General features: G+C 61.6%; 50 protein-coding genes (1 of these 50 running past the window's edge). 22 read left to right on the forward strand and 28 right to left on the reverse strand.

What is annotated here, in order from left to right; translation table 11 throughout:
• Positions 1–13: 13 nt before the first annotated feature.
• Positions 14–718 (reverse strand): haloacid dehalogenase type II, encoded by a 705-nt coding sequence (locus V3W39_RS29220; RefSeq protein ID WP_330213859.1) that lies wholly within the window; start codon positions 716–718, stop codon positions 14–16.
• 1,852 nt (positions 719–2,570) lie between these two features.
• Here V3W39_RS29220 and V3W39_RS33885 point away from each other — a divergent pair.
• Positions 2,571–3,206, forward strand: coding sequence for a methyl-accepting chemotaxis protein (locus tag V3W39_RS33885; protein WP_371317280.1), 636 nt, complete (start codon positions 2,571–2,573; stop codon positions 3,204–3,206).
• On the opposite strand, the gene V3W39_RS29230 is transcribed toward V3W39_RS33885, so the two are convergent.
• Genes V3W39_RS29230 through V3W39_RS29240 form a run of 3 tightly spaced genes read right to left on the reverse strand, consistent with a single transcriptional unit; the run spans position 3,187 to position 6,188 of the window.
• A complete protein-coding gene (locus V3W39_RS29230; RefSeq protein ID WP_330213860.1) occupies positions 3,187–4,455 on the reverse strand; it encodes an EAL domain-containing response regulator in 1,269 nt (422 codons plus the stop codon). The two genes, V3W39_RS33885 and V3W39_RS29230, sit on opposite strands and share 20 nt — an antisense overlap.
• Positions 4,456–4,464: 9 nt before the next feature.
• Entirely contained in the window at positions 4,465–4,848 is a 384-nt protein-coding gene (locus V3W39_RS29235) for a response regulator (RefSeq protein ID WP_177077684.1), read from the reverse strand.
• Entirely contained in the window at positions 4,833–6,188 is a 1,356-nt protein-coding gene (locus V3W39_RS29240) for a sensor histidine kinase (RefSeq protein WP_330213861.1), read from the reverse strand. Before V3W39_RS29240 ends, V3W39_RS29235 begins: the two co-directional genes overlap by 16 nt.
• A 365-nt stretch (positions 6,189–6,553) precedes the next feature.
• Between V3W39_RS29240 and V3W39_RS29245 the strand changes: the two genes are divergently transcribed.
• From V3W39_RS29245 to xylB, 5 genes are read left to right on the forward strand one after another with little or no spacing between them, the layout of a single operon-like run.
• Positions 6,554–8,086 carry a sugar ABC transporter ATP-binding protein gene (locus V3W39_RS29245; protein ID WP_177077688.1) on the forward strand — a complete coding sequence of 511 codons (1,533 nt, stop codon included), beginning with the start codon at positions 6,554–6,556 and terminating at the stop codon, positions 8,084–8,086.
• A gap of 25 nt (positions 8,087–8,111) precedes the next feature.
• Complete coding sequence (locus V3W39_RS29250; protein WP_003209708.1) at positions 8,112–9,080, forward strand: ABC transporter permease subunit; 969 nt, start codon at positions 8,112–8,114, stop codon at positions 9,078–9,080.
• Positions 9,081–9,113: 33 nt separating this feature from the next.
• The gene (locus tag V3W39_RS29255) at positions 9,114–10,055 is read left to right on the forward strand and encodes an ABC transporter substrate-binding protein (protein ID WP_330213862.1); all 942 of its coding nucleotides are present in this window, start codon (positions 9,114–9,116) and stop codon (positions 10,053–10,055) included.
• Between the two features lie 21 nt (positions 10,056–10,076).
• Positions 10,077–11,069, forward strand: a complete 993-nt coding sequence (locus V3W39_RS29260) for a LacI family DNA-binding transcriptional regulator (protein ID WP_177077831.1) — start codon at positions 10,077–10,079, stop codon at positions 11,067–11,069.
• Between the two features lies 1 nt (position 11,070).
• Positions 11,071–12,546 carry a xylulokinase gene (xylB, locus tag V3W39_RS29265; RefSeq protein ID WP_330213863.1) on the forward strand — a complete coding sequence of 492 codons (1,476 nt, stop codon included), beginning with the start codon at positions 11,071–11,073 and terminating at the stop codon, positions 12,544–12,546.
• A gap of 310 nt (positions 12,547–12,856) precedes the next feature.
• Here the strand turns inward: xylB and V3W39_RS29270 are convergent, their stop codons facing one another.
• Entirely contained in the window at positions 12,857–13,711 is an 855-nt protein-coding gene (locus V3W39_RS29270; RefSeq protein ID WP_177121465.1) for an NmrA family NAD(P)-binding protein, read from the reverse strand.
• A gap of 96 nt (positions 13,712–13,807) precedes the next feature.
• Positions 13,808–14,251 (reverse strand): Lrp/AsnC family transcriptional regulator, encoded by a 444-nt coding sequence (locus tag V3W39_RS29275; RefSeq protein WP_008433323.1) that lies wholly within the window; start codon positions 14,249–14,251, stop codon positions 13,808–13,810.
• Positions 14,252–14,381: 130 nt separating this feature from the next.
• Between V3W39_RS29275 and V3W39_RS29280 the strand changes: the two genes are divergently transcribed.
• From V3W39_RS29280 to V3W39_RS29290, 3 genes are all read left to right on the forward strand, one after another.
• Positions 14,382–15,281 (forward strand): DMT family transporter, encoded by a 900-nt coding sequence (locus V3W39_RS29280; RefSeq protein ID WP_330213864.1) that lies wholly within the window; start codon positions 14,382–14,384, stop codon positions 15,279–15,281.
• A 63-nt stretch (positions 15,282–15,344) separates the two neighbouring features.
• Complete coding sequence (locus V3W39_RS29285) at positions 15,345–16,262, forward strand: extracellular solute-binding protein (protein WP_259195712.1); 918 nt, start codon at positions 15,345–15,347, stop codon at positions 16,260–16,262.
• 1 nt (position 16,263) lies between these two features.
• Positions 16,264–17,046 (forward strand): molybdate ABC transporter permease subunit, encoded by a 783-nt coding sequence (locus V3W39_RS29290; RefSeq protein WP_259195711.1) that lies wholly within the window; start codon positions 16,264–16,266, stop codon positions 17,044–17,046.
• Here the strand turns inward: V3W39_RS29290 and V3W39_RS29295 are convergent.
• The 3 genes from V3W39_RS29295 to V3W39_RS29305 all read right to left on the reverse strand — a co-directional run bounded on the left by V3W39_RS29295 (position 17,018) and on the right by V3W39_RS29305 (position 21,051).
• Positions 17,018–19,006: a peptidase U32 family protein gene (locus tag V3W39_RS29295; RefSeq protein WP_177114036.1), complete on the reverse strand. Its 1,989-nt coding sequence runs from the start codon at positions 19,004–19,006 to the stop codon at positions 17,018–17,020. The genes V3W39_RS29290 and V3W39_RS29295 overlap by 29 nt on opposite strands.
• A 218-nt stretch (positions 19,007–19,224) precedes the next feature.
• On the reverse strand, positions 19,225–19,605 hold the full coding sequence (locus tag V3W39_RS29300; protein ID WP_010170818.1) for a RidA family protein: 381 nt from the start codon (positions 19,603–19,605) through the stop codon (positions 19,225–19,227).
• A 120-nt stretch (positions 19,606–19,725) separates the two neighbouring features.
• Complete coding sequence (locus V3W39_RS29305; RefSeq protein WP_177130502.1) at positions 19,726–21,051, reverse strand: OprD family porin; 1,326 nt, start codon at positions 21,049–21,051, stop codon at positions 19,726–19,728.
• A gap of 584 nt (positions 21,052–21,635) precedes the next feature.
• Here V3W39_RS29305 and V3W39_RS29310 point away from each other — a divergent pair.
• Positions 21,636–22,577, forward strand: a complete 942-nt coding sequence (locus V3W39_RS29310; protein ID WP_330213865.1) for a cupin — start codon at positions 21,636–21,638, stop codon at positions 22,575–22,577.
• On the opposite strand, the gene V3W39_RS29315 is transcribed toward V3W39_RS29310, so the two are convergent.
• On the reverse strand, positions 22,570–23,475 hold the full coding sequence (locus V3W39_RS29315; RefSeq protein ID WP_330213866.1) for a LysR family transcriptional regulator: 906 nt from the start codon (positions 23,473–23,475) through the stop codon (positions 22,570–22,572). The genes V3W39_RS29310 and V3W39_RS29315 overlap by 8 nt on opposite strands.
• Before the next feature lie 133 nt (positions 23,476–23,608).
• Between V3W39_RS29315 and treS the strand changes: the two genes are divergently transcribed.
• Positions 23,609–25,675, forward strand: a complete 2,067-nt coding sequence (gene treS, locus V3W39_RS29320; RefSeq protein ID WP_330213867.1) for a maltose alpha-D-glucosyltransferase — start codon at positions 23,609–23,611, stop codon at positions 25,673–25,675.
• Here the strand turns inward: treS and V3W39_RS29325 are convergent.
• The 7 genes from V3W39_RS29325 to V3W39_RS29355 form a co-directional block, all read right to left on the reverse strand.
• Positions 25,653–26,657: a nucleoside hydrolase gene (locus V3W39_RS29325; protein WP_330213868.1), complete on the reverse strand. Its 1,005-nt coding sequence runs from the start codon at positions 26,655–26,657 to the stop codon at positions 25,653–25,655. The two genes, treS and V3W39_RS29325, sit on opposite strands and share 23 nt — an antisense overlap.
• A 14-nt stretch (positions 26,658–26,671) precedes the next feature.
• Complete coding sequence (locus V3W39_RS29330) at positions 26,672–27,700, reverse strand: LacI family DNA-binding transcriptional regulator (RefSeq protein WP_177044307.1); 1,029 nt, start codon at positions 27,698–27,700, stop codon at positions 26,672–26,674.
• Positions 27,701–27,877: 177 nt separating this feature from the next.
• Entirely contained in the window at positions 27,878–29,212 is a 1,335-nt protein-coding gene (locus tag V3W39_RS29335; protein WP_177077712.1) for an OprD family outer membrane porin, read from the reverse strand.
• Positions 29,213–29,329: 117 nt separating this feature from the next.
• Entirely contained in the window at positions 29,330–30,715 is a 1,386-nt protein-coding gene (locus V3W39_RS29340) for an MFS transporter (protein ID WP_330213869.1), read from the reverse strand.
• A gap of 269 nt (positions 30,716–30,984) precedes the next feature.
• Positions 30,985–34,062 (reverse strand): efflux RND transporter permease subunit, encoded by a 3,078-nt coding sequence (locus tag V3W39_RS29345; protein WP_330213870.1) that lies wholly within the window; start codon positions 34,060–34,062, stop codon positions 30,985–30,987.
• 9 nt (positions 34,063–34,071) lie between these two features.
• Entirely contained in the window at positions 34,072–35,259 is a 1,188-nt protein-coding gene (locus tag V3W39_RS29350; protein WP_256348429.1) for an efflux RND transporter periplasmic adaptor subunit, read from the reverse strand.
• Between the two features lie 29 nt (positions 35,260–35,288).
• A complete protein-coding gene (locus V3W39_RS29355; protein ID WP_256348430.1) occupies positions 35,289–36,824 on the reverse strand; it encodes an efflux transporter outer membrane subunit in 1,536 nt (511 codons plus the stop codon).
• Positions 36,825–37,231: 407 nt separating this feature from the next.
• On the opposite strand from V3W39_RS29355, the gene V3W39_RS29360 reads away from it, so the two are divergent.
• The 4 genes from V3W39_RS29360 (at position 37,232) to V3W39_RS29375 (ending at position 42,205) form a co-directional block, all read left to right on the forward strand.
• Entirely contained in the window at positions 37,232–38,185 is a 954-nt protein-coding gene (locus tag V3W39_RS29360) for an ABC transporter substrate-binding protein (RefSeq protein WP_177130492.1), read from the forward strand.
• Positions 38,186–38,208: 23 nt separating this feature from the next.
• A complete protein-coding gene (locus V3W39_RS29365; protein ID WP_330213871.1) occupies positions 38,209–39,540 on the forward strand; it encodes an LLM class flavin-dependent oxidoreductase in 1,332 nt (443 codons plus the stop codon).
• A 98-nt stretch (positions 39,541–39,638) separates the two neighbouring features.
• Positions 39,639–41,585: a hybrid sensor histidine kinase/response regulator gene (locus V3W39_RS29370; protein ID WP_330213872.1), complete on the forward strand. Its 1,947-nt coding sequence runs from the start codon at positions 39,639–39,641 to the stop codon at positions 41,583–41,585.
• Between the two features lie 32 nt (positions 41,586–41,617).
• Positions 41,618–42,205 (forward strand): dTMP kinase, encoded by a 588-nt coding sequence (locus tag V3W39_RS29375; protein WP_177044357.1) that lies wholly within the window; start codon positions 41,618–41,620, stop codon positions 42,203–42,205.
• 126 nt (positions 42,206–42,331) lie between these two features.
• On the opposite strand, the gene V3W39_RS29380 is transcribed toward V3W39_RS29375, so the two are convergent.
• Positions 42,332–43,081, reverse strand: coding sequence for an SDR family oxidoreductase (locus V3W39_RS29380; protein ID WP_177077769.1), 750 nt, complete (start codon positions 43,079–43,081; stop codon positions 42,332–42,334).
• Between the two features lie 99 nt (positions 43,082–43,180).
• Between V3W39_RS29380 and V3W39_RS29385 the strand changes: the two genes are divergently transcribed.
• From V3W39_RS29385 to V3W39_RS29395, 3 genes are all read left to right on the forward strand, one after another.
• Positions 43,181–43,540: a winged helix-turn-helix transcriptional regulator gene (locus V3W39_RS29385; RefSeq protein ID WP_259195696.1), complete on the forward strand. Its 360-nt coding sequence runs from the start codon at positions 43,181–43,183 to the stop codon at positions 43,538–43,540.
• A 279-nt stretch (positions 43,541–43,819) separates the two neighbouring features.
• The gene (locus V3W39_RS29390; protein WP_177077773.1) at positions 43,820–45,301 is read left to right on the forward strand and encodes an APC family permease; all 1,482 of its coding nucleotides are present in this window, start codon (positions 43,820–43,822) and stop codon (positions 45,299–45,301) included.
• 13 nt (positions 45,302–45,314) lie between these two features.
• Complete coding sequence (locus tag V3W39_RS29395; RefSeq protein ID WP_330213873.1) at positions 45,315–46,511, forward strand: iron-containing alcohol dehydrogenase; 1,197 nt, start codon at positions 45,315–45,317, stop codon at positions 46,509–46,511.
• On the opposite strand, the gene V3W39_RS29400 is transcribed toward V3W39_RS29395, so the two are convergent.
• Positions 46,488–47,384 carry a LysR family transcriptional regulator gene (locus V3W39_RS29400; protein WP_177121083.1) on the reverse strand — a complete coding sequence of 299 codons (897 nt, stop codon included), beginning with the start codon at positions 47,382–47,384 and terminating at the stop codon, positions 46,488–46,490. The genes V3W39_RS29395 and V3W39_RS29400 overlap by 24 nt on opposite strands.
• A 146-nt stretch (positions 47,385–47,530) precedes the next feature.
• Between V3W39_RS29400 and V3W39_RS29405 the strand changes: the two genes are divergently transcribed.
• The gene (locus tag V3W39_RS29405) at positions 47,531–48,733 is read left to right on the forward strand and encodes a multidrug effflux MFS transporter (RefSeq protein ID WP_177044288.1); all 1,203 of its coding nucleotides are present in this window, start codon (positions 47,531–47,533) and stop codon (positions 48,731–48,733) included.
• Positions 48,734–48,771: 38 nt separating this feature from the next.
• Here V3W39_RS29405 and V3W39_RS29410 read toward each other — a convergent pair whose 3' ends face one another.
• From V3W39_RS29410 to V3W39_RS29445, 8 genes are all read right to left on the reverse strand, one after another.
• Positions 48,772–49,071 carry a DUF971 domain-containing protein gene (locus tag V3W39_RS29410; protein ID WP_330213874.1) on the reverse strand — a complete coding sequence of 100 codons (300 nt, stop codon included), beginning with the start codon at positions 49,069–49,071 and terminating at the stop codon, positions 48,772–48,774.
• Positions 49,068–50,021, reverse strand: coding sequence for a HEAT repeat domain-containing protein (locus V3W39_RS29415; protein WP_259195688.1), 954 nt, complete (start codon positions 50,019–50,021; stop codon positions 49,068–49,070). The genes V3W39_RS29410 and V3W39_RS29415 overlap by 4 nt, the downstream gene beginning before the upstream one ends.
• The gene (locus V3W39_RS29420) at positions 50,018–50,857 is read right to left on the reverse strand and encodes an ABC transporter ATP-binding protein (protein WP_330213875.1); all 840 of its coding nucleotides are present in this window, start codon (positions 50,855–50,857) and stop codon (positions 50,018–50,020) included. Before V3W39_RS29420 ends, V3W39_RS29415 begins: the two co-directional genes overlap by 4 nt.
• The gene (locus tag V3W39_RS29425) at positions 50,857–51,639 is read right to left on the reverse strand and encodes an ABC transporter permease (RefSeq protein WP_330213876.1); all 783 of its coding nucleotides are present in this window, start codon (positions 51,637–51,639) and stop codon (positions 50,857–50,859) included. Before V3W39_RS29425 ends, V3W39_RS29420 begins: the two co-directional genes overlap by 1 nt.
• A 12-nt stretch (positions 51,640–51,651) precedes the next feature.
• Entirely contained in the window at positions 51,652–53,058 is a 1,407-nt protein-coding gene (locus tag V3W39_RS29430; protein ID WP_330213877.1) for an ABC transporter substrate-binding protein, read from the reverse strand.
• 122 nt (positions 53,059–53,180) lie between these two features.
• Positions 53,181–53,426, reverse strand: a complete 246-nt coding sequence (locus V3W39_RS29435; protein WP_003217650.1) for a 4Fe-4S dicluster domain-containing protein — start codon at positions 53,424–53,426, stop codon at positions 53,181–53,183.
• A 40-nt stretch (positions 53,427–53,466) separates the two neighbouring features.
• A complete protein-coding gene (locus tag V3W39_RS29440) occupies positions 53,467–55,197 on the reverse strand; it encodes a fumarate reductase/succinate dehydrogenase flavoprotein subunit (RefSeq protein WP_177044282.1) in 1,731 nt (576 codons plus the stop codon).
• Positions 55,194–55,955 carry a GntR family transcriptional regulator gene (locus V3W39_RS29445; protein ID WP_177077785.1) on the reverse strand — a complete coding sequence of 254 codons (762 nt, stop codon included), beginning with the start codon at positions 55,953–55,955 and terminating at the stop codon, positions 55,194–55,196. Before V3W39_RS29445 ends, V3W39_RS29440 begins: the two co-directional genes overlap by 4 nt.
• 47 nt (positions 55,956–56,002) lie before the next feature.
• On the opposite strand from V3W39_RS29445, the gene V3W39_RS29450 reads away from it, so the two are divergent.
• The 3 genes from V3W39_RS29450 to V3W39_RS29460 all read left to right on the forward strand — a co-directional run bounded on the left by V3W39_RS29450 (position 56,003) and on the right by V3W39_RS29460 (position 57,410).
• The gene (locus V3W39_RS29450) at positions 56,003–56,137 is read left to right on the forward strand and encodes a hypothetical protein (protein WP_330213878.1); all 135 of its coding nucleotides are present in this window, start codon (positions 56,003–56,005) and stop codon (positions 56,135–56,137) included.
• 43 nt (positions 56,138–56,180) lie between these two features.
• The gene (locus V3W39_RS29455) at positions 56,181–56,453 is read left to right on the forward strand and encodes a DUF2790 domain-containing protein (protein WP_330213879.1); all 273 of its coding nucleotides are present in this window, start codon (positions 56,181–56,183) and stop codon (positions 56,451–56,453) included.
• A 99-nt stretch (positions 56,454–56,552) separates the two neighbouring features.
• On the forward strand, positions 56,553–57,410 hold the full coding sequence (locus V3W39_RS29460; RefSeq protein WP_177044279.1) for an SDR family oxidoreductase: 858 nt from the start codon (positions 56,553–56,555) through the stop codon (positions 57,408–57,410).
• A 110-nt stretch (positions 57,411–57,520) separates the two neighbouring features.
• On the opposite strand, the gene V3W39_RS29465 is transcribed toward V3W39_RS29460, so the two are convergent.
• Positions 57,521–57,671 carry the 3' portion of a DUF2188 domain-containing protein gene (locus V3W39_RS29465; protein WP_177044278.1) on the reverse strand. The gene runs 74 nt beyond the window's last position, so the window shows 151 of its 225 coding nt (coding positions 75–225); its start codon lies off the right edge, out of view — the gene reads right to left on this strand; its stop codon occupies positions 57,521–57,523.

Here is a 57,671-nt window from a genome sequence, read left to right on the forward strand (position 1 = left end):
ACCCAAAACCACCTCACCACCCCAACGACTTAAACAGTCCGAGCACGCCATCCAGTGTCGGCAAAATCGCATCCGGCCGGTAGTCAGGCAGCAATGTGCGACCCGTTCCCCGATCAATCCAGACACACCGAAACCCAATATCCCGCGCCGCCGCGTGGTCCAGGTGCGGGCTGGCGCAAATATGCACCACCTGCTCAAGACTCACCCCCAACTGCTCATAGGCATAGTCAAACAACCGCCGATCCGGCTTGTACGCCCCGGCCTGCTGGGCCGTGATCACCCGGTCAATGGTCCCGCCCAGTTGGACAACATTGCCGGCAATCACATCGTCATCGGTGTTGGAGACAATACACAGCCTGTAGCCCATGGCCTTCAGTTGCTGGAGCGTCTGGACCACTTCCGGGAACGGCGGCATCGCACTGATGCGGTCCGTCAGGATCGCAGCGTCGTGCTCATCGGCCGGCAAACCCAACTCCTGCAGCGCCTGCTGCAACCCAAGCCCCGCCAACGTCCGAAAGCTGCGATGCGGCGGAGTTTGCTCCAGCGCATGTTCATGGCGGTCATACACGCTGATCAACGTCTCGGTATCGACCCTGTGCGCGCCCTTGGCGGTGAGGATCTGATCGATTGCCGCACGCAAGCCCTCATCCCACTGGATCAACGTACCGTAGCAGTCAAAGGTCAGCCAGAGCGGGCGAGGGGAGTGTTCAAGGGACATGGGGCACCTGTTCAGGGAAGTCAGTGATGACTGAAGCATAGGAACCGTACCCGTCAGTTGGAAATTAAATTACCCTCTTCAGCTCAGTTGAATTACTGATCAGCGGCAACGAACGCCTGGGCCCGACGCACCAAGGCCTGATCGAATTCCTGCGCGAAGAGATTTCACTGCCACACACTGGTGCATCCCATTGATTGCACGCAGCTTTTTGTGGCGAGGGAGCTTGCTCCCGTTGGGCTGCGCAGCGGCCCCGGCAGCCTAATCAATAGCAAGCTAGCTAATTGGCGTGTTAATTGCCTTGAGTTATGGCAATTAGACATCACTCCCGGAGTCCGCCATGAGCAGCCTGTCGAGCAGCACGATGCAGTTATCTTCCGCCGAAAAAAGCTGGCTGCCCTGGTGGGGCAAGACCGGCAAGTTCGCCATGGGCTGGTCCTGCCGCCTCAACCGCAGCGTGTACCCGGTGATGGAGCAAACTTTCGAAGCCATCGCAGAAACCCGGGTCAAACTCCTGCAAACCTGGACCCGCGAACAGTGGGAACACCTCAGCGAACTGGCCAGCGTGCTCACCCGCGACACCGTGCTCACCGACAACAGCCTGCTGCTGGACAAACTGCAACAGGCTGGCGACTTTTCCGAACTGTTTATCGTCGACCTCAAGGGCGAGGTGCTGGCCACCACCTGGAACCAGGCCGGTCACCGCGCCCTGAATCATCAAGCCCTGGCCGCCGGTCTCAAGGCGCCGTTTCTCCACGGTCCCTACAGCGACCCGCTGACCCTGCAGATAGGCCCTTCGTCCTCGCGCTTCCATGACGAAGTGACCCTGATGTTCTACCAACCGTTGACCCGTGACGGCAGGGTGCTCGGTTGCCTGTGCGGGCGAGTGCCCAACGACATCCTCGGGGATTTGATCCAGCGCGAGGCCGGGCATATTTTTCCCGAGTCCGGCGACAACTACCTGTTCATGGTGCAATCGCGCTTCGACCCGGCGCTTCAACCCGGTATCGCGCTGTCCCGATCACGCTTCGAGGACGGCGCCTTTACCCACGGCGAAAACCTCAAGAGCGGCGTGCACACACCGTGGAAAACCGTGCAGATCCAGCGCCACACCGAACTGGAACTGCGCTTTATCGACCCGGCCACCCAACAACTGCACCCCGGTGTGCGCGAGACCATCCGCAAGGGCTCGAACCTGTTTGTCACCTATCCCGGCTACTCCGACTACCGCCACATCCCGGTGGTGGGCAAGGGCGTGACCTTTGAACTGCCGGGCTCGCCGGACCGCTGGGGCATGATGTGCGAGGCCGACCTGGAAGAGGTTTACCGTCGGCGTTCCCTGAGCCACGGCCTGATGAAACCCTATCTGGCGACCATGGCCGGTCTGTTTGCCTGCAATTTCCTCGTCCGCCACTACAGCGGCTTGCCCGCCGCCTGGACCGATGCGTGCGAAGTATTGAGCATGGTCGTGGCGGCCATGCTGTTCAGCCGCCTGGGGCCCAAGCGCCTGGCCGCACGCCTGAATGAAATGACCGAAGTGATCCGCACCATCGCCGAAGGCGAAGGCAACCTGCGCCAGCGCCTGGACAGCGGGCGCATGGTCAACGACGAGACCGGCGACATGAGCCGCTGGATCAACAGCTTTATCGACCGGCTGGACTCGGTGGTGGGCCAGGTGGTCAAGGCCAGTCACAGCGTTGGCAACACCAACCAGTTGATGCTGGGCCGCAGCGAGGCTGCCGGGTTGATGTCCCATGAAGTGGCCGACGCCACCCACCGCATGATGATCATCGTCGAAGAGCAACTGGGGGAAATCCAGCAAGCCTCGGTGAGCGCCGAGCAGATGAAGCAGGCCATGGACGAAGTGGTCAGCCGGGCCCGCGAGCAATTTCTCGCGGTACAGGTCGGTACCCAGTCGATTCGCGATGTGGTGCAGCGCTCCGCCGAAAGCGTGCAGTTACTCGACAGCCGTATGTCGCAGATCAGCAACATCACCGGGTTGATCAGTGACATCACCAACCAGACCAACCTGCTGGCCTTAAACGCGGCGATCGAAGCGGCGAGGGCCGGTGAGCATGGCCGCGGCTTTGCGGTGGTGGCCGACGAAGTTCGCACCCTGGCGTCACGTACCTCCAAGGCAGCCGAAGACATTCGCCAGATGGTCGAAGGCCTGCAGGGTGAGACCCGCAAGGCCGTCGGTTTCATGGAAAACGGCGTCACCAATGTGGACAGCAGCCTGCGCCTGGCCGAGGACGCGTCTTCGGAAAACGTGCACCTGCACCAGGCGGTGGAGAGCATGTTCAGCATCATCCAGCAGCTCAACGCCCGCAGCCTGGACTATGGCAAGACCATCAAGCAGGTCAGCCATTCTTCAGAGCAGATGCGCCTGACCGTGGGGGTCTTGCAAACCAGCGCGGAAACCGTGCGGGTCAATGCCAGCAAGTTGCAGAAGCTGGTGGGCCTGTTCGAGGTCAGTGAGGCGGCGGCCTGACCAGGCTGCGTTTCTCCAGCAACAGCCGCTCCAGCTCCTGCATCGGCAACGGGCGGCTGAACAGATACCCCTGGATCTGATCGCAGCCGGCGTGCCGCAGGAACTCCAGTTGCGCCTGGGTTTCCACGCCTTCGGCCACTACCCGCAGGTTCAGACTGTGGGCCAGTTCGATAATGGTGCGGGTGATCGCGGCATCCTGGGGGTTGCTGGTGACTTCGCGGATAAACGCAATGTCGATCTTCAGCGTGTCGATGGGAAACCGCCGCAAGTAAGCCAGGCTTGAATAACCGGTGCCGAAATCGTCGATGGAAATCTTCACCCCCATCGCCCGCAACCGCTGCAGGCTGGTGATGGTGTGCTGGGTGTTTTCCATCAGCGAGCCTTCGGTGAGTTCGACCTCCAGCCAGTGGGGCTCAACCCCGTGTTCCACCAGGAAACGACCGATATCGGCAATCAGGTCGCCCTCGATCAACTGATGCCCCGACACGTTCACCGACACCTCGACCGCCCCCACGGTGCCACGCTGCCACACCGCAATCTGCTGGCAAACGTGATCGATCACCCAGCGCCCAACCGTCACGATCAGCCCCAGGCTTTCCAGGATCGGCACAAACACGGCCGGCGAGACCGCACCGTAACCCGGTCGTACCCAGCGCAACAGCGCTTCAAGGGCACACACCTGGCCGCTGGCCAACTCGACCTTGGGTTGGTAATGCAGGGTGAACTCGTTGCGTTCAACCGCCAGGCGCAAGGCCTGTTCCAGGTCCAGGCGGGCCAAATCATGAACGTTCATCTGCGCCGTTTCCGTGCTGCGTTGCTGCAGTTGCTGCTCAAGCATCAGGCTATGGTTTTTCAACTGGTCGCCGTGGGCCTTGAGCCGCAGCAGGTTGCGCACCCGCAGCCACAGTTCGACCCGTTCCACCGGCTTGCTGATGAATTCTTCGGCGCCGGTTTCCAGGCCGGTCAGCCGTGCACTGGGTTCACTCAGGGCCGAGAGCATGATGATCGGGATGTTCGCCGTGGCCGGGCTGCCCTTGAGCTGGTTGGCCACTTCATACCCGTCCATGCCCGGCATCATGATGTCCAGCAGGATCAAGTCCGGCGGCCGCTGCGCCACCAGCCGCAAGGCTTCTTCGCCACTCGCGGCACTGACTGTCTGGTAACCCTCGTGACGCAGCAGGGTTTCCAGCAGTTTGCGTACCTGGATTTCATCGTCAACGATCAACAGCGTTGCGGGTTGGCTGGCCATGGAGAGGACTCAAGTCGGAGGAGTAGTGTTCTTTTGCAGCAGCGTATCAATCACCTGGTACAGCTCTTTGTAGCGCAGGGGCTTGATGATGTACGCGTCGCAGCCAGCCCGCAGGGTTTTGTCGCGGTCTTCCTTCATCGCCATGGCAGTCAGGGCGATTACCGGGATGTGCGCGGTGTGCGGGTCTTGCTTAAGCAACGAGGTGGCTGCCAGGCCATCCATGCCGGGCAGCTGGATGTCCATCAGGATCAGCGCCGGTTGTTTTTCCCGGGCCAGGGTCAGCCCGGTCTCGGCGTCGGCGGCCCACAATACCGTGTGGCCGGCGTTCACCAGCAGCAGGCGGGCGAGGCGCATATTGGCCTCGTTGTCTTCGACGATCAGGATTTCGGCCACGAGGCCTCCGTATCCGCTGCGCGGTGCAGCGGCAGCCACACCACAAAACGCGCGCCTTCGCCCTCACGGCTGGCCACGGCGACGCTGCCACCGTGCAAGTCGGTCAGTTGCTTGACCATCGCCAGGCCCAGGCCCGTGCCTTCGAATTTGCGCGCGAGGCTGCTGTCGATCTGGCTGAAAGCCTTGAACAGCTTGCTCATGTCGTCGCGGGCAATACCGATGCCGGTGTCGCTGACACTCAGCTCCAAAAACTGCTGATGCTCGCTGGGCTGCATGGCAAAGCCGTGGGTGGGCCAGTCACCGGGTATCTGCCCCACTTGTGCACGATCGACCTCGCGCACCGACAAGGTCACGGAGCCGCCGTGCTCGCTGAACTTCACCGCATTGGCCAGCAGGTTGTAGATGATTTGCTTGGTCTTGCGCAGGTCCAGTTCCAGGGTGCCGAAGTCATCCGGGCTTTCGAGCTTCAACTGGATGCGTTGCAGGGCGGCCTTTTCCCGCACGATCAGCAGGCTGTTGGCCAACAAACCCGCCAATTCCACGGCTTCCAGCTCCAGGTCCATCATTCCGGCCTCGACCTTGGACAGGTCGAGGATGTCGTTGATCAGCGACAGCAAGTGCTGGCCGCTGGTGAAGATGTCGCCGATGTATTCGCGCTGGATATCGCTCATGTCGCCCACCAGGCCGTCCTTGAGCGCCTCGGAAAAACCGATCACCGCATTCAGCGGCGTGCGCAGCTCGTGGGACATGGTGGCGAGGAACTCGGACTTCATGTGGCTGGCGTGTTCCAGCTCCAGGTTCTTTTCTTCCAGGGCGCGCTCGAAGCCTTTGCGTTCCGCCTCTTCCTGCTTGCGCGCAGTGTTGTCGGTGCCGATCAGCAGGTAGCCGATGATCGCGTCGTTCTTATTGCGAAGGGCCGTCACCGAGACCATGGCCGACAGGCGACTGTTGTCCTTGCGGATATAGGTCAGCTCGTAAATGTCTTCGATGCCCCGGGACGCCTTGAACACCAGGGCTTCAAAGCCGGGGGTGATCGGCGTGTCGAGTTCCAGGCTGAGGGCGGCGGCGCGGGTGATCAGTTCGGCGGGGTCGGAAATGTCGGCCGGGGTGACGCGGTTCAGCACGTCGGCAGCGGCATAGCCAAGCATGCGTTCGGCGCCGACGTTAAAAATCTGGATCACGCCTTTTTCGTCGGTGGCGATGCTGGAGAAATAGGCGCTGTTGAAGATCGCGTCTTGCAGGGCACCGGTCTTGAGCAGGGTTTTCTGGCGTTTGAATTCGACGATTTTTTCGGCCCGGGATTGGGGTTCGGGCGAGTTATCGGGAGCAGGTTTTTCCATCGCGGGGCGTTCCGTGGACTTCAGGCCCGACGCTGCCACAGGCAGCGCCGCAGAGCATGCTCACAGAAGATCGCACGGGTGCGATGAGGAGGAGATGAGGTCTTTGGACAATAGCAGAGAAAGTGGCGTTTTGATGGCTGGCCGCATGGTTTTTACATTCGCACGGATGGAGGAGGCGCAATGATCAGCCAATCACCAAATGAAGCTTTCTTCATCAGGTGAAACGTTTAATCAATCGACAAAACGCCTACGCAAGCGCTTGCGTTAACAAATGTATCTGATTAGAGTCGGCTGCAATCAGGTCTGCCGATGGCTGTCGTCGGCACACGCTTGAACACAACAATAATAAAACCAGGAGCTCAGTCATGAGCCTTGAACCCTTGCTTGAAATGCAGGGCATCAGCAAGACCTTCAACGGCCTGCGGGTGCTCAAGAACGTCAGCCTGAAAGTCTATGCCGGTGAAATCCACGCCTTGATGGGTGAGAACGGCGCCGGCAAATCGACGTTGATGAAGATCCTCTCCGGGGCCTACCAGGCCGATGACGGCGGCACCATCCGCATCGATGGCCAGCCCGTCGCCAGCTACAACCCAGCCTCCGCCAAAGCCCTCGGCATTGCCGTGATCTACCAGGAACTCAGCCTGTGCCCGAACCTCACAGTGGCCGAGAACATCTACCTGGGCCGTGAACTGCGCCGTGGCTGGACCATCGACCGCAAGGGCATGGAAGCCGGGGTGGCCGAGGTGCTGGCGCGGCTCGGTGCGGAGTTCCTGCCCACCACCCGCGTCGCCAGCCTGTCCATCGCCGAGCGCCAACTGGTGGAAATCGCCCGGGCCCTGCATGCCCACGCGAAAATCCTGGTGATGGATGAGCCCACCACGCCGCTGTCCTCCCGGGAGACCGACCGCCTGTTCGCGCTGATCAAACAGCTGCGCAGCCAGGGCTTGGCGATCATCTACATCAGCCACCGCATGGCCGAAATCTACGAGTTGTCGGACCGGGTCTCCGTGCTGCGGGACGGCGAGTACGTCGGCGAACTGGCGCGGGAGGTGCTGTCGGCCGAGGTGCTGGTGAAGATGATGGTGGGCCGCGACCTGTCGGGTTTCTACAAGAAGGAACACGCCGCCTACGACCCAGGCAAAGTGGTGATGCGCGTGCGTGACATGGCCGATGGCAAGCGCGTGCGCAACTGCAGCTTCGACCTGCACGCCGGTGAAGTGCTGGGCATCGCCGGGCTGGTGGGCGCTGGTCGTACCGAGTTGGCGCGGCTGATCTTTGCCGCCGACCCGCGTACTTCCGGCACCCTGGAGGTGGTCGGCAAGACCGTGACCCAACTGCGCAACCCGGCGGACGCGATCCGTGCCGGCGTGGTGTACCTCACTGAAGACCGCAAGGCCCAGGGCCTGTTTCTCGACATGAGCGTGGCCGACAACATCAACGTCTGCGCCTGTGTGCCGGATGCCCATGCCGGCGGCGTGCTCGACCGGGGCCACGCTGCACAACGGGCGCGGGACGCGATCAAGTCACTGTCGATCCGCGTGGCGTCGGGCAAGGTCAATGTCGGCGCGTTGTCCGGCGGCAACCAGCAGAAGGTGCTGCTGGCGCGGTTGCTGGAGGTCAAGCCCCACGTACTGATCCTCGACGAACCGACCCGTGGCGTGGACATCGGCTCCAAATCCGAGATCTACCGCATCATCAACCAACTGGCCAAGGCCGGCGTGGGCATCGTGGTGATCTCCAGCGAGTTGCCGGAAATCATCGGCACCTGCGACCGCGTGCTGATCATGCGCGAAGGGCAACTGGTGGCCGAAGTCGGCGGGGCATCGGGGCTGGACATTTCCCAGGAGGCGATTATCGACCTCGCCACCGGCAGCGAACAGGTGGCCGCCCATGGCTAATTCAACAACAAGCGGGAGCAACACCATGACTGTGGCAACGATCGGCAAGGCTGAGCGTATTCGCGAACTGATGCGCACAGTGGGCATGTTGCCGGTGCTGGTGCTGCTGTTGGTGGGCTTTGCCCTGGCCAGCGAAAACTTCATGACGGTGCAGAACCTGTCGATCATCACCCAGCAGGCTTCGGTCAACGTGGTGCTGGCGGCGGGCATGACCTTTGTGATCCTCACGGCGGGCATCGACCTGTCGGTAGGCGCGATTCTCGCGGCCTCGGCGGTGGTGGCGCTGCAAGCGTCGATGTCGCCGCAATTCGGCATGTTCGGGATTGCCGCCGGGGTCGGCTTCGGCCTGTTGCTGGGCCTGGTCAACGGCGGGCTGATCGCCTTTATGCGCCTGCCGCCGTTTATCGTCACCCTGGGTGCGCTGACTGCCATGCGCGGTTTGGCGCGCCTGTTGGCTGACGACAAAACCGTATTCAACCCCGACCTGCCGTTCGCCTTTATCGGCAACGATTCAGTGCTGGGCGTGCCATGGCTGGTGATCATCGCGGTGGCCGTTATCGCGCTGTCGTGGTTCATCCTGCGGCGCACGGTGATGGGGGTGCAGATCTACTCCGTGGGCGGTAACCCGGAAGCGGCGCGCTTGTCGGGGATCAAGGTGTGGAAAGTTTTGCTGTTCGTCTATGCCATGTCCGGTGCCCTGGCGGGGCTGGGTGCGGTGATGAGCGCGTCACGCCTGTTTGCCGCCAATGGCCTGCAACTCGGGCAATCCTATGAGCTGGATGCGATCGCGGCGGTGATTCTCGGCGGCACCAGTTTTACCGGCGGCGTCGGCACCATCGGCGGCACGCTGATCGGTGCGCTGATCATCGCGGTATTGACCAACGGCCTGGTGCTGCTGGGCGTCTCGGATATCTGGCAGTACATCATCAAGGGCATCGTGATCATCGGCGCAGTCGCGCTGGATCGTTATCGCCAGTCCGGCGCACGGACCTGATTTCACTCAAACAACAATCACAAGAGAGTCATCATGAACTTCAAACGCATGTTTCCTGTTGTCGCCTCCCTGGGCGTTGCCGTGTTGATGTCCCACGCCGTAGAGGCCCGCGAACTGAAAGCCATCGGCATCAGCATGGGTTCCCTGGGCAACCCGTATTTCGTGACCCTGGCCGACGGCGCCACGGCCCGCGCCAAGGAGCTGAACCCGGCGGTCAAGGTGACCTCGGTGTCGGCCGACTATGACCTGAGCAAGCAGTTCTCGCAGATCGACAACTTCATCTCGTCCAAGGTCGACCTGATCCTGATCAACGCTGTCGACCCGTCGGCCATGGCCTCGGCGATCAAGAAAGCCCGTGACGCCGGGATCGTGGTAGTGGCGGTGGATGTGGACGCCAAGGGCGTGAACGCCACGGTGCAGACCGACAACGTCGAAGCCGGCAAGCTCGCCTGCCAGTTCATCGTCGACAAGCTCTCGGGCAAGGGCAATGTGATTATCCAGAACGGCCCGCAAGTGACGGCCGTGACCGATCGCGTCAAAGGCTGTAAAGCCGCGCTGGCCGGCGCGCCGGATATCAAGGTGCTGTCTGATGACCAGGACGGCAAAGGCTCCCGCGAAGGTGGCCTGAACGTGATGCAGGGCTACCTCACGCGCTTCCAGAAAATCGACGGCCTGTTTGCGATCAACGACCCGCAAGCCATCGGCAGTGACCTGGCGGCCAAGCAGTTGAAGCGCAGCGGCATCATCATCACCTCCGTGGACGGCGCGCCGGACATCGAGAATGCCCTGAAGACCGACACCCTGATCCAGGCCTCCGCCAGCCAGGACCCTTGGGCCATGGCTCAGACCGCCGTCAACGTCGGCAATGACATTCTCAATGACAAACAACCCGCAGAAGCGGTTACCCTGCTGGCGCCAAAATTGATCACCCGCGACAACGTCGGTTCCTACAGCGGTTGGTCAAGCAAACATTAAAAGAACGCAGGAGTGAGCACCGTGGCAACCATGGAGGATGTGGCAAGAATTGCAGGAGTGTCGACGTCGACGGTTTCCCACGTCTTGAACGGCACCCGCAAGGTCAGCCCGGACACGGTGCAAGCGGTGCAGAGCGCGATCCGGCAGTTGGGCTACATCCCCAATACGCTGGCGCGCTCCCTGGCCCGGTCCACCACCAACACGATTGGCGTGGCGATCTCGGCGCTGTCCAACCACTACTTCAGTGAAACGGTGCACGCGATGGAAACCGAGTGCGCCAAACACGGCTACATGATGTTGTTTGTCGACACCCACGACGATCCCGAGCAGGAATTGCGCGTGGTCACGGCGCTGCACCACCGGCGGGTGGACGGCATTCTGCTGGCGCCGTCCACCGGTTCACTGGCCCTGGAATACCTGCTGGCCAATGAAGTGCCGGCGGTGTTGGTGGACCGGATGATGAGCGACCGCTTTGATCAGGTCGGGGTGGAAAATACCCAGTCCACCCAGGCGCTGGTGGCGCACCTGATCGAGCATGGCCACCGGCGCATCGGCTTTATATCCGGGCGGGCAGGGCTGGGCACTTCCGATGAGCGTGTGGCCGGTTATCAAGCCGCATTGCTTGCGGCACAATTACCGTTTGACCCGCAATTGCTGGTCAATGGCGGCTCCAGCAGCGAGCCGGCACGACAGGCCACGCAGCAACTATTGGCCTTGGACACACCGCCCACGGCGATCATGGCGGGCAACAACCTGATGACCCTCGGCGCAATGCATGCCTTGCGCGATGCACGCATCGAGGTGCCCGGGCAAATGGCACTGGTGGGCTTCGATGATTTTGAATGGGCGGACTTCTTCGTGCCGCGCCTGACCCTGATCGCGCAGCCGGTCCAGGAGTTGGGAGCGCAGGCGGTCAACCTGCTGCTTGAGCGCATGGCGTCGCCCAAGCGTAAAAAACACAGCGTGCGGCTCGCGCCCACCCTGAAGATTCGTAACTCATGCGGCTGCCCCTGATATGAACAACCCGGTTTCCCTTGGCATTGATCTTGGCACCTCGGAACTCAAGGCGATCCTGATGGACGAGCAAGGCCGCGTCCTCGCCCATGCCGGTGCGCGGCTGACGGTCTCGCGCCCGCACACGGGCTGGTCCGAGCAAGCCCCTGAGGATTGGTGGCAAGCGTGCCTGAAGGCTCTGGACCAATTGCGCGCGGATCAGCCGGATGCCTATGGCCGGGTCAGTTGCATCGGTTTGTCCGGGCAGATGCACGGCGCGGTATTGCTGGGGCAGGACGACCGGGTGTTGTACCCGGCGATTCTCTGGGACGACTCCCGCGCCATGGCCCAGGCCGAGGCGTTGGGCAGCGAATTTGCCGAGGTCACCGGCAGTTTGCCGATGGCCGGCCTCACGGCGCCCAAGCTGCTGTGGCTGCAAGCGCATGAACCGGCGGTATTCAGCGCCATTGATTGCGTACTGTCGCCCAAGGATTACCTGCGTCTGCGCTTGAGTGGCGAGCGCGTCAGCGACGTGTCCGATGGCGCCGGGACGCTGTGGCTGGATGTGGCCAACCGCGAGTGGTTTGAACCGATGCTGCAGGCGACGGGTTTGCGATTGGCACAGATGCCAAGGCTGGTGGAAGGCGGGGCCGCCAGTGCTTATTTAAATGCCGCTGCGGCGCTGCGCCTGGGCTTGGCCGAGGGCCTGGTGATTGCCGGCGGTGGCGGGGACAACCCGGTGGCCGCGGTGGGCATCGGCGCGGTGAATGCCGGTGACGCGTTTATCACCCTCGGCACAAGTGCGGCCATTGTTGCGATTACCGATCATGCGGCGGGCAATCCGGAGAGTGCCGTGCATAGCTTTTGCCATGCACTGCCCAATCGCTGGTACACCATGGGCGCCATGTTGGCCGGAGCCAGCTGCTTGCGCTGGGTGACCCGTTTGACGGGTACTGCTGATGAACAGGCGTTGCTGGATCAGGTGCAGGCCGAGTGGCCAATCGGCCAGGGCGTGCCGGTTTCCAATCCACTGTTCTTGCCGTACCTGGCGGGTGAGCGCACACCTCACAATGATCCGTTGTTGCGGGGTGGCTTCATGAACCTGGGGCATGACTGCACGCCGGCGATGCTGGGTTATGCGGTGATGGAGGGGGTCGGGTTCGGGCTGCTGGATGCGTTGCATGCGGTGCAGTCAGCCGGAGCCGCGGTGGGCGCTTGTGCACTGGTGGGCGGTGGCGCACGCAGTGAGTATTGGGCGCAGTTGCTGGCCAATATCCTTGGGCGGGAGATCTACACGTTGCACGGCAGTGAGCTGGGCGCGTGTATTGGAGCGGCGAAGTTAGGGTTTGTGGCGAGCGGGCAGGGCGCGGCGCTGTTGCAGGCGGGGATGCCGGTGAAGGCCCGGTTTTTCCCGGATGGCGCTCAAGCTGCTGTGCTGCAGGCGCGTTATCGCAAGTTCCAGGGACTGTTGGGCGCCGCCAAAGCGTTGCACGATTAGGGAGGTGACCCTGTGGCCAGGGAGCTTGCTCCCGCTGGAGTGCGCAGCGCTCCCAAAGATTCCGGGGCCGCTGCGCAGCCCAGCGGGAGCAAGCTCCCTCGCCACAAAAGCCCTCCAGGCCAGATTTAGGCGTTGGCAGCAGTGCTGCAGGCGTGTTGGGCGCCGCCAAGGCGTTGCACGGTCAGGGAGGTGACGCTGTGGCGAGGGAGCTTGCTCCCGCTGGAGTGCGCAGCGCTCCCAAAGATTCCGGGGCCGCTGCGCAGCCCAGCGGGAGCAAGCTCCCTCGCCACGAAAGCCCGCCAGGCGGGATTTAGGCGGTGGCAGCAAGTTCGCGCAATACTTTCAGCAACGTGGTTTCTCCCTTGACCACCTGCGCCTGCTCAAAGCAGATCCAACCTTCATTGAACCCATCGATCATGCGCATCCGCGGCAGTGGATTCTGCGCACCTTGCTCACGAAACATCGGCTCCCACGTATCCCGAGGCACCACCCGCGCGGTCACGCCGCGATCAAGCACTTCGGTCAATGTCCGGGCGATGTCGTTCGGGCTGACCCACTGGCCTTCAAGTTCAACCACCCGGCGCCCGGTCCAGTGTTGCAACAACAGTTGTGCGGCGAGACGGCCGACATCGGCGGTGGCAATCATCGGCACGGCTTTGTCCAGCGGCTGCAGGAAGCTGTTGATCACCCCGTGCTCGCGGGCGGCAACCACATCATAGGCGGCGTTTTCCATAAACCAGCCCGGGCGCAGGAAGGTCACCGGCACCTTCAATTCACTCAGGGCCTGTTCCATCAGGGTGCGCTGGGTCAGCAAGTTAAGCTGCTCGGCCTGGGCGCCAATGGTCGACAGGCACACCACCTTTTGCGGCGCAGCCGCCTCGATGGCCTGGGCAACGGCGGCAATCACCTTGCGCGCCTCGGGAAAACCCGGTTCAGGGTCGAAATCCGACGGCGGCAGGATGAACACGCCGGTGGCGCCCTTGAACGCTTCGGTCAGTGCAGCGGCGTCATCCATGTTGGCGATGGCGACCTCGCAACCGAGCGCGGCCCATTCGGCACCCTTGGCGGCATCGCGGATCACCGCACGCACGGGTTGATGATCATCGAGGAGAAACCGCGCCAGGGCGCCGCCGACTTTGCCTGTGATTCCGGTAATGACATACATGGTGTTTACGCCTGTTGTTCCAATGGGTGGATCAAGCATAAACAGCGCGCCAGATGGACAGAATAGCGATCCCGTCATTGCATCAGTGACTCAGCGTCACGAGTCGCCCAGCGGCGGCAACCGGCGCTTTACCGGGGTTTTCTTGACGATGGCGGTGTTGGTTTCGGCATACGCGTTGAGCCGGTCCAGTAGCGTGTCCAACTGATCCATGGTGCGCACATGCAGGCGTGCGATGAAGCAATCATCGCCGGTCACCTTGTCGCATTCGGTGAACTCGGGGATCGCCTGGATCTGCCGTTCCACTTCCTGCAATTTCCCGGGCAACGGGCGAATACGCACAATGGCTTGCAGCAAGTAGCCGAAATGTTTGGGGTCGATGTCCACGGTGTAATTCTTCAGGACGCCGCGCTCTTCCAGACGCCGCAGCCGCTCGCCGACGCTGGGGGAGGAGAGGCCGGTGATGCCCGCCAAGGCCTTGAGGGACAGACGCGAATCGTCCATCAGCGCGGCGATCAGTTGCTGGTCAATACTGTCAATCATGGTCGCTCCGAAAGCCATTGCTCGGGTTTGCCTAATAAGAATAGGCGAAAGCTACGGTTCGCCTAATTTAGAATCTGGAGTCGCTATTGGCGAGATTGCCATAATTGAGCCTCACTTGAGGAGCTTGATCATGGACAAATCCATACGTCGCGGGTCATGGGAAATGGTCGCCGCCATGCTGATATCCGGCACCATCGGCTGGTTTGTGCTGGTGTCGGGCGTGCCGGTGGTAGAGGTGGTGTTCTGGCGTTGCGTGATCGGCGCGGTCACGTTGCTGGTGGTGTGCTGGCTGATGGGCTATCTGCGCCTGGAGTTGCTGAGCTACGCCAAATTGGGGCTGGCGATGCTCAGCGGCGTGGCGATTGTGGGCAATTGGTTGCTGCTGTTCGAGTCCTATGCCAAGGCATCAATTTCCATCAGCACGGCGGTGTATAACGTGCAGCCCTTCATGCTGGTGATGCTGGCAGCGGTGTTCCTGGGCGAGAAAATTACCGTGCAGAAGCTCGCCTGGCTGAGCGTGGCGTTTGTGGGGATGCTGGCGATTGTCACCGCCCACGGCGATCAGCAAAACACCGGGGACGACTACCTGGCTGGGGTGGGGTTAGCGCTGGGCGCAGCGTTCCTGTATGCGATTGCAGCGCTGATCATCAAGCGTTTGAAAGAAGTGCCGCCGCACCTGATGGCGTTGATCCAGGTGACCACGGGCGCCTTGCTGCTGGCGCCGCTGATGCAGTGGCAGAGCCTGTCCGCCTCGATGGATTCGTGGGCGGCACTGCTGACCCTGGGCGTGGTGCATACCGGCTTGATGTACGTGTTGCTGTATGGGGCGATCCAGAAGTTGCCCACGGCAGTCACCGGAGCGCTGTCGTTTATCTACCCGATCGCGGCCATTTTTGTCGATTGGATCGCCTTTGGTCATCGCCTCGGCTGGCTGCAATGGATCGGTGTGGCGGCGATTCTGCTCGCGGCGGCGGGGCTGCAGCGGGGTTGGTGGTGGCGCCCGAAGGCGTTGCCAGGGCATGTTTCATGAAGCACTGATAGCACCTTGGTTACTATTCTCCGCTGTATATCTACCTTTACAGCGGAACCGCTCATGTTGAAGAAAAGTCGTGCATGGCTACTCAGTGGCCTGGTGCTGTCGGTGGCGTTGTCGGCCCATGCCGAAAACGCAATCCATGTGACTTACGCCGGCTCCATGGGCGTGGTGATGGACAAGGCCCTGGGGCCGGCCTTCGCCGAACGCGAGCACCTGACGTATCAGGGGCAGGGCGAGGGCGCCTATGGGATGGCGCGGTTGCTGGCGTCCAAGAAGGTGGTGGCCGACGTGTTCGTCTCCATCACCCCGGGGCCGATTGAGGTGCTGCAAAAAGCCGGGCTGGTCGGGCAGGCGGTGCCGGTGGCCAGCACCCGCATGGTGATTGCCTACAACCCCAAGAGCGCGTTTGCGCCGGCACTGGAAGCCAGCAAGAACGCCAACTCGCCAGCCTGGTGGAAGGTGCTGCAAAGCCCCGGCCTGCGCTTTGGCCGCACCGACGCCGCCACCGACCCGCAAGGGCAGAACATCATTTTTACCGTCCAACTGGCCGAGAAGTATTACCGGCAGCCGGGCCTCGCCCGGCAGATTCTTGGTGACGTGCAAAACCCGCAGCAGGTGTTTGGCGAAGGCGGCCTGTTGACCCGCCTGCAAGCCGGCCAGATAGACGCCGCGTCCGGCTACGAGAGCGCGACGATTTCAGCCAAGCTGCCGTATATCGCGCTGCCCGACGAGATCAACCTGAGCAACCCGACGTTCACCAAAGACTGGTACGACACCGTCAGCCTGCAACTGCCGGACAAGAACGGCCAGATGCAAACCCTCAAGCCGCAGCCATTGGTGTTCTACGCAGCCGTGCTGAAGAACGCGCCCAACCCGCAACAGGCCCAGGCGTTCGTGAGCTACCTGCAATCGCCTGAAGGCCTGAAGTTGTTTGAAGCCAATGGCTACGGCCAGCCGAAAGGCGGAGCGCTTTGATGTGCTGAAGGGCTCGCCCACGCTATGGATGAGCGTGCCGGCGGCGGTGCTGCTGATCATTCCGTTTGTAGCCCTGGCCGGTGCAACGTCCTGGGGCCAGTTGCAACTGGCCTACGGCGACTGGTCGGCGGTGGCCGTGTCCCTGGGGCTGAGCAGCGTTTCGACCCTGTTGATTGTGCTGCTGGGCACGCCGCTGGCCTTGTGGTTGGCCCGCACTGCATCGTCCTGGCGCAGCGGCGTCGAGGCGTTATTGCTGATCTCACTGCTGACGCCGCCGTTGGCCATGGGCATTTTGCTGGTCACCGCCTACGGCCCATACGCCACTCTTGGCGAAGCGTTGGGCAAGTTGGGGATTTCCCTGAGCAACAACCTGCCGGCATTTATCCTGGCGCAACTCTACGGCGGGCTGGCCTATTACATCCTGTGTGCACGCACAGCGTTCGAGGCGGTGCCGCGCTCCCTGGAAGAAGCCGCGCGGGGCCTGGGTTGCACACCGTTCGAGGTGTTTTTGCAGGTGACCTTGCCCGTCACCCGGCGAGCCCTGGCCAACGCGTTGGCGATTGTCTGGGTGCGGGTGATTGGCGAGTTCGGGATCGTGATGGTGTTTGCGTATTTCCCGCAGGGGATTCCGGTCAAGCTGTTCGTCAACCTGCAGAACGAGGGCGTAGACAGTGTCTACGCCCTGTTGTGGTTGCTGCTGCTGGTGACCTTGCCGTTTCCGCTGTGGTGCCTGCGGGTACGCAGGCGCGAAGGGATCAGTGCGGTGCGCGAGGAATGGTCTTGAGCAGGTCGTCCGGGCTGATGTAGCCCACCACGCTGCCCGGTTGCGGCAGGCCGAGGATGTGGCCCTTGATCTTGCCGATCACATGCATCTCGCACGGCTTGCAGTCGAACTTCAGCGTCAGCACTTCATCGCCGTGGATCAACTGCATCGGCGCGACTTTGGTCTTCACGCCCGTCACACCCTTGGCCTGTTTCGGGCACAGGTTGAACGAGAAGCGCAGGCAGTGCTTGGTGATCATCACCGGCACTTCGCCGGTTTCTTCGTGGGCTTCATACGCCGCGTCGATCAGTTGCACGCCGTGACGGTGATAGAAATCGCGGGCCTTCTGGTTGTAGACGTTGGCCAGGAACGACAGGTGCGATTCCGGGTACACCGGCGGCGGCGTGGTTTCTGCCTTGCGGCCGCCCCGTGGGTGGGCCTGGATACGCGCCTCGGTCAGCGCCTCGATCACTTCACGGCGCAAGGCCTTGAGCTGCGAGTTCGGGATGAAGAACGCCTGCGGCGCGTCCAGCTCGATTGCGGTGGCGTGGTACTGGGTGGTGCCCAGTTGGCCCAGCAGGTCACGCAGGGTTTCCAGGGCCTGTTCCGGCTTGTTGGCCACGCCGAACGGGCCGGGCAGGGCAACGCTGGCGCTGATGCCTTCTTCGCTGGTGACGGTCAGTTCAAGGCGGTCCTCTTGCAGACGGGCAGCCCACGACACGCCGATACGACGCTCGGCCGAAGTCTTCAGCAACGCCTGCTGCCAGTTATGGTCCAGGTTACGGTTCAGCGGATGGTTCGGGCGCAGCTGATGCAGGCCGGCCGGCATCTCGTTGGGCTCGACGCGGTAGCGGTAGCGCTTTTCGCCGTCCTCTTCAAACTCACCTTTTGGCTCGGCAATGTTGGCGCGGAAACCCACCACTTCGCGCTTGATCAGCACGTTGAGGCCGTCGCCGTTGGACAGCGGCTCATGGGTGACCACCTGCAAGTCGCGCTTGCCGGCTTTCTCCACCACACCTACCGGCAGGCCGGTGAAGGTCGGGGTGTCGAAGGCGCCGATATCGACCTTGCGGTCGGTGACGAAGTAGTCGGTGCTGCCACGGTGGAAGGTCTTTTCCGGGTCCGGCAGGAAGAAATGCGCAGTACGGCCGCTGGACGCGCGGGCCAGGTCGGGGCGGTCTTCGAGAATCTCGTCGAGGCGCTGACGGTAATAGGCCGTGATGTTCTTCACATAGCCCATGTCCTTGTAGCGGCCTTCGATCTTGAACGAGCGCACTCCGGCATCCACCAGGGCGCGCAGGTTGGCGCTCTGGTTGTTGTCTTTCATCGACAACAGGTGCTTTTCAAACGCAACCACACGGCCCTGGTCATCCTTCAGGGTGTAGGGCAGGCGGCACGCCTGGGAGCAATCGCCACGGTTGGCGCTGCGGCCATTCTGGGCGTGGGAGATGTTGCACTGGCCGGAGAAGGCCACGCACAGGGCGCCGTGGATGAAAAACTCGATGGCCGCGTCGGTTTCATCGGCAATCGCACGGATCTCTTGCAGGTTCAGCTCGCGGGCCAATACCAACTGCGAGAAACCCGCCTGGTCGAGAAACTTCGCCCGGCCCAGGGTACGGATGTCGGTCTGGGTGCTGGCGTGCAGCTCGATGGGCGGAATATCCAGCTCCATCACCCCCAGGTCCTGGACGATCAGCGCGTCGACGCCGGCGTCGTAGAGTTGGTGGATCAGCTTGCGGGCCGGCTCCAGCTCGTTGTCGTGCAGGATCGTGTTGATGGTGGTGAACACCCGCGCGTGATAGCGCCGGGCGAACTCCACCAGCTGCGCGATATCGCTCACGTCGTTGCAGGCGTTATGGCGCGCGCCGAAACTCGGGCCGCCGATGTACACGGCGTCGGCGCCATGCAGGATAGCCTCGCGAGCGATGGCAACATCGCGCGCAGGGCTGAGCAATTCCAGGTGATGCTTGGGCAAGGACATAGTTTTTTTAGTCAGGCTTGTCACGGAGGCGGGCATTGTAGCTGCGAAATGCCTTATCGACATCTACCAGGCCGTGCGCGGGCTCCTGCATGGGAATGCAGTCAACTGTGGGAGCCGGGCTTGCCCGCGATGCAGGCACCGCGGTGTATCAGTGAAACCGAGGCGATCCCATCGCAGCCTCGCTGGGGCTCGACAGCTCCCACAGTTGATCATTGTGGTCAGGCCTTGGCGGCCATCGCGGTGACTTCAACCCGCATGCCTTCCACCGCCAGGGCGGCCACGCCAACGGCTGCGCGCACGGGCCAGGGCTTGGCGAAATAGCGTTTGTAGACTTCGTTGAAAGCGGCGCGATCGGCCATGTCGGTCAGATAAATGGTCAGGTGCATGACCCGGTCAATCGAGCTGCCGGCTCGTTCCAGGGCCACCTTGAGGGCTTGCAGGGTGCATTCGCTTTGCAGGGTGATGTCGCCCAGTTCCAGGCTGCCGTCGGCGCGGGTGGGGATTTGCGTGGAGACGAGGATGCCGTTGAAGCCGATGACGTCGGAGGAGATGGAGTCCGGGTCGAGGTCGGGGGTGAAGGCGAGGTCGTGGTTGGCCATGGAGGTCTCGTTTTTCTGCAGAGAGAGGCCGCGCAGTTTAACGCCTCCAGCAGAACTGCCAACCCAAATAGCCGATCACCGCGCCAGCGACCTGCGTCGCTGGCGCGTCCCATGAAGGGCTTACAGGATGCTGAACGGGTAGTTGACGATCAGGCGCGTATCGTTGACGTCGCCGCCACTGCCCGACTCGGAACTGCCGGTGTGGTAGGCCTGGCGCAGACGGAACGCGAGGTTCTTCGCCGGCCCGCTCTGGACCACGTACTTAACTTCTACGTCGGTTTCGTGCTCCTTGGCGCCGTCGCCGTAGGCGCCGAGATAGGCACTGTTGGCGGGGGTGTGGCTGCCGTCAATGTCGGAGCCGTTGATGTAGCGGCTCATGAAGCTGAGCCCCGGCACACCGTAGGGCGCCATGTTCAAGTCGTACCGCAGGGCCCAGGAGGCTTCGCCTGGGCCATTGAAGTCAGACCATTGCACCGAGTTGGCCAGCAGGATCGAGTCGCCGGTCGCGGCGGCACCGTTGTCACCCGCGCCGATATAGTCGAACGGCTCGTTGCCATCGATCTTCTGGAACGACAGCGTCAGCGTGTGGGCCTGCAGGAACGAATAGGCCGCCGCCAGAGAGTACGCCGTGGTGTTGATCGTGCCTGCATTGGCACTCCCGGTGTCGAGGGTGCGGTACAGGTTGCCGTCCAGGGTCACGGATTGGCCATTGCTCAGGGGCATCACGTAATTGAGGTTGGTGTAGTACTGGCGCCAGACGTCCTGCAACTCGCCGGCATACACCGTGGCGCTCAAGTCCGGGGTGAAGGTGTATTTGCCACCGACAAAACTGGCACTCTTGGTCGCTACGTTGGCGTAGGTGGCAAAGATATCGTGCTCATGGTTGGTGGTATCGCCACCGTTGGTAGCGGTGAAGTGACCGGCTTCCAGGTTCAGGCCGGCGATTTCGTTGCTGGTCAGGTCAAAGCCTGTGGCGGTCTGGTCGAGCAACCCGACACCACCGACGGCAAACACCGGCGCGGTGGGCTGCATTTCACCGTATTTGAGCTGCGTTTTGGAGATCCGCAGTTTCAACGCACCACCCAGCGAGCCGTAGGCGTCCTGAGGGTCGCCGTTGCGATCCAGGGGCAGGTTGCCGGTGTTCGCGTATTTGCGCTGGGAGTCGAGTTTCAGCCCGCCGTAGGCATAGGCGTCGACGCCAAACCCGATGGTGCCCTGGGTGAAGCCGGAGATGTAGTTGGCCATGACCCCTTGGGTCCAGTCACGCTGGTCGGCGCGGCCTTCTTCCCGATTACGGTTCAAGTAGTAGTTGCGCGCGACGCCGGTGAGAGTGCTGCCATCGACAAAACCCTTGGCGTCTGCCTGATCCGTTACTGATTCTGCCAAAGCCACCTGGCTCAGGCTGCTGGAAATGACCAGCGCTAATAGGCTCCACTGTTTAACCATGGTTATAGTTTCCCCGGATAGATTAATCGCTAATAGTTGCGTGCGCAGGTGCACAGCCTTATTTTTTATGGCGTATATAACTTTTGGGCAGGCGATATTAAGACGGGCATTCAAGCCGGGTTTCGCGTGTTGTAGTTTTAGCCGGGCACCACCCTGGCGGGAGGCGCTGGCCTTTGCGCGATGGGGAATTTTTAACCGGTTTGCGGTAAAGGACCAGTGAAGGGATGGTTAAACTCGATTAATTAAAATTCACTGTACCGCTGCGCGTGCTGCTGTAGTTTTGATCGTGTCTTAGCCGCTCTGCTTCGACAAAATCCTTTGGTTTGCCGCCGCAGTCTCTGCGGCGGATTTTTTATGCGCATTAGATGTAGAAATATTTAATCTGTTTATAAAATGGCACTTTGATAGTTGGCTAATTCGAACTAAGCACCTGCGTAGAAGAACGGTTCACTTCTGCCCCATTTCGCACAACTGCTGTGCGAGACGAGGGATTAATCCTGCGCGATTGAGTGCCTATAGTTCCATCACCGCCGCAACGTCCCTCGGGATGTCGCGAAATCCAGCCGTAGATTGAGGTGATGATAATGAACCGTGAATTCAAGCCTGACCTGACCGACACCCAGCCGCCGCACCTGCTCGACGCCGAGTACTTCGAGTACAGCAAGGCCGCCAACCCCATCAGTGCCAACCTGATCACCCGCATTCCTTATCACAGCTTCCCGGCCTCGCTGTACGACGGTGGCCCGTCCCGGGTTGTGCCGCTGGACCTCAGCGACGCTCTGGGCTGTGAAGGCCCGGCGACCGGCCCGGGGCTGTGTGCGAACTTCATTCGCTTGAACGCCGGCGACACGCTGGACCTGCAACCCAACGCCACCTCACAGGTGTTTTATGTGATCACGGGGGAGGGCAGTGTGGTTCAGGGTGAGCATCGGATCGAATGGTCCAAGGGGTGCTTCCTTGCGCTGCCGGGCCTGCAGCCGGCGCACTTCAGCGCAACAGAGGATGCGCGCCTGTACTACGTGCATGACGAACCGCTGTTGCGCTATCTGGGCGTGACCCGCACTACCGATCGCTTCGCACCCACGCTGTACCCGGCGGACCTGGCCAACGCCAAGCTGCGTGAGGCCGCCGATGATCCCCGCGCCCAGGACCGCAGCCGCATCAGCATCCTGCTGGGCAATCGGCATTTCCCGCAAACCCGCACGGTGACCCATGTGCTATGGGCGATGTACGGGATCCTGCCGGCGGGGTCGATTCAAAAGCCCCATCGCCACCAGTCGATTGCGCTGGATTTCATCATCGATTGCCCAAAGGGCTGCTACTCGCTGGTGGGCACCGAGCTGGACGCCGACGGGCAAATCCGCAACCCGGTGCGGGTCGACTGGTCGCCGGGGCTGGCGTTTGTCACACCGCCGGGTTACTGGCATGCCCATTTCAACGAGTCCGACACCGAGGCGTTCCTGATTCCGATCCAGGACGCCGGGCTGCAAACCTACCTGCGCTCGCTGGATATTCGCTTCAGCTGACACGCTTCCAGTGCGGTGTTTCGCCGAGTTGCTCGACGATAAAGTCGATGAAGCACCGCACCTTGGAAGACACGATGCGCTTGGGTGGATAGACGAACCACACCGCCGATTCGCGGCCGGCGATGCGGATACTCCACTCAGGCAACCACACCACCAGCTCGCCGGCGTCAATGCGCTTGGCCACCAGCCAGTCGGGCAGCAAGGCAAACCCCAGGCCTTGCTGTACGGCGATCATCTGCGCGTCCAGGTCGTTGATCCGGAGGCAGTCTTTATGCACCAGCGGCGACACTTCATGCCCATTGGCGAAAGCAATCTCAGCCGCCCCCAGAATCCCGGGCAGTGCCGCCAGGTCGGCAGGTCTGGACGGTGCCGGGTGCTCCCGGCAAAACCCCGGGCTGGCCACCAGCCGGTAGTGTTCATCGCAAATCTTGCGCGCCTTCAACGTGGAATCCGCCAGGGTGCCTATCCGGATCGCCAGGTCCGCGCCGGCGTGGATCAGGTTGACGTGGCTGTCATCCAGCACCAGTTCCAGCTTGATCTGCGGGTAGCGGGCCAGGAACGCGTTCAAGGTGGGCAGCACATGGTGGCGGGCAAAGGCGGGCGGGAGGTTGAGCTTGAGCACGCCCCGGGGATGTTCATTCAACGCGGAGGTGGCGGCCTTGGCCTGCTCCAGCTCGTCCAGCACCCGGCGCGCATGCATCAGGAAGGTCTGGCCGCCCTCGGTCAGGTGCAGGGTGCGGGTCGAGCGGTTGAACAGGGCGATACCCAGGTCCTGCTCCAGGTCTTTCACGTAGCGTGAAACGGTAGAAGCCTTGATGCCCAGCCGGTCGGCGGCACGGGAGAAGTTATTGCCCTCGGCGGCTTCGACAAAGGCGGTCAACGCTGCGAAATAGTCCAAGTGCAGCCCTCGGTCTGGATCATGGGGGGAGGGCCAATGCAACGAATGGCCGCTCAGGGCCTCATACAATAACCAACGGTGCGCCGATGCAAGCACCGCAACCGAATACTTCACGACCGCAGGTGATCGATTTATGACAGATGCCGAGAAGAATCATGTGGCCTGGCTGGTGGAACAATCGATGCTGCATGCCGCAAAACAGCGGGCCAAACTCTATTCGGGGCAAGGCCGGTTGTGGCAGCAGCCGTATGCGCATACCCGGCCCCGTGATGCTTCAGCCCTGGCCTCGGTGTGGTTCACAGCGTACCCGGCGTCCATCGTTACCCGCGAAAACGGCAGTGTGCTGGAGGCCCTGGGGGATGAAACCTTGTGGCACGCCCTGTCGAAAATCGGCATCCAGGGCATTCATAACGGCCCGCTTAAACGCTCGGGCGGCCTTTCGGGCACCGAACACACCCCGACGATTGACGGCAATTTTGACCGCATCAGCTTCGACATCGACCCGCAACTGGGCACCGAAGCCCAGCTTCAATCCCTGGCCCGCATGGCCGCCGCGCACAACGCGGTGATCATCGACGACGTGATCCCGTCCCACACCGGCAAAGGCGCGGACTTCCGCCTGGCGGAGATGGCCTACGAGGACTACCCCGGGCTCTACCACATGGTGGAAATCCGCGAGGAAGACTGGCCACTGCTGCCCGAGATCAGCGAGGGCCGCGACGCGCATAACCTCAGCCCGCAGCAGGTCGACGTGCTGAGAGACAAGCACTACATCGTCGGCCAGCTGCAACGAGTGATTTTCTTCGAGCCTGGGGTCAAGGAAACCGACTGGAGCGCCACCGATGTGGTCATCGGCGTGGATGGCAAGCCCCGGCGATGGGTGTACCTGCATTACTTCAAGGAAGGGCAACCGTCGCTGAACTGGCTGGACCCGACCTTCGCCGCGCAGCAAATGATCATCGGTGACGCCCTGCACGCCATCGACGTGATGGGCGCGAAAATCCTGCGCCTGGACGCCAACGGCTTCCTCGGCGTGGAACGCAAACTTGAGGGTAACGCCTGGTCGGAAAGCCACCCGCTCTCCATTACCGGCAACCAGCTTCTGGGCGGCGCGATTCGCAAGGCTGGCGGCTTCAGCTTCCAGGAACTGAACCTGACGGTGGACGACATTGCCGCCATGTCCCACGGCGGCGCCGACCTGTCCTATGACTTCATCACCCGCCCGGCCTATCAGCACGCGTTGCTGATGGGCGATACCGAATTCCTGCGCCTGATGCTGCGGGAGATGCACACCCTCGGCATCGACCCGGGCTCGCTGATCCACGCGCTGCAGAACCATGACGAGCTGACCCTTGAACTGGTGCATTTCTGGACCCTGCACGCCCACGACACCTACCTGTATCAGGGGCAGACGTTCCCCGGCGGCATCCTGCGCGAACATATACGCGAGCAGATGTACGAACGCCTGGCGGGCGAGCACGCACCCTATAACCTGAAGTTCGTGACCAATGGCGTGTCTTGCACCACCGCCAGCATCATCACGGCGGCGCTGGGGATTCGCGACCTGGAGGCGATCACCCCGGCGGATATCCAGCAGATACGCCAGATTCACCTGCTGCTGGTGATGTACAACGCCATGCAGCCTGGGGTATTCGCACTTTCCGGTTGGGACCTGGTAGGCGCACTGCCGTTGGCCGCGGAGGAGGTCGCCCATTTGATGCTCGATGGCGACACCCGCTGGATCCATCGCGGCGCCTACGACCTGGTGGACCTGAACCCGGATGCGCCGCAGTCCGCCGGGCAGATGCCACGCCCGAAAACCTTGTATGGCAGCTTGATCAGCCAACTGGCCGACCCGGATTCGTTTGCCTCACAGTTGCAAAGAATCCTCGCCGTGCGCCGCGCCTACGATATCGCCGCCAGCCGCCAGATCCTGGTGCCGGACGTGCAGCACCCGGGGCTGCTGATCATGGTGCACGAGTTGCCGGCGGGCAAAGGCACCCAGATCACCGCGCTGAACTTCGGCTCCACGCCCATCACCGAAACCCTGCACCTGCCCGACATTGCGCCCGGGCCGGTGGTGGACATCATCAATGAGCGGGTAGAAGGTGATTTGACCGCCGAGGGGGATTTCACCATTACGCTGGATGCGTATGAAGGGTTGGCACTGCGGGTGGTCAGCAGCTCGCCGATGATTTGAGGGGGACCATCGACAAGTACTTTTCGATGATCTCCAGCAACAACGGGTTATCCACGCTCTGCAATACGTTAACCAGGCCGCTGGTGGCTGGCGGGATGGCAACGTCCAGCCGCAGGGGCTGCTTGTAGCGCCAGGTTTTGCCTCGCGTTCGGCCGGCGCGCAGTTCCACCTCCGTGTAGTACTGCGTGGCGGTGGCGACGCGCGGGTCCAGCAACCAGGCAATCACCAGGGCGTCATGGATCCAGCAACCGGCCAGGCTGCGAGTGGCCATTGAATAGTCGATCCAGGGCCTGAACGTCTCACAGATAAAATCGGCGAGGGGCGTATCGAGTTGCTGGATACGGTCCAGGTCCTGGTGCGTCATCAAGGTTTGCGTGGTGACATCCAGGGGCACCAGGGTGATGTTCGCACCGCTGCTGAGCACGCGGTCCGCCGCTTCCGGGTCGAAGCCGAAGTTGGTGTCCTTGATGAAGTCATCCAGGGCAAAAACGCCTCCCATGATTATGATTTTCTTCACCGCCTGGATCATGTCGGGGTAGCGTTCAAGCGCCAGCGCCACGTTGGTCAGCGGCCCGATTGCCACCAGGGTGATTTCCCCGGGATTCGCGCAAATCAACTGGCCTATGGCGTCGGCCGCTTCTTGTGCAGGGGCCTCGAAATCCAGGGGAGGGCGCACAGCGTTCCATAAATGCGCGAGTTGGCGCTTGTGTACGGTGTTGTCCAGCGCATCGCGCCAGGGGCCGCCGGGTTCCTCCAGTGCCTGGGTGCTGCCCCTGACCACCGGCAGCGTACGGCCGGCTCGGGCCATCAGGTCTTTGGCGACGTTGTAACCCACTGCGCTGGGCGTGTTGCCCGCGACGGTGGTGACCAGTTCAAGCGAGAGTTCGGGCGCAGAGAGTGCCAGCGCCAATGCCAGACCGTCGTCAACATTTGCCCCTGCAATCCCGTTTCCGGGATCGCAATCAATAATTAAGCGTTTCATTTCACCTTCTTTTTTTAGACTCGCGGTGTTTGCACAGCGCCGCATCCGCAGGACTCACCAATCACGAGGCGGTGAGAAAACTCTTGCAACTGCACTTCGCCATTCCAGGCCAGCAGCATCGCGATGGCTGCCTTGGCCATTTCCCGCACAGGCTGGCAGACCGTGGTCAGGGAGGGCGCATAGAACGCCGACTCTTCAGTGCCGTTGAAGCACACCAGGGCCACCTGTTCCGGGACCTTTATCCCGCGTTCCGACAGCGCACGCATGCAGCCGATGGCTTGGGCTTCGTTGGAGCAGAACAGGGCGCGGGGCGCGCGACCATCGGCCAGCAGCTGTTGTGTCGCCTCGTATCCGCCTTTGCGTGTGTAACTGGCGCCAACAACCCACTCAGGATGTTCTTCGAGGCCACGGTCAGCCAGCGCGTCACGCCAGCCGTTCAAGCGGTCCTGGGCGTTGAGCATTTCCGGCGGGCCACAAATGATGCCAACCTCACGGTAACCATGGCTCAGCAGATGCGCGGTGACTTGATGTGCCGCGCCGCGCTCATCCACCCGAAGCATATTGACGGGGATACTGGGCGTGACTCGGTCGAGCATCACAAAGGGGGTGCCGCTGGCCTGGATCAGCTCGATGTGCGGGTGGCGGTCGACGCTGGTGTAGAACAGACCGTCTACCCGTTGGCTCAACAAGGTATTGATCAGATTCAGCTCGCGTTTGCGGCAGTCGCCGGAATCCCCCAGCAGGATCACCAGGCCGTTATCCAGCGCCTCCTGTTGCAGGGCATGGGCAAAAGACGCGATGAAGGTATTGGAAATGTTTGGCACCACCAGCCCGTAGGTTTTGGTCTTGCCCGAGGCCAGTGCCTGGGCGACACCGTTGGGTCGGTAGCCGGTGTGTTTGATGGCGTCCAGTACGCGCTGGCGAGTGGCCTTGGCGACGGGCCGGGGGCCGTCATTGATGACGTAACTGACCACCGCGACTGACGTACCGGCTTCGCGGGCAACATCGTCGCGGGTGGCGCGGGTGGGATACTGTTTTGTCAAAACGACCTGCCATTTTTCTGGAGAAGTAGACGCCCGGGACGGGGTCTACTCGCGTAGATGTTCGGGCTAAAAAAAAAGGCTACGGGGTAACACCTTGTGACATCCGACATTATCACGGCTGTTTTATTGCAGTTTGATGACCCTGGCGCCACCGGTAGCCCTTTCACTCAATCGAAATCAGAAGATCGCGTAGGTGTAGCTGAAGATCACACGCGCCTGGTCGACCGCGCCAACATTGGGAATGCCGCTGCGGAAACTACCTTCACGCAACGAGGTGCCAAACCCTTTCAACGGGCCGCTCTGCACGACGTAGTCGATGCGCATGTCACGTTCCCATTCCGAGTAGCGGGAACCACCGTCAGCCCCACGGATATTGTCGCCGTGCAGGTAAAGGGCCGATGCCGACAGACCCGGCACGCCCAGGGCTGCGAAGTCATAGGAGTACTGGGCAAAGTTGGTGTTTTCGCCAGCGCGGATGAACGAGTTGTCCATCACGTCGGTGATCAGGTAGACACTGGCGCCGCCGTTGCCTTCGCTGTTGCCGGCGCCGCCCAGTATGTTGCCCTGGTTGAGGTACACGGTACCGCCCGAATCGGACACCTGCTGGCGGCCGAGCATGAAGGCGTGGCCGCCCAGGTAGTAGGTGAACGCCGCACTCCAGGTGGTGTTATCCACTTTGCCCGGCTCGCTGGCATAACCGCCGTTATTGTTGAAGAGGTAACCGGCGGTGCCGTTTTTACCCTGGGATTTGCTGTTGAAGTAGCGCAGGTCAGTTTTAAAACGTGAGTTTTCACCCAGGGGCGTCGTGTTCAACAGGCCAAAAAAGTCCTGGGTGTAATAGTCCTTCAGGTCGGCACGGTAGTACTGCAGGGTTGTCGTGGGGGTGATTTTCCAGTCGGCGCCGGCATAGGTGAATGAATTGCTGGCCTCGGTGCCACCCGCAATGGCCAAGCCGGTGGAGTTGGACGACGCCCGCCCGGTAGAGCGGCTGAGTTGGCCGGCATTGATCGTCAGGTTGTCGATGTCTTTGGAGGTCACCGTCACGCCGTCGAAGGTTTGCGGCAGCAGGCGGCCATCGTTGGCCACCAGGATTGGCAGGTTAGGCGACAGCGCGCTGCCGGCGTGGAACTCGGTCTTGGACACGCGCAGCTTGGCGTTGGCCCCAAGACGGCTCCAGTTGTCCACCGGCGTGCCGTCGGAATTGACCGGTGCGAGTGAGTTCGAGGTGCTGGCATTGGGGTGCTGGGTGCCACCGGAAAGGTTGAACGCTTGCAGCGCTTGAACGTCGAGACCGAAACCGACGGTACCTTGGGTAAACCCGGACAGATAGTCGAGCTTGAAGCCCTGGGTCAGTTCGTTCTGGTCAACCCCCGGTGTGTTGGGGTTATCACTGCGAAGGTAGAACGTGCGTGCGTTGATCGACGCAGTACTGTCGTCGATAAAGCCTGCAGCAAGCGCGTGTTGCGCCAGGATCGTGGTGGTGACTGCCAGTGCGAGGGTGGACCGTTTCATGTCAATGCTCCTATGGATTGCCGATTTACAGGCATGGCTTCGCCCGACTTGTGGTTGAACAGTCGTGCGGGTTTGCGCCTTTCTGCGAGGCGTCAGTGGTTTTTCAGGGGGGTGAAACTAGATGGCATCTTCCAGCGCGCTGAGGTCGCGCCCCCGGGTTTCCGGGGCGACAAAGGTGGTCACAAAACCGATCCCGGCCATAGCGACAAAGTACCCGGCAATCGCCCACCAGTGACCGGTCCAGGTCAGCAGCGCGGCAGCCACCAGAGGCGCGGTACCGCCGGAGAGGATCGAGCCCAGCTCCTTGGCCAGGGCCAGTTTGGTGTAGCGGTTTTTTACGCCGAAAATCTCAACGCTCCAGGCCGCCTGTACGCCAAAGATGCCGAGGGAGGCGAGGCCCATGCCGACCACAATGGTGGCCATGACAATGGCTGGGTCGCGAGAGTCGAGTAGCATGAATGCCGGGAACGCATACAGCATCAGCAGCCCGCAGAACCAACGGTAGGTAATGCGCCGGCCAAATCGGTCAGACAACCAGCCCGCCAGGGGGATAATCAAAAAGCCGAGTATCGACGCGATCAACACCGATTGGGTCGCGACGGACTTGTCCACCGCAAGCACCTTCACCACATAGCCGACGATAAACCCCTGGGCCAGGTAGGAAGGGCCGTTCTCGCCAATGCGCAAACCGACCATGGTGAGAAATGCCCGGCTGCCTTTCCAGAACCCAACAGGTTGTGCAGCGGTGGTGAGGGCGTTACTGCGCTGGGCTTGCAGTTCGGCCTTTCGAAGTTCGAACACCGGTGTTTCCCGCAGGTTGCGACGTAGCCACAGGGCAGCCAGGGCAATCAGCGAGCTGCACAGAAACGGAATGCGCCACCCCCATTCCTGCAATTGCTGTTGGTCCATTTGCACCACGGCAAGCCAGACCAATGAAGCCAGCAACGTCCCGCTGTTGGAGCCCAAGGCAATCACTGAAGACACCAGGCCCCGTTGCTTGGCAGGTGCAAACTCGCCCAGCATCACTGTGCCTGCAGCCAGTTCGGCGCCCGCACCAAAACCCTGGGTAAAACGCAGCAGGACCAGACATGCCGGCGCCCAGATACCGATCGATGCGTAGCTGGGGATCAAGCCGATCAAGGTGGTGGATGCGCCCATCAACACGACGGTAGAGACCATCACCACCTTGCGGCCCTTGCGATCACCCAGCCACCCGAAGAACAGCGCACCGATCGGCCGCGCCACAAACCCAACCGACCAGGTGGCGAAGGTGGAAAGCAACGCCATGGCCGGCGACACGTTAGGGAAAAACACATCGCCGAAGATCAGGCCCGCCGCCAGGCCATACAGGGCAAAATCCGCGTACTCCATTGCCGTGCCCAGCCAACAGGCGAGGGTGGCGCGATACAACTCCCGGCGTCCTTGCGGGGTTACCAAGCTTTCATCCGCTGCGCCACTGGCCGTTAGGGCAGCGGGGTGGGCGGCACTTGCAACTGTCGACATCAAAAAACTCCTGATCCAAGGAAGGCCCGGACATGACCATTGAGGTGGTTGCTCTGCGTTCTACAGCTATCTACGCGCGTAGATAACTGACCTTGAAAATCGGCCCGGGGATAAACCCCAAAGGCCGATCATGAAAATCCATGGCCGGATCTTAGGCAGGCTTGTATTGCAGTCGAATGACAGATTTGTCGGCGGGGCCGAACAGGGCGTGGGACGGGGTCTTGAAAATCAGACCCCGGGTTTCGTTTAGCGTTACGTTGCAGAACGGCCTAGCCGCCGCCGACTGGTATTTCCTCACGTTCACTATCGAGCGGCCGCTCCACCTCCTGATGGTGCGTCGAACCAATAAACATATACATCGCCGGCACCATAAACAGCGTCAACACGGTACCGATCGACAACCCGGCGAAGATCACCAGACCCATGTCATGCCGTCCCGCAGCCCCGGCGCCAGACGCCCACACCAGCGGCACCACCCCCAGCACCATCGCCGCCGTGGTCATCAGGATCGGCCGCAAACGCACGCCGGCCGCTTCTTCTATCGCCTCACGCTTGCTGTGGCCCGCGCGCTGCAATTCATTGGCGAACTGCACGATCAGAATCCCGTGCTTGGTGATCAACCCCAGCAACGTCACCAGGCCTACCTGGGTGTACACGTTGATGGACGCAAACCCCATGGTGATAAAGGCCAGTGCGCCAAAGAGCGCAGGGGGCACGGAGAACAGGATCACCACCGGGTCGCGGAAGCTCTCGAACTGGAAGGCCAGGGCCAGGTACACGATCAGGATCGAGAACATCAGCAACCCGAAGAACCCGCCGGATTCCTGCATGAACTGGCGCGACTCGCCAGAGAAGTCCGAGGTGTAGCCGGAGGGTGCGATGTTGGTCAGGATCGTGTTGAGTTTCGCCAGCAACTCACCCTGGGCCACGCCACTGACGCCCGACAGGGTCGCCGAGTTGAGTTGCTGGAAGTGGTTGATGGACTCGGGCTGGGTCGAGGTCTCGATATGCGCCACGGTGCGCGCCTGGATCATGCTGCCGGACGGCGTGCGAATGTAGTAATCGAGGATCTGGTCGGGGTTGAGCCGGTCAACCTGCAGCACCTGGGGAATCACTTTGTACGAACGCCCGGCGGTGGAGAAGTAGTTCACATAGTTGCCACCCAGTGCAGCGGACAGCGCCGCACCGACGTCAGCCTGGGTCATGCCCAGTGCGGCGATTTTTTCCCGGTCAACCACCAGCCTGGCTTGGGGCTTGTCGAGTTTCAGGTCCATGTCGGAGAAATAGAACAGCTGTTGTTTCTGTGCCTCGGCCACCACCGCCTGGGCGACTTCGTTGAGGTTTTCCACCGAGTCGGTGGTGGTGATCACAAACTGCACCGGCAAGCCCTGGGCGCCCGGGAGCGACGGCAGCGGGAACGCCGCGATGGTAGCGCCCGGCACCTGGTTCCATTTTTGCTGGAGGTCCAATATCAGTTGAGCCTGTGAGCGCGAGCGGTCGCCCCAGTTTTTGAGCAGCACACCACCCAGTCCCTGGTTGAGGATCGGCAGCCCGGTGAGCTGGAACATCTGCGCGTATTCAGGCTCTTTGTTGGCGATCTGGAAGGCCTGGTCGGCAATGCGCTCCATCTGCTGGGGCGAGGCGGTCGGCGGGCCCTTGATCTGCATGAACACCAGGCCCTGGTCCTCGGTGGGCGACAGTTCGCTCTTGGCGGTCATGCCACTGGCGGCCACCAGCAAAAACAGCAAGAAGCCAAACGTCACCAGCACCGGCCACACGTTCAGCCCGCCTGAAAGTACGCGGTGGTAACGCCCCCGCAACCAGTCAAAGTACTGGTCGAGCTTGCGGGCGAAGCGACCTTCTTCCTGCCCGGACTTGAACAGTCGCGAAGTCATCATCGGCGACAGCGTCAACGCCACCACGGCCGACACGGTCACCGCACCGGCCAGGGAGAAACAGAACTCCTTGAACAGCGCCCCGGTCAGCCCGCTGCGCAGGCCAATGGGCACGTAGGCGGCAATCAGCACCACGGTCATCGCGACGATCGGGCCACCCAATTCCCGCGCCGCCACCAGCGCGGCCTCCAGCACACCTTTGCCTTCTTCCTTGATATGCCGGTCGACGTTTTCCACCACGATAATCGCGTCGTCCACCACCAGGCCGATCGCCAATACCAGGGCGAGCAGGGTCAGGAGGTTAATCGAGTACCCCAGCAGGTACATGATGAAGAACGTCCCCACCAGCGAGAGCGGGATCGCCACCAGCGGCACGATCACCGCACGGAACGAGCCGAGGAACAGGTAGATCACCACCGACACGATGATCATCGCCTCCACCAGGGTTTTCACCACCTCATAAATCGAGGTGTTGATGAACTCCGTGGAGTCGTACACGATCTCGCCGCGCACCCCGGTGGGCAATTGGGATTGCAGCTCGGGGAAGGCCTCGCGCACGCTGTCGGCGACGGTCAGGATGTTGGCGTTGGGCGCGGTCTTGATGCCGATGAACACCGAACGTTTGCCGGAAAACGCCACGCTGCTGTCGTAGCTCTCGGCGCCGAGGGTGACGGTGGCCACATCCTCCAGGTACACCAAGGCATCGCCTTTTTGCTTGACCACCAACCGCTTGAATTCATCCACGGTGTGCAAGTCGGTCCCGGCGGTCAGGTCGACCGTGACCGTTTGCCCGCGGGTGGAGCCGACGGCAGACAGGTAGTTGTTGTTGGCCAGGGCAGTGGACACGTCCTGGGCCGTCACGTTGTGCGCCGCCAGCTTGTTCGGGTCCATCCAGGCCCGCAGGGCGAACTGGCGCCCGCCGAGGATTTCAGCGGTTTGCACACCCTGGATCGAATCCAGCTTGGGCTTGACCACCCGCACCAGGTAATCGGTGATGTTGTTGGTGGGCAGGGTGTCGCTGTAGAAGCCCAGGTACATGGCGTCTGTGGTCTGCCCGACCGCCACCGTCAGCACCGGCTCCTGGGACTGGGCCGGCAATTGGTTCTTGACCGAGTTGACCTGGGTATTGATCTCGGTGAGTGCCTTGCTGGCCTCGTAGTTCAGCCGCAGCGTGGCGGTAATCGTCGACACGCCGGTGATGCTCGTCGACGACAGGTAGTCGATGCCCTGGGCCTGGGCAATGGCTGATTCAAGGGGCTGGGTGATAAAGCCGGCCACCGTCGACGCGTCAGCGCCGTAGTAAGCGGTGGTAATCGTGACCACCGTATTTTCGGTGCGCGGCCATTGGTTCACCGGCAGTTCGAAGATCGAGCGCAGCCCCAGGATCAGGATGAACAGCGAGACGACAATGGCCCAGACCGGTCGCTGAATAAAGGTATCGGTAAATTTCATGGGACACCTTTAGTGTTCTTGGGGAGTCGGCGCCGGATCGTTCAGCGGCGCGGCGCTGTTATCGACTTTCACCGGCGAGCCATTCTTGAGCTTCATCTGGCCGCTGGTGATCAGCAGGTCGCCTTCCTTCACGCCCGACAGAATGGCGACTTGGTCGCCCCGGGTTGGCCCGGTCTTGATGAAGGTCTGTTGCGCCGTGAGTACCTCCTCGCCTTTGTCGTTCTTGCTGGAGGTGGCGATGAATACCGTGGTGCCGTAAGGGTTGTAGGTGACCGACGTCTGCGGAACGGTGAGGTAGCGTTGGGTCGCGCCGGAGGTGACCACGGCGCGGGCAAACATCCCGGGCACCAGGCTTTGCTTGGGGTTGTCGACGGTGGCTTCTACAGTGACGTTGCGCGTGGTCGAGTCGAACTGGGTGTCGATGGTGCTGACCTTGCCCGTGAAGGTTTGATTGGAGAGGCCGTCGGCCGTCACCGACACCCCTTGGCCGATGGCGATGGCTTCCAGTTGGGTCTGGGGCACGGTGAAGTCGATGTAGATCGGATCAAAGGTCTGCAACGTAGCGATCTTGTCGCCGGGGTTGAGGTATTGCCCGGGGTTGACGCTGGTGATCCCGATGCGCCCGGCAAACGGTGCGCGGATGGTTTTTTTCGCCACCAGCGCCCGCTGTTGTTCGGCGGCGGCGAGCTTGGCTTTCAGGTCGGCGGTGTCGGTGTCGACTTGGGCCTGGGAGATGGCGTTGACCGCCAGCTGCGCCTTGTCACGCTTGAGGACGATCACCGCCAGGTCGGCCGTGGCTTCAAGGGAATGCAGTTGCGCGATGTCCGAGTCGGCGTTCAGTTGCACCAGCAGCGCCTGGGCCGCCACTTGCTGCCCGGGCGTGAAGCCGAGGGTGCGCACGATGCCGCCCACCTCGGTGGTCACGTCCACCCCGCGGACAGCCTTCATCGAACCCACGGCGGTGACATTGGGTTGCCAATCGCTGAAGGGCACTTTCATGGCCGTGACCACGGCAGCGGGCAGGGGCTGCTTGGACTGGGCAATCAACGCCGAAATCTGCACGAACTTCACCCCGGCGATGATCGCGACAATCACCAGCACCACCACGATCATGATGATCATCGGCCGCCACAGTCGACGCTTGCGCGGTGCGCCGGGCTCGGGTGGCAGGGGAGAGGCAGTAATGACGTCAGCCATGGGTGTTCTCACTGTTTCAATGATTCAGTTCAGTCGAACCGTGCCGAATCGGCAGGCGCTGCCTTGTTCTTGGCCGGCATGATCTCGTTCCACGACGGCAAGCCGAAGCGATCCGGTTTGCCCTTGGTGGCGGGGTCTACATCTGTTCGGTTCCACCAACCGCCACCCAGTGCCTGGAAGAGCGCAGTGGTATCGCTGTAGCGCGAGGCCTGCGCCTTGACGCGGGACAGCACGGTGTTCTGGTAGGTTTGCTGGGCCGTCAGCAGGTTGATGTACGCCACGGCGCCGAGCTTGAACTGCGCCTGCACCAGGTCCAGGTTGGCTTGCGCGGAACGCTCGGCTACCACTTGCTGGTTCAGCGCGTCAGCATCGGCCTCCAGCGCCCGCAGGGCGTTGGCCACGTCCTGGAACGCACCAATCACGGTGCCACGGTAGCGGGCCGCCGACTCGTCGTAGGCTGCCACGGCGGCACGCTTGCGATGTTCGAGGGCACCGGCATCAAAGATCGGTTGGGTGATCGACCCGGCCAGGCTCCACACGCCACTGCCCGCCGAAAACAGCTTGGTCCCGCTGGCCACCGTGGAGCCCACGGACCCGGTGATGCTGAACTGCGGCAACTGATTGGCCACGGCCACGCCGATGTTGGCGCTGGCCTGGTGCAGTTGCGCCTGGGCGGAGCGCACATCGGGCCGCTGGCCGACGATGGCCGAGGGCAGGCTGACCGGCAGTTCTTCCGGCAAGTGCAGGGAGGCCAGGTTGAAGCGCTCGTCGCGGTCCTGGTTGGGAAACCGGCCGAGGTAGGCCATCAACTGGTTGCGGGTCTGCGCCAATTGCTTCTGCAGGGGCGGCAAGCTGGCACGGGTTTGCGCCAATGCGGTCTGTTGCGTGAGGACATCGCTGTCACCGATGGCACCCAGCCGCCGCTGCGCCTGCAGCACGTCGAGCTGGTCGCTCTGGAGCCGGACGATTGCCTCGGTTGAGGCGATTTGATCACGTATCGACGCCAGGCTGACCGCAGTATTGACCACATTGGAGGTCAGGGTGAGGTACGTCGCCTCCAGCTGGAAGCGTTCGTACTCGGCCTGGGCGGACGTGGATTCGATTTGCCGGCGCGTGCCGCCGAACACGTCCGGGGCATAGGACACACTCAACGATGCCGAACTCACCGTGAGAATCGGCGACTCCGGCAGGCCCGAGGTGACGCCCGATACTTTCTCCCGGGCTTTTTGCACATTGCCGCTTACGGAAGGAAACAACGACGCCTGGTCGGCATAGACCAGCTCGTTGGCCTGGCGCAACGCGGCTTGAGCGGCCGTCACATCCGGGTTGGCGCGCAAGGCTTCTTCCACCAGCGCGTTAAGGTCCGGCGAGCGGAACAGCGTCCACCATTGCCCGGGAATATCCATCCCGGCGATCAGCCGCTGCGCTGCGCCGCCGGCGTCGATATCGGCCTTGGCGGTAGCCGTGAGTTTTTCCCGTGAATAATCGGCATTCGCCGGCACTTCGGGCCGCGCGAAATCCGGCCCGACGGTGCAGCCGGCGAGGGCGATGCACAGCAGGCTCAAGGGAGCCAGGAGGTGTGGTTGTCGAAAAAGGGCGCGAGTCAGCGCCACTTGTTGCGGTCCCGATGCAAGCTGCCGAGGCTGCTCTTTCATATTTACTCTGATTAATCAGTTGGTTAACTGTTTTCTGTAGTGAGCAATAAATGCGGGTGCATCGGGCCGGGGCGCTGGATAATGGCTCGAGATTAGCCGAATTCAGATCAGTGTAGGTGGTGCGGCCGGGTACGCAATGTCAGCGCACGCGGATCTTCAATGAAAATGCATTGTGCGCATTAATATCGAATTACGTTATGCGTTATAGGTATTTTACAGGCGACCTTTTGCCCCTCATGGTAGGCCTCCCTACGAATACTGCCGAGACCGCGCGCGCGGATCGACTTGAAATGCCTGAGCAGGCATCTGGAGCGAACGTGCGTTATCTGACAAAACTGGCGGCCGGGTTGGCCGCCTTGCTGTGCCTCACTGCGAACGCGCAAACGCTGGTGGTGGGTGACCAAAGTTACAACGCCCAGGCCGTGATGGAAGCGGCGGGGGTGCTGGATGATGTGCCCTATACCCTTGAATGGAAGCAATTCACTGCGGGATCACCCGTCGCCGAGGCGCTCAACACCAACAGCCTGGACATCGGCCTGCTCGGCGATGCGCCCGTGTTGTTCCTCGGTGCACTGGGCGCGCCGATCAAGGTAATCGCCATCAGCCGGCAAAATCTCGACGGCGTGGCCATCCTGGTGAAAAAGGATTCGTCGATCCACAGCCTTGCCGACCTGAAAGGCAAGCGCGCCGCCATCTGGAAAGGCTCCTGGAGCCAGCAGTTGCTGCTGACTGCACTGGATAAAGCCGGCGTGCCAAAGGACTCACTGGAACTGCGCTACCTCAGCGCGCTGGATGCTTCCCATGCGTTGGAGGGCGGTTCAGTTGACGTCATCGCCACCTGGGAACCCTACGTCACCCAACAGGAACGCCAGGGCGCGCGGGTTCTGGCGACGGCTGACGGATTGATCCCGGCCCAGAGCTTTGTTGCCGCCAGCACCAAGGCCGTCGACACCAAGCGTGCGCAAATCAGCGATTTTCTTCAACGCCTGAAAAAAGCCCGTGACTGGACACGCCAAAGCCCGGCCAACGCCGACGCCTACGCGGATGCCTGGGCCAAACGCACCCGGGCAGACGCCGATATAGCCCGCGCCTGGTTCGCCCGGGCACGCACCACGGTGGAGCCGGTGACCGCCCAATCGCCTGTGGAAGCGCAAAAGACCGTGGACTTTTTCGCAAGCCAGGGACTGGTCAAGTCTTACCCGGCAGCCAAGCTGTTCGACGATTCCTTCGCCGCAGCCTTGCAGCCCGCCGTCGCCAAAACCCAGCCCTGAACGCCTCAAGGAATACGTTAGACATGACCAAACGACAGCTCAAACTTGGCGCCTTGACCATGGGCTGTGGCGGGCCCGGTCGCCACAATCTATGGCTTGATCCCGAACTGCCAGCCGATGCCAGCGTCAACGTCGACTGGTACATCGACATCGCACGCCAGGCCGAGGCGGCACTGTTCGACTTGATGTTTATCGTCGACAGCCAGTTCATCACACCCGGCTCGCCATCCCATTACCTCAACCGGCTGGAACCGCTCACGCTGCTCTCGGCACTGGCCGTAAGCACTCGGCATCTGGGCCTGGTTGGCACGCTGACGACCTCCTACAACTCGCCATATAACGTCGCACGGCGCCTGGCTTCGCTCGACCTGATCAGCAAAGGCCGTGCGGGCTGGAACGTGGTGACCAGCGGAGACGCCGGCACCGCCGGCAACTACAGCCGCGACGAACACTACGACTACGACACCCGCTATGGCCGGGCCGCCGAACACGTCCAAGTGGTGCAGGGCCTGTGGAACTCCTATGAGGAAGACGCGTTTGTGCGCGACAGGACTACGGGCCAGTTCCTCGACCCGAGCAAATTGCATAGCCTGAACCACAAGGGCGAGCACTTTTCCGTGGTCGGCCCGCTGAATATCCAGCGCTCACCCCAAGGCCAACCGGTGATCTTCCAGGCCGGTGATTCGGAGCAAGGCCGCGACCTGGGCGCCGCCACCGCCGATGTCATCTTCACCCACGCCGCCAGCATCGAGCAGGGCCAGGCGTTTTACCGAGACATAAAGGGCAGGGCACAGCGACATGGCCGTGATCCCGGACAATTGCTGGTGATGCCCGGCGCTGAAATCTATGTGGGTGATACTGATGAGCATGCCCGGGAAATCGAGCAGCACTACCATCAGGCCGACCATAGTTTTGAGCTGGCACTGAAGGAGTTCGGCCGCAATTTCGGCTGGCATGATTTCAGTCAGTACGACCTGGATGCGCCGTTCCCACAGGAGAGTCTGGAGGCGGCACGCAGCAGCTTTTTTACCAATGCCAAGCGCATTGCCGATCAGGCACGGGAGAAAGGTTTTACGTTGCGCCAGGCGGTGGAGTTTGGTCGGCAACTGCGGCCGGGGGCGTTTGTGGGATCGGCGGCGACGGTCGCCCGAAAGATGGCGGACTGGTTTGAAGCGCGGGCGGTGGATGGCTTCAACATCTATATCGGGCATCCTCAGCAGTTCAAGCGGTTTACCCAGGAAGTCATCCCATTGTTGCAGGAACACGGCGTGTATCGCACGGCGTATGAAGGGACGACGCTTCGGGAAAGCCTGGGGTTGGAGATTCCACGATTTGCCCGCGGCAGGAGTGTCTGATTCAAAAAGAAGCTGTTCAGGTTAATAAACCGGTTGGCAGGGGATTTTTTTAGACATACTGAGGGTTCTAACCACTCATTTGTCCCGAGGCTGTCCTGATGCCATCCGAACCTGCCAGCGGGCCTTTCAATCAGGACGACCGTTATCGGCTGCTCGTCGACGCAGTGGTCGACTACGCCATCTATATGCTTGATACGAACGGGTTGATTTGCAGCTGGAACTCGGGCGCGAAGAAGATCAAGCAATACGAACAAAGCGAAGTGCTGGGCAAGCATTTTTCGCTGTTCTACACCCCGCAAGACCTGGCCTCGGATCTGCCGGGCCGCGCTCTCAAGAGCGCCGAACAGTCAGGCCGCTTTGAGGGCGAAGGCTGGCGCCTCAGGAAAGATGGCACGCGCCTATGGGCGTTGGTCATTATCGACCCGATACGCGCCGACGATGGCACGCTGATCGGCTTCGCAAAAGTCACACGGGACCTGACCGAGCGCAAGGCTGCGGAGCAGGCCCTGCGCCAGAGTGAGCAGCAATTCAGCCTGCTGGTACAGGGCGTGACCGACTACGCGCTCTATATGCTGGACCCCCACGGCGTGATCACCACCTGGAACGCCGGTGCCCAGCGCATCAAGGGTTATGAGCCGGCAGAAGTCATCGGCAAACATTACTCCATGTTTTTCCAGCGTGAAGACGTCGACAACAACGTCCCGCAGCGCGCCCTCGAAACGGTTGTGCGCGAAGGTCGCTATGAAGGGCAAGGCCGGCGTCTGCGCAAGGACGGCACGGGATTTGTGGCTCATGTGGTGATCGACCCGATCAAGAATGAGCTAGGCGAGCTGGTGGGTTTCGCGAAGATCACACGGGACGTGACCGAGAGTGTTCAGGCCCAACAGGAGATCAAGGAAACCCGCGAGGCTTTGTTCCAGTCCCAGAAAATGGAATCCCTGGGCCAGCTTACCGGCGGTATCGCCCATGACTTCAACAACCTGCTCATGGTGATCCTTGGCTGCCTTGAACTGGCCAAGAAGCGCGTTCCACAAGACTCGAAAATCTATTCCCTGTTGAATAACGCGATCGCTGGTGCCGAACGGGGCGCGACGCTTACCCAGCGAATGCTGGCCTTTGCCCGTCGCCAGGAACTGGATCCGCAGCCTGTGGATGTGGGTGGCCTGATCAGAAACATGTCTGATCTGCTGTCCCGGATTTTAGGGGCTGGCATCAGCGTAGACACACAGTTTCCGCTGATCTTGCGGCCGGTATTGGTCGACATGAGCCAACTGGAAATGGCCTTGATGAACCTGGCCATCAACGCCCGGGACGCAATGGAAGGTCGGGGACGGATTCTGATTTCGGCGAGGGAAGATTCGTTTCCCGGCAGGCCGAATGAATCCGAAAGATTGATTTGCATCTCTGTCATCGACACCGGCCCCGGGATGAATGACGCGACCCTGCAAAGGGCCATGGAGCCGTTTTTCACCACCAAAGGCGCGGGAAAAGGCACCGGGCTTGGCCTTTCGATGGTGCACGGCCTGGCGGCACAATCACAGGGCCACTTTGTGTTGAAAAGCACGGAGGGAGAGGGCACAACCGCAGAGCTTTGGTTACCGGTGGCGGTGATGGAGACCACGCAGTCGCCAGCGCAGGCATCAATAGCAAACACGCCAGACGTCGCCCATCAGCGAAGCCTCGACATTCTGCTGGTAGACGATGACCCACTGGTGCTCATCAGCACCGGGGCGATGCTTGAAGACCTGGGCCATCATGTCGTGTTGGCGGCAGACGGCCAGGCGGCGCTGTCTTTCCTGGCCCAAGGCAAGCGTTTTGACCTGGTGGTCACCGACATGGCAATGCCGGACATGACCGGCATTGAGCTCGCCGGCAATATCGAGTCGCTGTTTCCCACGCTTCCTATCATTCTTTCGTCAGGATTTTCCGAGATTACCCTGGATATCAAAACCACATTGACGCGACTTCCCAAACCATTTGACCAAGCTGCATTGGCGAAGGTAATCGCCGAAACCCTGCGCACCCGGATTGAAAAGCCGTGTTGAGCCAGGCGGTTGATCGTCCGCTGTTTGTATCTATGGATGGGCCCAAGGGCACCGGTAAAACCACACTGTTGGAAGCCGTTACGAAAGTACTGAGGGCGGGCAATAAAAAGGTGATCCGGCTTTGCGAGAGAAAAAGCGATCCCTACAGAAGTGAAACAATGGCCCTCGTTAACCAGCTTGCCAGAAGTCCGAGTCGGGATTTGGAGTGGGAAGTGTGCGAGCGCTTTGCGGATAGCCGTGCGTGGATTTCCCGGCATGTGCTGGCTGAACAGCCGCCGGGCAGTATCGTCTTGATTGATCGCTGGTATCCGTCTGATGCCGCGTTTCGCCGCACCGTCCCGATGGAAGAGATCCTGCGGCTGAACATTGACCGAAACGTGCAAGTGCCGGACCTGCATGTCGGGGTTGTCACCGCGCCTGAAGTTTCATGGGCAAGGGCTGCTGCGCGCCGGCGTGGGCTGAGTAGCACGGTGATGCATAAGCTGGACGAACATGTCGCCAGTACCCAGGCGTTCGAACGAGCGGTTGCAGATCACGGTTGGGTCTTATGCCGGAATGAAGGAACGATTGAGGGGGCGACGTTGCAGGTGGTTTCCGAGATTTATAAAGTCCTGGGATGACAGGTGGGTCACTGGGCTGCCATAGCCTGGTACGTGATTTAACATAATATACATTATGCGTAATCATATGATTCGCTATCAGGGGCAGTGCCAGTCAGATTTCAACTGGCAAAACCCCTCTGGTGATCAAACCTGAGCAAACCCACCATCGACGAACATTTCGCTACCCGTCATAAAGCTGCTCTCGTCCGATGCCAGAAACAACGCGGCTGCAGCAACTTCTTCAGCCTTGCCGATACGCCCCAGAGGTAGCTGCGCCGTCATGTCATCGATGATTGCATCCTTCTGACCTGTCGCCGAAAGCGCCAGGTCCAGCCCTGGTGTCGAGATCGGCCCGGGCGACAGCACGTTGATGCGTATCCCCGTGCCTTTGAGATCCAGCGCCCAGCTCCTGGCGAAATTACGCAGCGCCGCCTTTGTGGCGCTGTACACGCTGAATGCCGGTGTGCCCATGGTGCCCGTCGTCGAGCCCGTCAGGATAACCGAGCCGCCTGCGTGCATCAGTGGCAAGGCTTTTTGTACGGTGAATAACGTGCCTTTGACGTTGATGCCAAAGGTGCGGTCAAACGACGCTTCGGTGATCGATCCGATCGGCTCGAAATCTCCCAGCCCTGCGTTGGCGAACAGGATGTCGATACGACCTTTATCCGCTTTGACTTGCGCGTAGATTCGGTCAAGGTCATCCAGGTTTGAAATGTCACCCTGAATGGCTACGGTTCCAGCGCCAATGATCTGCAGCGCTTTATCCAGTTCCTCTTGCCGACGCCCCACGATAACGACTTGCGCGCCTTCTGCAGCAAAACGTATGGCAGTGGCCAAGCCGATACCGCTGTTGCCGCCGGTGATCAGTGCAATTTTTCCGTTGAGCCTGCTCATGTTGGTTTCCCAAAAAAGTTGAGGCCCAACTGTAGATCCGCGCATTCTATTTGAATAGTATGCACCTTTTGGTAAGTACCCAATTCAGTGAGTGACGTCATGGCGAACAACACCTTCAATTGCGGACTCGATGCTGCCCTGGCAGTGATTGGCGGGAAATGGAAACCACTGGTCCTTTACCATCTGGCGCAGGACGTTCATCGATACGGCGAGCTGCGGCGCGCGATTGGTGGCGTGACCGACAAGGTGCTGATCCAGCAATTGAAGGAGCTGGAACGCGATGAAATCATCGCTCGTATCGACTACAAGGAAATCCCGCCGAAGGTGGAATACTCCCTGACCCCGTTCGGGCACTCGCTGGCCAAGGCGTTGGGGGCGTTGTGCCAATGGGGCACCGAGCACATGCAGACGGTTGAACGCATCAGTGAGGCCCGTACAAGCGCCCTCACCCAGCCTTAAGCTCACCCAAATACCCAACTCAACTAAATGGATATTTAGTTGAGTTAAATCAATATGTTAAGAATAACAGTCCGATAATACGATGTTTCCAGCGCTCCTCTCCCGCCCGTAATACATCAACAAATCCAGATGCCAGCCTCAGCACATATGGATTTCTCAAGATGTTTTAACCCTCTAAGCTCCCCTCACTCCTTCCCGTGAAGGACCAAGCGTCGTCGGTACGCCCTGACCACAAGGGCGATCCTAAAAATAATGTGTCTGCCGACTCAAGGAATCCCCATGTCCCTTCTACCTGGGCACCAAAGTGCTGATGAGCGCCTGCTCCACAGCCAAGGCTACGATCAACAATTGCATCGTGGCCTGTCTCTCTGGTCTTCGTTTTCCGTAGGATTTGCCACGGTTTCCCCCGTGGTCGGTATCTATTCCGTGATGTCCCTGGGCGCCATGAGTGCCGGCCCTTCCTGGGTCTGGATCGTGCCGTTGTGCCTCGCGCTGCAACTGCTGGTTGCTTTGGTGTATGCCGAACTCGCCTCGCAATACCCGCTGGCCGGCGGCTGTTACCAATGGGTCAAGCGCCTGGCCGGCGACCGTTGGGCCTGGTTTACCGGGTTCATGTACCTGGCTTCGGCGCTGGCCTCCCTGACCACCGTGGCCTACCTCGGCGGCTTCTGGTTGTGGCTGTTTTTCACCGCAGAACCACCCGCCGCCAATGCCCAGGTGTTCAGTGGCGCGGTGCTGTTGTTGCTGGGGCTCGGGGTTAACCTGTTCGGCATCAACCCGCTCAAGTATTTCGTCAACGCGGGCATCGTGGCCGAAGCAATCGCGTCCATTGGCATTGGCGTGCTGTTGCTGGTGTTTTTCCGCAACCATTCCTTTTCGATGGTGTTTGAAGGCCTGACGGCCACCCAGGCAAGTGACGGTACGTATTTTTCCGGTTTCCTCACCGCCATGGCCGTTGGCGGCTGGGCGTTCCTGGGGTTCGATGCATGCTCGCAGGTGTCGGAAGAAACCGCCGACGCCCGCACCTCGACGCCCCGGGCCATCCTGCGCTCGATGATCCTGGTGGGCTTGACCGTGATGCTCACCGCCTTCGCAGTCACTCTCTCTTACTCCGACACGGCCGCGATGGTCTCGGGCAGCGTCGTCGATCCCGTAACGCCTGCCGTTGTCGATGCCTTCGGTGCCTGGTCGGAACGGCCGTTCGTAGCCGTGGTGCTGGTGGCGTTCATCGCCTGTGTGGTGTCGGTGCAAACCTACATTGGCCGTGCGGTATTCGGCATGGCCCGAGACTCGATCCTGCCGGCCTCCACGCTGTTACGCCGGGTAGACAAGCGCAAAGTCCCGTTCGCCGCGATGGTGTTCAGCACCCTGTTTGCCAGCTTCGGCCTGGCGCTGGGTTTGAACGCCACAGCAGTGGGCACGCTGATCGCCTTCGGCAGTGGCGGCTTCTTCGTGGTGTTTTTGATTGTGGTGACGTGCGCCCTGCTCGCCCGCCTGAACGGCAAATGGAAAGCCGAACCCGGCACTTTCAGCCTCGGCCGCTGGGGGATCGCGGTCAATCTCGCCGCCTTCTTCTGGCTGGTGTTCGAAAGCATCAACGTGGCCTGGCCACGGGAATCCCTCGCGCCACCCGGTGCGCCATGGTTCCAGGTGTGGGCAGTGATTCTGGTGTTCTCGATTCTCGCGGTCCTCGGCCTGATCTACATGTTCTGGGCCAAGCCCTATCAACGCACCGTCACCCCACACCTGCGCACCCACTGACACGGAGTTTCAAATGTCTTCCCTTCACTATTGGAATTACCCCACAGAGATTTTCTGCGGGCCGGGCGCGCTGGACGTGGTCGCCGAGCGCTGCAAGTTACTCGGGATGCGCAAACCTTTGCTGGTAACCGACCCCGGCATGAAGGCGCTGGAACCGTTGGCCATGCTGAAAGCCCACCTGAGCCAGGCCGATATTCCGTTCGCCGTCTTCAGCGAGATCACCAGCAACCCGACCCTCGATGACGTGGCTCGGGGCGTGGCCACCTTCCAGGCCGGCGGCCATGATTCGTTGATTGCCCTGGGTGGTGGCAGCGCGATGGACGCTGCCAAAGGCATCAGCCTGGCCGCCGTCGACCGTCATGGCCTGACGCGTTTCGAATGGTCCCAGGTCATCACGCGCTACCCGAGCCTGGCGGACTTTCCGCGCCTGGGCCTGCCACGTTTGATTGCCCTGCCGACCACCGCAGGCACAGGCTCGGAACTGGGACGCGAAGCGGTGCTGACCCTGAGTGAACAGAACATCAAACAGGTGATCAGCCACCCGGAGTTACTCCCGGCGACGGTCATTCTCGACCCGGTACTCACCCGCGGCCTGCCGCCCGCCTTGACGGCAGCCACCGGCATGGACGCCCTCACCCACCACATCGAGGCCTTTTGCTCGCCGCTGTATCACCCGATGTCGTCCGGCGTGGCCGTGGAAGGCGTGCGCCTGATCCAGCAGCATCTGGTGAACGCCCATGCCGATGGCCAGGACATGGTTGCCCGCGAAGGCATGTTGGTGGCTTCGGCGATGGCGGCGGTGGCCTTTCAAAAAGGCCTGGGTGGCGTACACGCCCTCGCCCACCCTTTGGGTGCCCGTTACCACAAACATCACGGGTTGTTGAATGCGAGCCTGTTGCCCTACGTGCTGGTGGCCAACCGCGAAGTGATCAGCCAAGACATTGCGCGACTTGCGCGCTACCTGGAACTGCCGCAAGCGGATTTCAACGGTTTCCTTGAGTGGGTCTTGGCGCTGCGCCAACGCCTGGGCATCCCGCACACCCTGGCTGACATCGGCCTCGACGCCGACGCCGCGCCCTGGGTCGGCGAGCAGGCGGTGGCCGAGATTTCCTCGTCAGACACCAATGCCCGGCCCCTCAATGCCAACGACTACAGCCAGATCTTTCGCAACGCCGTACATGGCGAACTAGACCTGGTGCTCCGCCCGTAGGTCATCCATAAACGCGCGCACCGCCTCGCTCTGCGGGTGCCCGATGTGCGTGATCAAACTGTGTTGCACCGCGTAATGCAGCGTTTCGGGGTGCAGCGCACGCATCTTCCCGCTGTCCAGCCATGGCCGGGCGTAATGGGCTGGCAAATAGCCCAGATGCGTCCCGGCCAATACGCCATGGGCCACAGCTTCCATGTGGTGGGCCGTGGCGGATGCGCGCAGCGGTGTCACCGGCAGCACCTGGTCGGCCGGCAGGAAGCCATGCTTGATCCAGTCGCTGGCCTGCAGCTGTTCCAGGCTCGGCGACTCCACGTCAAACAATGGATGTTGATCCCCACAGAAAATGCCGATCGCCTCCGTGTACAGCGGCTGGTAAGCCAGGGTGGGTAACGGCCGGCTGAAATACGAGATGGCCATGTCCAGTTGGCCGTCGATCACCGCCAACTCCAATTCCGTGGGCGAGTTGACGAAGATGTGCAGGTGCATGTCGTGTTCACGCTGATAAAACCGTGCAATGGCCGCGTCGATCCGGGCCGTGGGCAAGGTCGCGATATTGTCCGCCAGCCCCAGGTACAGATCGCCCACCAGGCGCCCGGAAAGGTCCTGGGCCTCATCGCGAAACGCATCCACCGCGCCAAACAACACCGACGACGCCTGGAGGATCCGCTGGCCTTTTTCGGTCAGGCGAAACCCACCCTTGCCACGCTCGCAAAGCCGATAGCCCAGGCGCTTTTCCAACCCGGAAATATGCGTGCTGATGTTGGATTGGCTCATGTTCAACTCGGCCTGGGCCGCCGTGAACCCACCGCATTTGACCACCGTAGAAAAGATCCGCAGCAAGCGCAGGTCCATGTCCGTTACGTTTCTGAGCACTGGCATTCCCGGCGAGCAAAAAGAACTCCATTCAACGTCAGCGCCCCGCCAGCGTCAATGTGTAGCCAGTCTGTAAACACCGGCTTGTATCCCCAACAAGCGGTCACTAAGCTGGCCGCTCTTTTTTACCGTCGCCCGGAACCTCCATGCCCCGAAGTATCGCCCACCTCGCCCTGCTGCTGGGGTTGATCACCGCCGTCGGCCCCTTCGCCATCGACAGCTACCTGCCGGCCCTGCCGACCTTGGGCGCCAGCCTGCACGCCTCGCCTGCTGCCGTGCAGATGAGCCTCACGGTGTTCTTCATGATCATCGGGGTGTGCCAGTTGTTCTACGGGCCGATCAGCGATGTGTTCGGTCGCAAGCCGCCGATCTATGCCGGCCTGGTGATTTTCATCGTGGGCAGTATTGGCTGCGCCCTGGCGCCAAACATCGAAGTGCTGATTGGCTTCCGGGCCCTGCAGGCCTTTGGCGCCTGCGCCGGGATGGTGATTCCCCGGGCGATTGTCCGTGACCTGTACACCGGCCATGAAGCGGCACGCTTGATGGCACTGTTGATGCTGGTGGTGAGTATTTCACCGATCCTGGCGCCATTGGCCGGCAGCCTGGTCATTGCGGTGTGGAGCTGGCGCGAAGTGTTCTGGGTACTCGCGGTGGCCGCCGTGCTGTGCCTGATCATGACCGCCGTGCAACTGCCGGAAACCCATCCCGCCGAACGCCGCCTGGGCAAGACCCTGGGCAATGCGTTCGGCAGCTACGGCGCGTTGCTGCGCGATCCGGTGTTTACCGGGTTGTCGGTGGTGGGCGGTTTTGGCCTGGCGACCTTCTTTGTATTTATCGGCAGCGCGCCGTTCGTGTACATCGAGTACTACGGGTTGACGCCTACCCAATTCAGCCTGTGCTTCGCCCTCAACGCCGCCTCGTTTTTTGCCCTCAGCCAACTCACGGCGCGCTTGAGTGCCCGCTTCGGTCTGGCGCCGCTGATTCGCTGGTCGGTGGCCGGCGTCGCAACGGTCATGACCCTGCTGGCACTCACCACCCTGTGGGCCAACAGCCTGCCGTTGATGATGACGCTGCTGTTTATCGGTTTTGGTTTCCTCGGGCTCCTGTTGCCCGCCGCCGGGGTGTTGTCCCTGGAAGACCACGGCGCGGTGGCCGGTTCTGCATCCGCGCTGCTGGGCGCGATCCAGATGATCACCGCCGCTGCGTGCATGGCGGTGGTGGGTGTGTTTGCCGATCATACACCGGCGCCGATGCTGATCGGCATCGCCCTGAGTGCGGTGGCGGCGATGCTGACTGCGTGGTGGACCCTCAACCGATTGCCGGCGCACCTGGCCGGCACTGGGTCATAACGGCGAAGGCGCAGAGTGAGTTACACCGTGGCATTTTTCTAGTCCGACGCAGCCCCGGCCGGTGGCTCCATCTGTGCCAAATAAGCCCACGGGTAAATCCCCCGCTGGTGCCCGTCGCTGAAGACCAACTGCACGCCATATCCCTGGGAATGGATTTCCAGCACCCGCACGCCGTCCGACACCAGCGGCGGCGTGCCTCTCAACCGAAACGCCCGGCACTGTGAGCATGGGCATTCACGGCGCAGGCGGGCGTGGTCGATCCACTGCACGCCCTCGCGCCACTCCAGCCTCAAGCGCCCCTCGTCATCCCGGCCAATGCGTTCTGGCGCGCTGTTCATTGCAGCTGTGCCAGGGCAATGCGTACGGCCTTGCGCACTTCCGGGTCGCCATCGTCGGCGGCATCCCGCAGCGGGCCAAGGGCTTGGCGGTCGCCCAACTCCCCCAGCGCCAGGGCGGCTTCCTTGCGCAGGTTACTGATGCTGTGGCCCAGCGCCAGGATCAGCGCTTGCAACGCCGGTGCGTATCGCAAGCGTCCCAGGCTGCGGGTGGCGCGCAGGCGGACTTGCCAATAGTCATCGGCCAGCGCCTTGATCAAGGCGTCGCCGGCACTGGCGCTGCCAACTTTGCCCAGGGTGGTCGCGGCCTCTTCGCGCACTTGCCAGGTGGCGTCCTGCAACGCCTGATACAGCGCCGGCAGTACCCGATCATCACTGGCCAGGCCCAGGGCGCCGGTGGCGGCTCGGCGTACTTCGGTATCCGGGTCGGTGCTGGCCAAGGTCGCCAAGGCGTCCAGGGCCGGCAGATGTTTGAGCCAGCCGAGCACGCCCACGGCTTCGCGACGTACGCCGGCATCGGCATCGTTCAGCGCCAGCAGGGCTGACGGCGCCGCGGCTTCCAGGCGCAACTCGCGCAGTGCCCGGAATATCGCGGTGCGTACGCTGACATCGGCGTGGCTGGTCCACGGCAGTAATAACCGGCCCGCCTGCGTTGTCTTGAGTACGCTCAAACTCTGGGCGGCAGCGTCACGTACCGACGCCTCGGTGTCGGTGAGTGCCTGGCACAGTGCCTCGACCACCTCGTCTTCTTCCCACGCCTCCAGCAGGCTGGCGGCCTGGGCGCGCACATCGGTGGCCGGGTCGTTGCCCAGGCTGTCCACCAGCCACACCAGGCCGTCGGGGTCTTCGAGGTCGGCCAGCTCAATCAGGGCGATCCGGCGCATGCCGGCATCCGCCGCCTGCAGCCGTGGGCGCAGGGCCTCGATGTCGGGGTTTTCGGTTTCATAGGTCATATGGCAAATCGCGGTCTTGGGTGATCGTTGGGCAGCCCGAGCGGGTTCAGCCGTGGCAACTGGCGTCCATCTTCGTGGTGCAGCAGGTCCAGGCAATGACGCTTGAGGTGGGTAAATTCCGGGGAAGTCATCAGCTCCGTGCTGCGTGGCCTCGGGAAGGTCAGCTGGAAGTCTTCGATGATGCGTCCGGGGCGCGGGCTCATCACCAGGATGCGGTCGGCGAGGAACAACGCTTCGTCGATGTCATGGGTGACAAACACCACGGTGGTGCGGATGCGGGTCCAGATGTCCAGCAGCAAGACCTGCATTTTCATGCGGGTCAGGGCGTCCAGCGCGCCGAAGGGTTCGTCCATCAACAGGAGGCTGGGACGGTTGATCAGCACCCGGGCAATTTCCACCCGCTGCTGCATGCCGCCGGACAACTGGTTGGGCCAGCGCTCGGCAAAGCCTTCCAGGCCTACCAGTTGAAGAATCTCATCGGCCGCGGCGAGGCGCTCGGCTTTGCCCACGCCGCGCATCTTCAGGCCGAAGGCGACGTTTTCGCGCACCGAGCGCCAGGGAAACAGCGTGTGTTGCTGAAACACCATGCCGCGCTGCTGGGACGGCCCGACCACCGGCTGGCCGTCCATTTCCAGGGTGCCCAGGCTCGGGGTGAGGTGCCCGGCCAGGGCACCGAGCAAGGTCGACTTGCCACACCCGGACGGCCCGAGAATGCACACGAACTGCCCCGGTTCGATCCTGCAATCCAGGGCCTTTACCGCCTCGAACGCCTGCTGCTTTTCGCCCAATACAATGGACAAGCCGCGTATGTCGACACGGCCCTCAAGATGACTCATCAGGCTTTACCTCGTGGTCGATGCCAGGGAGTGAACAGTGCGCCAAGGCGCTTGACCAGCAAGCTGCTGCCCATGCCCAGCACCCCGATCAACAGCATGCCGACGACAATGTCGGCATAGTTCTGGATGGTGTAGGACTCCCAGGTGTAATAGCCGATACCGTACTGGCCGGAGATCATTTCCGCCGTCACCAGGCAGAACCACGAGGTGCCCATGCCGATCGCCAGGCCGGTAATGATGCTCGGCGCAGCGCCCGGCAGAATCACTTCCAGCAGGATCGCCCGGCGCCCTGCCCCCAGGCTGCGCGCCGAGGCGATCAGCCGTGGGTCGACGCCTTCCACGCCATGCACCGTGTTGAGCAACACCGGAAACAGCGCACCGGTGAAGGTGATGAAGATCATCGACAGCTCAGATGAGGGAAACATCAGGATCGCCAGCGGGATCCAGGCCACCGCCGGGATCGGCCGGATCACCTCCAGGGGCGGCAGCAGCAGGTCTTCGGCCCACTTCCAGCGGCCAATCGCGATGCCCAGGCCAATCCCCACCAGCGCTGCCGCCAGGTAGCCCTCGAATACCCGGGTCAAGCTTGCGCCCAGGTGCCGGGCGAGCTTGCCCGAGTCCACCAGGCCCAGGGCAGCCTGCACCACGGAACCCGGTGTGGGCACGTTGGCAAAGGTCACCAGGCCCAGGTTCCAGTGCAGGCTGGCCGCCAACTGCCAGAACAGCAGGCATAACAGCAATGAAGCGGCCTTGGGCAACCAGCGCCATGGGGTGCTTGTCATGAATGCGCTCCCTCAGCGACCGGCAACGGCCTGCGCGCCGGCGTCGGTAAAGTTGAACACCTTGCCGCCCTGGGCCTGGGCGAACTGCTGCGCCTGGCCCTTGAGCAGGAATGCACTGAGCTGGCCTTGCTGGTTGGTGGCAAACCAGGCCTGGCTCGCCAGCAACTTGATGCCGCTGTCCTCGGCCTGGGCATACACCGCGCGCACGGCCTTGCCTTGTTTGTTCAGGCTGTCCAACGCGGTGAATGCGGCTTCGGCCGATGCGTAATTGCGCACCTTGGGCTCACCCTTGACCCAGATTTGCGCGACATGCTTCCAGTCGGTGATCGGCGCGCCGCTCAGGGCGTCGTTGGCCTTCAGCGGTGCCTGGGCGTAGTTGCCCAATTGCGCCTCGTAGTCCAGGCCCGACGCCTTGAACGCGGCGCGGATGTACTGGTCGTTGATAAAGGTATTGAGGTCCAGCCCGCGGTCGGCTTTTTTCAGCAGCTTGAGGGTGTCGATGGCGGTGCCCACGGCCTGGCGGTATTCGGGTTTCCAGCTCAGGTCGCGGGTCTGTACCCCCAGCGGGCCATGGAACAGGTAGTTGACCTCGGCTTCAACGCCGGTGACTTTTTCGATCAGTTCGCTGTACTTCTCCGGCTCTGCCGCCAGCAACTGATTGGCTTCGATGCTCGCACGCAGGTAGGCGACGACGACTTCCGGGTACTGTTTGGCATAGCCCTCATCCACCAGCGCGCCGTGGAATGTCGGGGTGTTGGATTGCGAGCCATCGTAGATCTTGCGGGCAAACCCACGGTTGGGGAACAACTCGCCAAACGGCACAAAGTCCGCATGGGCGTCGATCTTGTTGGCCTGCAACGCCGAACCCGCCACTTCGGGCGCCTGGGCAATGATATTGACGTCCTTGAGCGGGTCCCAACCCTGGGCCGCTACGGCGCGCAACAACATGCCATGGGCCGTCGAGGCGAATGGCACGGAAATGGTCTTGCCCTTGAGGTCCGCCAGGGACTGGGCGCTGGAAGCGGTCGGCACCACGATGCCGTTGCCGCTGCCCTTGATATTGCCCGACAGCACGCTGATAAACAGGCTGTGCTTGCCCGCCGCCTCGAACGCCACGCCATTGAAGGCACCGGGGAAGTCGGCCATCGCGCCGAAGTCCAGTTTGCCGGCGACCATTTCATTGGTCAGCGGCGCGCCACTGGTGAAGTTTTTCCACTGGATGTCGTAGGTGGCGTCCTTGTACTTGCCGTCGTGTGGCAGGTACTTGTCCAACAGCCCCAGCTCGCGGATCAGCAAGCCGCCCGCCGCGCAGTTGATGGTGGTGTCCTGGGTGCCGATGGCCACCCGGATCGTTTGGGCCTGAGCCGGCAGGCCCAGGGAAGCCAGCACCAGGCCGGCCAGCGTTACGCGCAATAACATTGGGTGTTTCCCCTCGAATCATGGTTTAAGGAATCGTCTCCGCCACGGTCTGGCGTGGTGGGAAACGAGGGGGTGTTGCTCGGGCGGCGTCCGGGGTTGGCGGATGGCTTTTGCGGCAGGTCTCAGCGCAGCAGGTACGGGATCTCGACCTTGACTGCGCCGGTGGGGCAATCTTTTTCGCAGGGCATGCAGTACCAGCATTCATCGAAGGCCATGTACGCTTTCTGCGTTGCCGGATTGATCGCCAACAGGTCCATCGGGCACACGTCGACGCAGACCGTGCAGCCTTTTTCGGCGATGCACTTGTCTTCGTCCACCGTCACCGGGGCGTTGGAACGGAAGAATATTTCCTGGGGCTGATAGGCCATTTCACGGTGTCCTGTGGTGAGCGAGCTTGGGGGGGCACATTCAGGCGGCGTCAGCCCCTACGCGCAGGCGGTCGTAGGCCTGCATCTCTTCGGCGTCCAGCGGGATCACATAGGGCTCGACGGGTTTCTTGAAGCTGACCATCTGCCCGTCGTCGCCCTTTTTCAGGTGGCAATGGCAGAACCAGTCGGCGTCGTTGCGCTGCGGGTGATCGACCCGGTGGTGGTAAAGGCCCCAGCGGCTTTCGGCGCGGTACAGCGAGGCGCGGGCGGCCATTTCGGCGCAGTCGCGGATCACGCTGGTTTCCATGGCGCGCATCAATTCATGGGGGTTGTGCGCCTTCATCTGGTCCAGGTCGCGTTCGATGTCGGCAAAGCGTTGCAAGCCGATTTCCATCTTGCGGGTGACCTTGGGCGGTTGCAGGTAATCGTTGACGAAGCGGCGCAGCTTGTACTCGACCTGGGCCGGCGGCAGGCCGGTTTCGCGGTCCAGTGGCGCATAGACCCGAGCCTGTTCGGCGGCCACTTGCGCGGCATCCACGGCGCTGAACTCGCGCCCGGCCACAAAGCCTGCAGCGTTGGTGCCGGCGAACCAGCCATAGGTGAACGCACCCAGCATGTAGTTATGCGGCACCGCGGCCATGTCGCCAGCCGAATACAGGCCCTTGACCGACGTCTCGGCGCGCTCGTTGACCCACACGCCCGACGCCGAATGCCCGCTGCAAAAGCCGATCTCGGAGATGTGCATCTCGACCATCTGGCTGCGGTAGTCGGTGCCCCGGTTGGCGTGGAACTGGCCACGGCTGGGGCGCTCGTTGCTGTGCAGGATCTGTTCGATGTTCTGGATGGTTTCCTCGGCCAGGTGATCGAGCTTGAGAAACACCGGGCCGTTGCCGCTTTCCAGCTCCTGGTGGAACTCCCACATCATCTGCCCGCTCCAGTAGTCGCACTCGATGAAGCGTTCGCCCTTGTTGTTGGCGGTGTAGCCGCCCAGGGGCCCGGTGACATAGGCGCAGGCCGGACCGTTGTAATCCTTGATCAGCGGGTTGATCTGGAAGCATTCCAGGTTCGCCAGCTCGGCGCCGGCGTGGTAGGCCATGGCGTAGCCGTCGCCGGCGTTGGTCGGGTTTTCATAGGTGCCCATCAGGTAACCCGAGGACGGCAAGCCCAGGCGGCCGGCCGCGCCGCAGCACAGAATCACCGCCTTGGCCTTGATCACCTGAAAATCCGCAGTGCGGCAGTCAAACCCCATCACACCATTCACCGCGCCTTCGCTGTCGGTGAGCAGACGGGTGCACACCAGGCGGTTGGTGATGCTGACCCGGGCCCGCTTGAGCTGGCGATACAGCACCTTCTTGATGTCGTGCCCTTCCGGCATCGGCAATACGTAGGCGCCCATGTGGTGGACTTTCTTCACCGCGTAATCGCCGGTTTCGTCCTTCTCGAACTTCACGCCCCAGCGGTCCAGTTGCTCGATGGTTTCAAAACTGTGGGTCGCGTAGGCATACACCGCCGCCTGGTTGACGATGCCGTCGTTGGCAATCGTGATCTCCTTGGTGTACTGCTCCGGCGTTGAGTGGCCCGGGATAATCGCGTTGTTCAGCCCGTCCATGCCCATGCTGATGGCGCCGCTGCGCTTGACGTTGGCCTTGTCGATCAGCAACACCCGCAGGTCGCGGTTGGCCTCCTTGGCCTTGATCGCCGCCATGGGGCCGGCGGTGCCGCCGCCGATCACCACGATGTCGTATTCCAGTTCCAGGGTTTTGCGGCTCACGGGCGGCTACCTCGCTGACGGTCGATGCGCAGGCGATACTGAAAGGCATCACCGCGGTAATACAGGTGTTCAAAGTCCACGGGCTGGCCGTCTGCAGTATGAGTCAGGCGTTCGATGCGCATGATCGGCGAACCGGCCTCGACGTTCAGCGCCTGGGTCAGCTCGCTGTCAGCCAGCACCGCGTCAATCGCCACGTCGGCGTGGCCCAGTTGCAAGCCGCAGTCGTTCTCCAGGATCAGGAAGATGTCGCGGGTCACCAGATCGGCGTTTTCCAGGCGTTCGCCCAGGGCGTGGCTGAGGTAGGTGATTTCCAGCGACACCGGTTCGCGGTTGATCAGCCGTACGCGCTTGATCTGCGTGACCGTGGTGCCCTCCTCCACACCCAGGCGCTCGGCCACCAGTTTGTCCGCCGGCACAAAGCGGTAACTGCGCAGGCGGTTGATCACTTCATAGCCGCGCTCCGTCATGGACTCGCCCAACCCCTGCAAGGTGCTGACGTTCTGATAGGCCTTGGGCTTGGAGACAAAGGTACCTTTGCCGTGAATCTTGTAGATCAGGCCTTCCTTTTGCAGATCACCCAGCGCCTGGCGCACGGTGATGCGGCTGACCTTGAAGCGCGCGCCCAGTTCGCTTTCGGACGGCATCTGGGTGTTCGGCGCGTATTCACCATCGAGGATGCGGCTGCGCAGCAGATCCCGCAGTTGGGCATGCAACGGAATGCTGGACAGAGGAGATAAGGCGACGGTTGATTCGTTCATCAGGACCACTTGTCATAACGAGTTATGACGTGATCATAAGGAGTCTTATGAAAGGCGTGGAAATACCGATTTGGAATAAGGATATGGAAGCGCCGGCGCAGGAAAATCACGCCATCGATTTGACTGATGTCTGCTATTGCCTCGCAGTCGTTCATCCCCACGGCAAGCGCTTTGTAGAATGAACCCCACAGTCAACTCACCACCTGCGTGGTGTCGGAGGTTCCCATGCGTTATCTGCTTATCGCCGTGCTGGGCTTGTTCAGCACACTTGCCGTCGCCCAGGGCGAAACCCCGGCCCCAGCCGTGAGTGCCACTGCACCCGCGAGCGAGACATACGACTACTCCCAGGACCTGGATATCGCCAAGGTGGTACGCGTCAGTAGCGAATCCTCCACCGAGTGCGGTCCGGTCAAGGGCCACATGGTCTATATCGATAGCCATGGTGTACGTCACGAACTGGACTACATGCGCATGGGCGATGCCTGCCAGCACGGCTGATGGAAAACCACTCGTCGGGCCTGACGGGAATCGTTTACAACTATTGCCGCTGGAAAAATCACTAATCCATAGAACCCGTTGTGATCTATGGAGATTGAGATGACTGACTACCCACGCCCACCGTTCGCCAGCCAGGCCCAGTCCGTTCCCGGTTCCCAGAAGAAGATGGACCCCTACCCTGACTGCGGCGAGAAGAGCTACACCGGCTCTGGCCGCCTGGCCAACAAGATCGCCCTGATCACCGGTGCCGACAGCGGCATTGGCCGTGCCGTGGCGATTGCGTTTGCCCGTGAAGGGGCCGATGTGGCCATTGCTTATCTGGATGAGCATGAGGACGCCAAGGAGACCGCACGCTGGGTTGAAGAAGCCGGCCGCCAGTGCTTGCTGCTGCCCGGGGATATCGCGCAAAAGGCCACCTGCCAGGCGCTTGTCGATAAGACCGTCGAACAGTTCGGGCGCATTGATGTGCTGGTCAATAACGCGGCGTTCCAGATGACCCATGAGACCCTGGAAGAGATTCCCGATGAAGAATGGGTCAAGACCTTCGATATCAACATTACCGCGATGTTTCGCCTCTGCAAGGCAGCGCTGCCGCATATGAAGGCCGGCGGGTCGATCATCAATACCAGCTCGGTGAATTCCGATATGCCCAAGCCGACGTTGCTGGCGTATGCCGCCACCAAGGGTGCGATTGCCAACTTTACCGGCGGCCTGGCGCAACTGCTGGGCAGCAAGGGCATCCGGGTCAACAGCGTGGCGCCGGGGCCGATCTGGACACCGTTGATTGTCTCGACCATGCCCGAGGAAGACGTGAACAGCTTTGGCAGCGAGACGCCGCTGGGCCGCCCCGGGCAGCCGGTGGAAGTGGCGCCGATCTATGTGTTGCTGGCGTCGGATGAAGCGAGCTACATCTCGGGCTCGCGGTATGCGGTGACAGGTGGCAAGCCGATTCTCTAAATCGCAATGCAGGTACCCAGTGGCGAGGGAGCTTGCTCCCGTTGGGGTGCGAAGCGCCCCCAAAACCAGCGGGAGCAAGCTCCCTCGCCACCTGTTGGTATTTCAACCGTCTAACCGGGAGACTTTACCGGATCAGCCTTGCGCGGATACGTGCGCTCCTCCTGAATCCGCCCATCCATGCTGTGAATCCTCAGCGACGCCGTCTTGTCGCTGAGAAACTCCTTAGCCAACTCAACGATTGCCTCCTTGGTCTCCGCGGTT

Source organism: Pseudomonas sp. Z18(2022) (genome assembly GCF_036346535.1).
GTDB lineage: Bacteria > Pseudomonadota > Gammaproteobacteria > Pseudomonadales > Pseudomonadaceae > Aquipseudomonas > Aquipseudomonas yamanorum_A.

Coding starts and splice junctions, on each gene's coding strand:
- V3W39_RS29335 (WP_177077712.1), bottom strand. CDS start 29,212: ATGAAACGGTCCACCCTCGCACTGGCAGTCACCACCACGATCCTGGCG.
- V3W39_RS29385 (WP_259195696.1), top strand. CDS start 43,181: ATGGCGAACAACACCTTCAATTGCGGACTCGATGCTGCCCTGGCAGTG.
- V3W39_RS29300 (WP_010170818.1), bottom strand. CDS start 19,605: ATGGCCAACCACGACCTCGCCTTCACCCCCGACCTCGACCCGGACTCC.
- V3W39_RS29230 (WP_330213860.1), bottom strand. CDS start 4,455: ATGGCCAGCCAACCCGCAACGCTGTTGATCGTTGACGATGAAATCCAG.
- V3W39_RS29450 (WP_330213878.1), top strand. CDS start 56,003: ATGAAAGGCGTGGAAATACCGATTTGGAATAAGGATATGGAAGCGCCG.
- V3W39_RS29325 (WP_330213868.1), bottom strand. CDS start 26,657: ATGAAACGCTTAATTATTGATTGCGATCCCGGAAACGGGATTGCAGGG.
- V3W39_RS29310 (WP_330213865.1), top strand. CDS start 21,636: ATGAACCGTGAATTCAAGCCTGACCTGACCGACACCCAGCCGCCGCAC.
- V3W39_RS29350 (WP_256348429.1), bottom strand. CDS start 35,259: ATGGCTGACGTCATTACTGCCTCTCCCCTGCCACCCGAGCCCGGCGCA.
- V3W39_RS29305 (WP_177130502.1), bottom strand. CDS start 21,051: ATGGTTAAACAGTGGAGCCTATTAGCGCTGGTCATTTCCAGCAGCCTG.
- V3W39_RS29275 (WP_008433323.1), bottom strand. CDS start 14,251: ATGATTGACAGTATTGACCAGCAACTGATCGCCGCGCTGATGGACGAT.
- V3W39_RS29245 (WP_177077688.1), top strand. CDS start 6,554: ATGAGCCTTGAACCCTTGCTTGAAATGCAGGGCATCAGCAAGACCTTC.
- V3W39_RS29445 (WP_177077785.1), bottom strand. CDS start 55,955: ATGAACGAATCAACCGTCGCCTTATCTCCTCTGTCCAGCATTCCGTTG.
- V3W39_RS29370 (WP_330213872.1), top strand. CDS start 39,639: ATGCCATCCGAACCTGCCAGCGGGCCTTTCAATCAGGACGACCGTTAT.
- V3W39_RS29455 (WP_330213879.1), top strand. CDS start 56,181: ATGCGTTATCTGCTTATCGCCGTGCTGGGCTTGTTCAGCACACTTGCC.
- V3W39_RS29415 (WP_259195688.1), bottom strand. CDS start 50,021: ATGACCTATGAAACCGAAAACCCCGACATCGAGGCCCTGCGCCCACGG.
- V3W39_RS29420 (WP_330213875.1), bottom strand. CDS start 50,857: ATGAGTCATCTTGAGGGCCGTGTCGACATACGCGGCTTGTCCATTGTA.
- V3W39_RS29270 (WP_177121465.1), bottom strand. CDS start 13,711: ATGTATGTCATTACCGGAATCACAGGCAAAGTCGGCGGCGCCCTGGCG.
- V3W39_RS29405 (WP_177044288.1), top strand. CDS start 47,531: ATGCCCCGAAGTATCGCCCACCTCGCCCTGCTGCTGGGGTTGATCACC.
- V3W39_RS29425 (WP_330213876.1), bottom strand. CDS start 51,639: ATGACAAGCACCCCATGGCGCTGGTTGCCCAAGGCCGCTTCATTGCTG.
- V3W39_RS29435 (WP_003217650.1), bottom strand. CDS start 53,426: ATGGCCTATCAGCCCCAGGAAATATTCTTCCGTTCCAACGCCCCGGTG.
- V3W39_RS29295 (WP_177114036.1), bottom strand. CDS start 19,006: ATGTCCTTGCCCAAGCATCACCTGGAATTGCTCAGCCCTGCGCGCGAT.
- V3W39_RS29280 (WP_330213864.1), top strand. CDS start 14,382: ATGGACAAATCCATACGTCGCGGGTCATGGGAAATGGTCGCCGCCATG.
- V3W39_RS29390 (WP_177077773.1), top strand. CDS start 43,820: ATGTCCCTTCTACCTGGGCACCAAAGTGCTGATGAGCGCCTGCTCCAC.
- V3W39_RS29250 (WP_003209708.1), top strand. CDS start 8,112: ATGACTGTGGCAACGATCGGCAAGGCTGAGCGTATTCGCGAACTGATG.
- V3W39_RS29240 (WP_330213861.1), bottom strand. CDS start 6,188: ATGGAAAAACCTGCTCCCGATAACTCGCCCGAACCCCAATCCCGGGCC.
- V3W39_RS29410 (WP_330213874.1), bottom strand. CDS start 49,071: ATGAACAGCGCGCCAGAACGCATTGGCCGGGATGACGAGGGGCGCTTG.
- treS (WP_330213867.1), top strand. CDS start 23,609: ATGACAGATGCCGAGAAGAATCATGTGGCCTGGCTGGTGGAACAATCG.
- V3W39_RS29220 (WP_330213859.1), bottom strand. CDS start 718: ATGTCCCTTGAACACTCCCCTCGCCCGCTCTGGCTGACCTTTGACTGC.
- V3W39_RS33885 (WP_371317280.1), top strand. CDS start 2,571: ATGGACGAAGTGGTCAGCCGGGCCCGCGAGCAATTTCTCGCGGTACAG.
- xylB (WP_330213863.1), top strand. CDS start 11,071: ATGAACAACCCGGTTTCCCTTGGCATTGATCTTGGCACCTCGGAACTC.
- V3W39_RS29345 (WP_330213870.1), bottom strand. CDS start 34,062: ATGAAATTTACCGATACCTTTATTCAGCGACCGGTCTGGGCCATTGTC.
- V3W39_RS29255 (WP_330213862.1), top strand. CDS start 9,114: ATGAACTTCAAACGCATGTTTCCTGTTGTCGCCTCCCTGGGCGTTGCC.
- V3W39_RS29460 (WP_177044279.1), top strand. CDS start 56,553: ATGACTGACTACCCACGCCCACCGTTCGCCAGCCAGGCCCAGTCCGTT.
- V3W39_RS29365 (WP_330213871.1), top strand. CDS start 38,209: ATGACCAAACGACAGCTCAAACTTGGCGCCTTGACCATGGGCTGTGGC.
- V3W39_RS29395 (WP_330213873.1), top strand. CDS start 45,315: ATGTCTTCCCTTCACTATTGGAATTACCCCACAGAGATTTTCTGCGGG.
- V3W39_RS29285 (WP_259195712.1), top strand. CDS start 15,345: ATGTTGAAGAAAAGTCGTGCATGGCTACTCAGTGGCCTGGTGCTGTCG.
- V3W39_RS29380 (WP_177077769.1), bottom strand. CDS start 43,081: ATGAGCAGGCTCAACGGAAAAATTGCACTGATCACCGGCGGCAACAGC.
- V3W39_RS29375 (WP_177044357.1), top strand. CDS start 41,618: ATGGATGGGCCCAAGGGCACCGGTAAAACCACACTGTTGGAAGCCGTT.
- V3W39_RS29340 (WP_330213869.1), bottom strand. CDS start 30,715: ATGTCGACAGTTGCAAGTGCCGCCCACCCCGCTGCCCTAACGGCCAGT.
- V3W39_RS29430 (WP_330213877.1), bottom strand. CDS start 53,058: ATGTTATTGCGCGTAACGCTGGCCGGCCTGGTGCTGGCTTCCCTGGGC.